Origin of the sequence: Fuscibacter oryzae (assembly GCF_016765795.1) — a bacterium.
Lineage (GTDB): Bacteria > Pseudomonadota > Alphaproteobacteria > Rhodobacterales > Rhodobacteraceae > Fuscibacter > Fuscibacter oryzae.
Map to the genome: position 1 here is coordinate 57672 of NZ_JAESVP010000009.1, position 56178 is coordinate 113849.

The window sequence follows — 56178 nt, forward strand, 5'->3', positions numbered from 1 at the left end:
TTCACGGCGGAAGAGGCGACGCGCGCCTCGCACACCACCTTGGTTTCACCCGATAGGGCCATGAACAAGTCGGCCGAAGGTTCAAGGCTGGTCGGCACCACATGCTTGGCCAGATAGTAAGAGGTCAGCGCCGTGCGCGATCCCTTGCCCCAATTGCCATCCACCGCCATGCGGTAGCAGCCCACCCGCAACAATTCGCCCTGAACCGACTTGGCCAGATCCAAAGGCATGGGGGCCACCTGACCCAGCAGGCGCGGATCGATTGCCGTCAGCAGGTCGCGGCCTTCGGGCGTGTCGGCAGTCACCTCGCGGCCTTGCAGACGCGTCGGCCCGCCAAGTTCGATCTTGCGGCTGTCCCAGTCCAGCGCGGCCAGCCGGATTGCCGCCTTGCCATCAACCTCATCAGGCTTCAACGCCGGGTCAATCGCAGCAAGCACCGTCTCATCGGGCACAGGCGCATCGCCGATTGCCACGCTTTCATCGGTGACCTGCAAATCCTCCAGCGAGACCAGCGCATCGGGGACCGCCGGGGCCTTCGCCTCGGTCGGCGACTCCACGGCGGGCGCCTCGGGGGTCGGGCTGTCCAGAATGGTGGTCTCTTCGGCGACCTGTTCCAGATTGGCCTCGGCCAGCGCGATTTCCTCCTCGGCCAGCTTCAACGACCCTTGATCAAAGCCAGACTTGGCCAACAGCGCCAGAAACTGCTCACGCTCATCCGGGGCGAGCTGGGCCAAGAGTTCATAGTCCGCCTCGCTCAGTTCCTGCTTGGCGGCGGCCTCTGGCGGCACAAAATAGAACTGCTCGCGCAGGCTCGACTGGTCCCAAGGCACCTGCCTGCGCAGGGTGGCATTCTCGACATCATTCCTGACCTCGATCATCATGTCAGAGACCGACTTGCCCTTTTCGGGCAGGTGTTTCAGCAGCGCGGTGGCAAAAGGGCTATGGTCGGCCCCCGCCACCCCATCGGCCGAAACCGCGCCGGGTGCGGTGGCAAAGGCCACAAAGGTACCAACGCCCGCCTGCACCCGCGCCAGACCGTCGGTCGCAGCGCCCGACCCGCGCACGCCTTGCGGCAGCGGGTCATTGCGGCAGGCATCCAGAAAGATCAGCGTCTGGCGATTACGGCTTTGCAGCCGGGCGATCACTGCATCCAGGCTCCAGGTTTCGCTGGTCAACCTCTCGCGGCTGTCAAGCGCGGCATCGACCGGCACCAGATAGTTTACCCCGCTAAGCTGGAACGCATGGCCCGCATAGTAGAACACCACGCTTTCCGCCCCTTCGGCCCCGACGACAAAGCTGTCCATCTGCTCCTGAAAGGCCGCCGTGCCGGTATCGGTCAGCAGCGTGACCGTAAAGCCCAGCTTTTTCAGGCCCGCCGCCACGGCCGTTGCATCGCCGACCGGGTTCTTCAGATCGGGGGCAACCGTATAGTCGCCATTGCCAACCACCAGAGCCACCCGCTCGGCCAGCGCCGGGCCAACGCCCAGACACAGCGCCATAGTGGCGGCGCACAGGCGCAACCCCTTGGCAATCCGGCCTGATACGGCTGCGGGCATCCGAAATCCATATGTCAATACATGACAACTCTACCCACGGCAGAGCCGTCTGAAAAGCCTGCATATCGGAACCAATCACCCCCCTCCTGGGGGTGCGCCAAGAAACAATGTCCAGCGCTGGGTTTTCTGGGTATCGACCTCGATGAACCCCGCCTCGATATGTCCCAGCTTCCAGCAATCGGCGATGCCGGGAATCACAAACTTGCGCGGCGCGATGCACATCCGTGTTGTCCCGTTCAGGATGGGCTGGCCGAACACATCCTGCGCATAAAGATAGACATAGCGGCTGGTCAGCTCGTCATGGATGACGTTGGCGCATTGGTTGGGGCCAATGGTCCACCAACCCTCGGTCTGCATCTGGCCCTGCACATCCTGCCCGACAGCCACGTTCACCACATCATAGGACTGGTTGCACACGGCAAACTGGGCCGCTGCCGCATCAGGCAGGCACAGCCATGCCAGCAGCGGAAAGAGGGCAAGTTGGATCAGACGACACAGCGACATGCCCAGATCATAGAGTCCGCAAGGCCACAGGCAATGAAAAGCATGGGCGGCAATCTGCTGGCAGGTCGGTTCAGCCTGTCTTTCGCCACATTTCCCTGTAAGATTTACCTGATCGGCAAAACAAGTGCCGCACGGGAAGGTGTTGAAATGACATCACGCGCAAGAACGGTAATCGGCCTTCTTATGGCAGGTATGGCATCGCTGCCCCTTGTCGCCACCGCCGAAACCCGTGGCAGGCCGCAGGCCGAAGAGGTGGCGCTGGTTGTTACCTGTGGCGATCTGCGCAGCGAGGTTGCGGCGGCACATCCCGAATGCCATCCCCGCCCCGCCGCACGCATGCAGCGGATGCAGGCGGTTTCCGACCGCGACGCCAACCCCCAGCCCCGCCGCATCAAGGCGCTGCCTTGGTTGATCGGCGTGTATAACTGATCCACCCGCAAGCGGCTGTTGACAGGTCGCCCGGCGCTGCGCAACCTGCGCAAAAGCGCCGCTTTGCCAAAGGATCAGCCCCGTGCCCGTCGGTCGTTTGTTTTCCGCCCTTTGCCTGACAGCCGCGCTGGCCGCTGGGTCTGCCCTTGCCCAATCCGGCAATTTCGAGATCGAGCTGAACAGCGCTGCCGATGTCGAGGGGGCCTGTCGTCTGACCTTCGTTGCCACCAACAACACCAACACCGCGCTGACCGAAGCCGCCTATGAGGTTGCGGCGTTTGATGCCGCAGGCGTCGTGTCGCAGCTTTTGGTGCTGGAGTTCGGCGCGCTGCCCACCGCCAAGACCCGCGTGGTGCAGTTCGATCTGCCCGGCACAAAATGCGCAGCAATCTCGCGCCTGTTGGTCAATGGGCAGAATACCTGTCAGGCGGCGGACGGGCCGAAGGACATTTGCCTGAAATCTCTTTCGGCCTCGTCTCGTATCTCCACCATGCCCTTCGGGCTTTAGGCGGTGCCGCCGATAGGCGCGCCTTACCCCAGCGCAAACCCGTTCAACACCCGGAAGAACCCATAGCCGTTCGGCCCCAGCGTCACGCTGGCACGGTCAAACGCCGCTTCCTGACGCGGGCCGACCTGCTCCTCTATCCCCATCTGCTTCAGCGTTACCGGCTTTGGCGACAGGTTGAACAGGCACAGCACCGCGCCCACCCCCTCATCCCGCACAAAGCCCAGAACCGGATCGGGCAGGGTCAGAAACCTTGTGCCCGCAGCCCCGTGCAGCGCGGGCGTGGCCCGCCGAAAGCCCAGCATCGCACGATAGGTCTCCAGCACCGACCCATCCACCCGGGCTTGGCCCGCCACATGCCGCGCCAGTTGCGGGGCCTTGACCGGTAACCACGGCGTGCCGGTGGTAAAGCCTCCTGTGGTCGAGCCATCCCATACCATCGGCGTCCTTGTGCCGTCGCGGCCCACGGGTTCCGGCCAAAAGGCGATGCCCTGCGGGTCGGTCAGCTCCTCGAACGCCAGCTCGGTATCGGTCTGGCCCAACTCCTCGCCCTGCCACAAACAGATCGAGCCTTGGAAGGACAGCAGCAAACACCCCGCCTGGCGCGCCAGAGCCTCGGGGCTGATCCCGAACTTGGCCCAGCGGCTGACCTGCCGCATCACATCATGGTTCGACAGCGCCCACATCGGCCAACCATCGGGGGCGCCCTCAAAAAACGCCTCGATCCGCTTGCGGAAGAAATCGGGCGAGTAATCGGTCCCGAACATCTCGAAACTATAGCATTGGTGCAGGCGCCCCGGCGCGGTGTATTGGCCCATCATCTGAATGGCATGATGGCTTTCGCCGACCTCACCGACCGAGGTGGTGCCGGGGTATTCATCCAGCACCCGCCGCACCCGTTCCAGCCAGCCGATATTTTCGGGCTGGTTCTTGGAAAACAGGTGATACTGCATCTCATAGGGGTTGGCGTCGGGCTTGTCCTTGTTCCGCCAATCGGCCGCATCGCTGCGCAGGCGCAGATCGTGGAAGAAATAGTTCACCGTATCAAACCGGAACCCGTCCACCCCGCGGTCCAGCCAGAAGCGCAGGGTTTCCTCGTGCCAGTCCAGCACAGCCGGATTGTGAAAGTTCAGGTCGGGCTGGCTGGCCAGAAAGTTGTGGAAGTAATACTGGTGCCGCCGGGCATCCCATGTCCAGGCGGACCCGCCAAAGACCGACAGCCAGTTGTTCGGTGGCGTGCCATCGGGGTTGGGGTCGGCCCAGACATACCAATCAGCCTTGGGGTTCACCCTGTCCTTGCGGCTTTCGGCAAAGGCGGGGTGCTGGTCTGACGAATGGTTCAACACCTGATCGATGATCACCTTCAGGCCAAGGTCATGCGCCGTGGCAATCAGGTCGTCAAAATCGGCCAGCGTGCCGAACACCGGGTCGACATTGCGGTAATCCGAAACGTCATAGCCCATGTCCCGCATGGGCGAGGTGAAAAACGGTGACAGCCAGACCGCATCACAGCCCAATTGGGCGATATGCGGCAACCGGCGAGTGATGCCCTTCAGGTCGCCCACCCCGTCGCCATTGTCATCCTGAAACGACCGGGGATAGACCTGATAGACCACCGCACCACGCCACCAATCACCCATGCCTGCACCTTTTCCATTTTCTTTCAGGCAGTCTAGCGGGGTTTTCTGCGTTGCAGAACCCGCAATTTTTCAGATTGTTCCCATCACAATATTGCGATTGACCGCCCCGCAGGACGGGCGCAATTTGCGCCACTTGCAGGAGAGATGCCATGACCGCCGCAGCCCGCGCCCCGCTTGTTACCCCCGTTCTGATCGCCGGATGCCTGATCCTGATGCTGGGCTTTTCGATCCGGGCCAGCTTCGGGATGTTCCAGCTGCCCATCGCGACCGAGTTTCACTGGGCGCGCGCCGATTTCAGTCTGGCCATCGCCATCCAGAACCTGGCCTGGGGTATCGGGCAGCCGATCTTTGGCGCGCTGGCCGAAAAGTTCGGGGATCGCAAGGCGGTGATCCTGGGGGCGATCATGTATGCGGCGGGGCTGGTCGCGTCATCCTTCGCAGTAACGCCGGGGCAGCATTGGCTGCTGGAAATCATCGTTGGCTTTGGCATCGCGGGCACCGGCTTTGGCGTGGTGCTGGCTGTTGTCGGCCGCGCCTCTTCGCCCGAAAACCGCAGCCTTGCCTTGGGCATCGCCACCGCCGCCGGATCTGCCGGGCAGGTATTCGGCGCGCCGCTGGCCGAGATTTTGCTGGGCTATTTCCCGTGGCAGACCGTGTTCCTGATCTTTGCCGGGCTGATCCTGTGCGCCCTGTTCGCCGTGCCTTTCCTGCGCAGCCCCCATGTCGCCACGCGGGCGGAACTGGAGGAATCGATCGGCACCGTCGTGAAGCGGGCGTTCAAGGATCCATCCTTCAGCATGATCTTCCTTGGCTTTTTCTCTTGCGGATATCAGCTGGCCTTCATCACCGCCCACTTTCCCGCCTTTGTGACCGAGCGTTGCGGCCCCATCGCGGCGGGCGGCATTCTGGCCGATCTGGGCATCACCAGCACCTCGGCGCTGGGGGCTATCGCCATTTCGGTCATCGGCATCTTCAACATCGCCGGGTCAATCTTTGCCGGGGCCTTGGGCAAGCGCTATACCAAGAAATACCTGTTGTCGGGCATCTATGTCGCCCGCACCGTGGCGGCGGCCATCTTCATCAGCCTGCCGATGACGCCCGCCACCGTTCTGGTGTTTTCGGCCGTCATGGGCGCACTGTGGCTGGCGACCGTGCCGCTGACCTCGGGCCTTGTCGCGCATATCTACGGGCTGCGCTACATGGGCACGCTTTATGGCATCGTGTTTTTGTCGCACCAGATCGGCGGGTTTCTGGGGGTCTGGCTGGGCGGCAAGATGTATGACCTGACCGGCGACTATACCCTTGTCTGGTGGATCGGCGTGGGGGTTGGTGCCTTTTCGGCCATCGTCCACCTGCCTGTGCGGGAAAAGCCGCTGATGGCGCAACCGGCCTGACCCATGAGAACCGGCATCGCCGCCCTTGTTCTGGGCTATGTCCTGTCACAGTTCTACCGCGCCTTTCTGGCGGTGCTGACGCCAGTTCTGGCGCAGGATCTGGGCGCTACGCCCGAGATGCTGGCCGAAGCCTCGGGCTGGTGGTTTCTGGCCTTTGCCGCGATGCAGCTGCCGGTGGGGGCGGCGCTTGACCGGATCGGGCCGCGGCTGACCGCGGGCCTGCTACTGGCGGTGGGCGCGCTGGGGGCGGCGATCTTTGCCATGGCCACGGGGGTGGGCATGATAAAGCTGGCCATGGTGCTGATCGGGGCGGGCTGCGCGCCGGTGCTGATGGCCAGCTATTACATCTTTGCCCGCGTCTTTTCGCCCGCCGTATTTGGCACGTTGGCGGGGGTGGTGATCGGCATCGGCAGCCTTGGCAATATCGCCGCCTCGATCCCGCTGTCGGCTGCGGTCGAGGCGATGGGCTGGCGCGCAACTGTTGGCACATTGGCCGCGATCACCGCAGCCGTGGCGCTGGCGATTCTGTTTTTGGTGCGCGACCCGGAGCGGCTGCGCCATGAACAGCGCGGATCGGTGCTTGATCTGTTGCGCATTCCCGCGCTGTGGCCGATCTTCCTGCTGATGTTCGTTTGCTATGCGCCGTCTGCGGGTATCCGGGGCCTGTGGATCGGGCCATGGTATCGCGATGTGTTCGGTGCGGATGCCAAGGCGATCGCCTGGGTCTCATTGGCAATGGGGCTGGCGATGGTGGCGGGCAACTTTGCCTATGGCCCGATGGAGCGTGTTTTACGCAGCCGCAAATGGCTGAACTTTGGAGGGAATGCCCTGCTGATGGCCTGCCTGCTGGCCTTGGGCACCATGGCCAATAGGCAGGGGTGGCCCACGGTCGCCCTGCTGATGGGCGTGGGCTTTTTCGGGGCGACCTTTCCCATGGTCATGGCCCATGGCCGCGCCTTTCTGCCGACGCATCTGGTGGGGCGCGGGGTTGCGCTGATCAACCTGTTCGGCATCGGCTCTGCCGGGTTGATGCAGATGGTGACGGGGCGGATCAACAAGGCGCTGACGCCCCCGGCGGACCTGCTGAATTCAGCCCCAACGTCGCTGCCCTATACTGCGATCTTCTGGTTTTACGCGGCCCTGGTGGGCGCGGGTTTGCTGATCTACCTGTTCGCGCAGGACCGCACCGACTGACCGGCTTTCGCGCGGACGGCGATTGCGCTAGGCAAGGACAGCCAATCGCGGAACCCCCATGCCGAACGCCGATCAGATCGAGGTGATTGCCCCCAACCTCAAGCGCCGCCTGTCGGGCGTCACCGCCACCGTGGTGCGGTTGATCCCGATTCAAGCGCTCCAGATCGGCATTGTCACCACCGGGCCGGGCCTGCCGCCCGACCTGCCCCACATTCCGCTGACCGCCTGCCTGACCCTGCCGCGCCGCCGCTGGCGGGTCTGGCACGCGCGGCGCAATACCGAAATGGCGCTTGGCCTGATCCTGCGCCACATCTTTCGCCGCCGCTTGCGGATGATGTTCACCTCTGCCGCGCAGCGCCACCACAAAGGGTTCACCCGCTGGCTGATCCGTCAGATGGAGCTGGTGGTGGCCACCTCAGACAAGGCAAAGGGCTATCTGCAGGTGCCCGCGACCGTGGTGATGCACGGCGTCGATTGCGAGACCTTTCAGCCTGCGGCCGACAAGTCTGCCCTGCGCCGCACGCTTAACTTGCCCGAAGATGCCCTGCTGATCGGCTGCTTTGGCCGGGTGCGGGCGCAAAAGGGGGTGGATCTGTTGGTCGATACCGCCTGCGCCCTGCTGCCTGCGCGCCCGAAGGCGATTGTGATCTTCACCGGCCTGATCACCGACGACAACCGCGGCTTTCACGCCGACCAACTGGCGAAACTGCGCGCGGCGGGGATTGAAGACCGGGTTCGCTTTCTCGGCGAAATTCCGTGGGATCAGGTTGTCCGCCACTATCAGGCGCTGGACCTGTTCACCGCCCCCGCCCGCTGGGAAGGCTTTGGCCTGACCCCCTTGGAGGCGATGGCCGCAGGTGTGCCCGTGGTCGCCACCCGCGTCGGCGCGTTTGAAACCCTGATCACCCCCGAAACTGGCACCCTGATTGCGCCCGATGACGGCCCCGCCCTGACCGAAGCAATCCGCGACTGGATCGACAGCCCCACCCGCCTTGCGGCAGGGGCCACCGCCGCCCGCGCCCATGTGCTGGCCCATCACCGGATAGAGGATGAGGCGGCCACCCTCGTCGCCCTTTACCGCGACCTGCTGGCCCGGCCATGAACCGCCTGCGTTTCCTGCTGGCCCGCACCCTGCGGGATGAGGGCACGCTGCAACGCCTGTCGGTGCCGGAATCCGAGGTGATGGCGCAACTGGCGGGGAAATCGGTTGCCCTGATCGGCAATGCCCGCAGTCTTGCCGAAGGCCAGCGCGGCGCAGAGATTGACGCCGCCGATCTGGTCATTCGCATCAACCGCGCGCCGATGCCCAGCGCTGTCAGCCACGGCACCCGCACCGATATTCTGGCACTGGCCACCTCAATCCCGCAGGCCGACCTTGACCGCCTTGGCCCGGCCCGCGTGCTGTGGATGAGCCACAAAAGGAAACGCCTGCCTTTTGCCATTGCTGCCAGCCCCGGCTTTCATCTGCCCGAACTAAGCCATTTCAACCGCTTGAAGGCCGAACTGGGTGCCCCGCCCACCACCGGCCTGATGCTGATCGACCTTTTGTCACGCAGCCACGCGCGCGAGATCAGGCTCTACGGGTTCGACTTCTTCACCACCCTTTCCCTGTCTGGCCGCCGCACCGCCGAACAGGTGCCGCATGACTTTGCGGCCGAGCGCGCCTTTGTTCAGGCGCTCATGGCGCGCGACCATCGCTTTGCCCAGATTGCCGCGACCTAGAATCCGCTTTCCCCCCAGCCCCCTATGCGCTAACAGGCCCCGTTCCTGACGGTCAGGAACGGTTAAGGAGAGACCCCGATGGGCTATAAGGTCGTCGTCGCGGGTGCCACGGGCAACGTGGGCCGCGAAATGCTGAACATCCTCGCCGAGCGCGAGTTCCCGGTGGACGAGATTGCTGCGCTGGCATCGCGCAAATCCTTGGGCACTGAAGTCAGCTTTGGCGACAAGACTCTCAAGACCAAAGACCTCGACACTTTCGATTTCACCGGCTGGGACATTGCGCTGTTCGCCGTGGGGTCGGATGCGACCAAGGTTTACGCGCCCAAGGCCGCTGCAGCGGGCTGCGTGGTGATCGATAACTCGTCGCTCTACCGCTATGACCCGCAGGTTCCGCTGGTCGTGCCAGAGGTGAATGCCGAGGCCGTCGATGGCTACAAGGCCAAGAACATCATCGCCAACCCCAACTGCTCGACCGCGCAGATGGTCGTGGCGCTGAAGCCGCTGCATGACCGCGCCCGCATCAAGCGCGTGGTGGTGGCGACCTATCAGTCGGTGTCCGGCGCCGGCAAGGAAGGCATTGACGAGCTGTGGGACCAGACCAAGGGTCTTTATGTCCCCGGTCAGGAAGTGGCCCCGAAAAAGTTCTCCAAGCAGATCGCCTTCAACGTGATTCCGCATATCGACGTTTTCCTGGACGATGGTTCGACCAAGGAAGAATGGAAGATGGTGGCCGAAACGAAAAAGATCCTTGATCCCAAGATCAAGGTCACGGCCACTTGCGTGCGCGTGCCGGTTTTCGTCGGCCATTCCGAAGCGATCAACATCGAGTTCGAAGAGCCGCTGGACTGGCAAGAGGCGCAAGACATTCTGCGCGAGGCCCCGGGTGTCATGCTGGTCGACAAGCGTGAGGCCGGTGGCTATGTCACCCCGGTCGAATGCGTGGGCGACTATGCCACCTTCGTCAGCCGCGTCCGTCAGGACAGCACCATCGACAACGGAATCTCGCTGTGGTGCGTGTCGGATAACCTGCGCAAAGGCGCAGCCCTGAACGCGGTGCAGATCGCCGAAGTGCTGGGCAACCGCTGCCTGAAAAAGGGCTGATCCACCGCTGATAGTTTCAAAGCGCCCCCGGCCTTCGGGGGCGTTTTCTTTTGTGCCAGTGTAGTGAGATCAAGAACCCACCCGGATGCGCCTCGCGCCTCGCACTATCCGGCTTAAACCCGCGCCCGCGCCTCTTCTGCTTCGCCGCGCTGGCCCAACGCCTCATGCGCTTCTGCCAGCATGGCCCAGGCCAACGCATCCTCTGGGTTATGCGCGGTCAGACGGCACATCAGCGTCACCGCCACAGCCGGATTGCCGCGTTGCAGGCTGTCGCGCGCCTCGGTCAGCAGGGCATCTTCGCCCTCATCCTCGCTGTCGTCATAGCTTTGCACCGGCTCGGCAGCCATAGCCATCGGGCCTGAAAACAACCCTGCGATAATCAACGCCAGAGAGGCAAAAAGGTGGTGCATCGGTCCCGCTCCGTTCAACACAGTTACCCTACGCCGGTTAGACCGGGCCGGGGCCGCACCATTGCGTGATCGCGCAACGCCCGGCTATTGCCCGCCATTTGACAGCCCCGCAGGGCAGAACAAGGGCGGCCACATGACCGACTGGCGGCAGATGACCCCGGTTCCAGCACCCTACTTGCCTGCCGCCGCGCGCACCGTCGCTCTGCCCCCTAACAGTGAAAGGACCAGTCATGCGCTTTCTTGCCTTGCTCACCCTCCTCGCATCGCCCGCCGTTGGCGATACTTTGGCCGCCAACGGCCATATCACGCAGGTCACGGTGTATGATGAGGGCGCGCAGGTCACCCGCGATGTGGTCTTTACCGCTGCCCCGGGCCGTCATCGGGTGGTCATCGCCGACCTTCCGGCCCAGATCGATGCCAGGCCGATCCGGCTGTCCGCCTCTCACGGTGTCAGCATCGGGGCCTGGTCGCTGCACACCGACCGCCTGTCCCTTCCCGCAGACATCATGACCCCGGCCCAGACCGTCGCAGCGGCGTTCTGGCCGCTAAACAGGCCGCATTGGCCGCCCGCGCCGAGGCTGCGCAGGCCGCCCCTTCGCCCCTCTACCCAGAGCTTCGCCGCCTGTTCGACCCCGAAGAAAGCGCGAAAGAGCGTATGGCCGCAGGTGCGATTGACGAAGCCACCCCGGTGTCTGAACCCATAATCGTGCAGCCCACAATGCAGGGCGATCTGGTCATCTATACCTACCCCGATCCGGTCGATGTTGCCTCTGGTGCTGAAAACCTCCGCCTTGCCTTTGGCCAGATCACAACCGAACCGCAGGTGCAGGCCAATGCCGTGCCGCGCCAGGATGCGACGGCCTTCGTCGTCGCCCGTTTTGTCAATCCTTCGCCGGAAATCCTGCTGCCCGGTCAGGCCTTGTTGCTGCGCGACGGCAATCTGGTGGGGTCGGTCTGGCTGGGCAAACTTGCCCCGGCGCCGAAACCTCCATCGGTTTTGGCGCAATCGAGGGGCTGCTGCTGACCCGCGACATGCCCACCCGCAACGAAGGCGACCGTGGCCTCCTGTCTTCCGATACCGAGCGGACCGAGACGGCGGTGCTGAAGATCAGGAATCTGACGCAGGAAAGCTGGCCGATCCACCTTCTGGATCAGGTGCCCTATTCCGAACAAGCGGATTTGCAGATCACCCTTCACCGCCGATCCTGCCCCCAGCACGACCAATGTTGACGGGCAGCACGGCATCCTTGCGTGGGATTTCACCCTGCCACCCGGCGAAGAAACCGCCGTCACCCTGCAAACCTGCCTGCGCTGGCCCGCTGAACAATCGGTGTAATAAGCGAAAGGCAGACCTTCTGTCTCTGCCAGCCGTGATCGCAAAGTCACTAAGCGATGCGGGCCTTGGTCAAAGGCGGCCACATGCCCCGACCACCTTGCCCCAGACAACAAGGCGCACGGCCCAGCGCACCATTGACCCTTGCACCATTGCCCCCTGCACCCTTCGGCGAAGCCGTTACACTTGCCGGGCGGTTGGCATGATGTTTGATGCCCTTGCTTTCAGCGTGATGTTTTCGGGCCAAGTGCTTCAGATCAACGCTTTCAGAGGCCAGGGGATTTTTGGGTGGCACATCATGGGCGGCGCTTGTCTGCTATGGGTCTGGCGCCAGACCTCTGCTGCCAGGTGCTTTTGCCGCAGTCAATTTCGCCGACTCCCCGGTCACAAAGTCCCGCAGGGCCGCAGCCATATCCGACCCGCAACCCTGCATTGCCATCTTCAGTGCGGCTTGCCGACGAGCGCCCCGCCCTCAACACCCTCGCAACGATCCGCAACCCTGCGCCGCCCCTAGGCTGCCTGCATCGTCTTGCGGCCCTGGGCCGCGAACATCCAACGCGCGCCCCGCATCCAGAACCCCGGCGAGATGTCTTCGCGGTGGATGGCATCCGGGGGCGGGGCGCTGGCGGTGACGGCAAATCCGGGCTGCATCGGCGCCAGACGTGCCGCCAGCCGGGCGTTGCGCGGAGCGGCATAGGCCAGCAGGCGCAGCATCTCGGCCCGGCTCCACAGACAACCGGCGCTGGCGAGGCGACCGGTCTCTGCCTCGAACCCGCCCAGCATGGCCTGCACCAGCCAATCGGGCGCAGCATAGGGTTCGGCGATCAGATTGGCACCCCAGACCGGCAACGGCGGGGCCGAGCGGTTCGCCTGTCCCTCGACCGCCATTTGCAGCGGACCGGGCGCGCAACCCAGATGCGCCAGCAGGTGGCCCACAATCCCGCCCTCGGCCCGCACCGCCTGATCAAAGTCGAGAAAGCTGATTTCCTCAGGCGCAAAGGCCGTCAGCAGGTGATCGTAAAGCAGGTTATAATCCAGCCAAAGCCCCTCGGTCATGTCGCCCGCCAATGCCTCGGCCAAAAGGTCGGGCGGGCGGCGCGGCGGGCGGGTCTTCGACACCTCGACATAGACCGACTGCAAAAACCGCCACTGCTCGCGCAGGACACAAACCACCTCTATCCGGTCAAACCCGGCCAGCGCTGCACGCACCGCTGCAAAATCAACGCAGGTGCCCTTAGCCCCGCGCGAAAACTCTTCGCTGCTCAACAGAACCGTCGCCTCACCCGCGGCATGTGCCGCCGCAATTCCCCGCAGCGCCGCCACAGACCCGCCGGGCAGATGATAGACAGCCGGCAGCGGATTCCAATCGGTCACCAGCCCATGGTGACCGCTGTGGCGCGCATCAATCTGCGGATAGATCAGCCCATGCCGCGCCAGATGCCCGGCGTTCAGCCGAAACGTCTCTTGCAATGTGGTGGTCGCCGTCTTGTGTGTACCGATATGCAGGACAACCCGCGCCATGCCCGCCCCCTATGCCGTCGCCCATCGGGGCATTGACTGCCCACCGTCGCCTGCCGCCGTTGCCCTGTGCATGTTTTCAGCCATCGTCGCCTCTGCCAGCACCTGTAGACAAAGGTCGCCAAAAGTCTGGCTCGGCTCCATCACCGCCTTTTCGCCCCATTCATTCCACGCGTTGATGAACAGTTCCTGCCGGTAGGAGCCGGCCAGGCCCTCGCGCATCAGCGCCCGCAACCAGACCCGGAAGCTGCCGGGATGGGCACCGTAGGCGATATGGGCGGCCATGCCGCGCCGGGCGGTATTGTCCCAGCCCGGCATGATGCCTGCAATGGTATTGGCGGGCAGGCCCGCGCGATATTCGGGCGAAACCGCCCGGGCGGCAACCCGCGCATAATCATAGACCAGCCCACGAAACCCGGCGCTGACCGGCACCGGCATCCGGTTGCCCTGCGGGCCGCCGAACAGGTAATCCTCGGCAGTCACCAACCCATGCGGCGGCATTTCCACCCAGAAATCAAACACATCCGCCACCACCACCTGCGGCCCCGCGATATGGAAGCTGACTGCGCCCAGTTCCACCTCGCCCACACCCAACCCGCGCAGCGCGTCGCGCAGCCGCGCCACATTGGCAGCAGGGTCGGGCAGGTCCTCTGGGCGATAGATCATCAGCCGGGGACGCCTGCCATCGGGGCGCAAATAACGCGGATCGCGCATGTAGCGCGCGAGGTTTTCGGCCAGAGCCGCCTCGAACCCCGGGGCATAGCTTTGGTTCAACAAAACCTCGCCCGACAGCCCGTCCCAGTTGCGCCGCCAGCTTTCATTGGCCCAACACAGGTAGAACGGAAATTCCACTTCGGGACGGCGCAACAGCCCGCGCAAGGGTGCATCCAGCACTTGCCGCCCGTCGAACCAGTAGTGATAGACGCAGAACGCATCCACTCCGGCCTGCCGCGCCAGCGCCGCCTGCGCGCCCATCACCTCTGTGGCGCGCAGGTCGTAGAACCCCAGATCGGCGGGCAGCATCGGTTGCAGATGCCCCGCATAGCACGAGGGCGCCGCAATCGCCGCGCGCCACTCGGTATAGCCACGCCCCCACCAGGCGTCATTTTCCGGCACAGGATGAAACTGTGGCAAGTAGAACGCCGAGACCAGCCGCGGTCGCACCCGTTGCGCTGCGGGCCGCGCCACCACTTCTGACGCCTGCCGCACCTGCAATCCGGCCGAGGCCGCCAGATAGCCCAGCGCCCGTTCGACCGCATGGGCCAGCGTGCCATCCAACTGGCCCGCCTCTTCCTCGAACATCTGAGGCGTCAGGCGCAGCGATTTCAGCAGCCCCACGACCAATGGTTTCAGCCAGTAGATAGAGCCTGCTGGAAAGGCCAACGCCTCTGCCTCGACCCCCACCTCGATCCGCGCGAGAAGCTGACGCGCACAGGCAAGGTTTGATCCCCACCATGCAGCCCCCTTGAAATGCTGCCCGTCGGCCACCCAGATCCCGGCCTGATCATCGGCCAGAAACGCCGCCAACCGTGTGGCCAGCCCGTTTTCCGGCAAAATCCCCCGGATCAGATGCCGCCGCCACTGATCGCCATCTACCCGATGCGGCGATTTCTTGCTGTGCAGCTTGGCCACCGCACGATAGCCGTCCAGCACACCAGCATTGACCAGATGGAGGAATGGCAGGATGTCGCGCCCCCGGTTCGGCACCGCCACCACGGTCGCGCGCGGAAAATCCTTCTGGATCAGCGCTTTCAGTCGATCAGACTCCTCCCCGCGCCAAGTCAGCGTCACAAACAGGTCATAGCCCACCTCGATCCCGCGCAGGATGCTACGAAACTCTGGCCACAGGTCGGGGTAGAACACATGCACCACAATGGCCTGCTCTGCCTTGGCGCGTGCCGGATCCAGCCGCAGCACCGGCATCTCGATGGCAGGCAACACCTCTTTGGGAGAGACATCACGCATCGGGCGCCCCTCGGCATGGCCGATGGTCACGAAATGCAGGAACGGTCGCAGGCCCGCAGCCGCCACATCGGGGTTCAGCCGCAAATAGTCATGGGGCACGAAATCGGGGTTGGGGCGATAGCCCATCCCCTCACCATGAACGATGAAGTGGTTTTCGGGAAACCGGCGATAGATCGGGTTCAGCCCCGGATAGGCCCCGCGATAAAACGCCCTGTCAAAAAGCCCGCTGCGCAGAACCGCCCGGCGATACCGCCGCTCTGCCCCGCCCAAAGCCATCGCCCGCACAAACGCCCGCAAGCGCCCCAGCCCTTCTGCCATCTTCATTCCAAAGCCCCTTCTGGAACCGACGACTCAGACCCTATCAGGGTAAATGTTTATGCTTCGTTTCCATCATGCCCCTTCGATCGCCAGGAAACGGTGATGCCGGTTCAGCAGCAAAAGCCCGAAGAACAACGCCACCAGCCCGACCGCATAGGGATAGACCGGCTGCACGAAGGGCGCATCATAGGTGGCATAAATCCCTGCACGCACCTCGGCCAGTGCATGGGTCAGCGGGTTCAGCATCAGCAAGCCCCGCATCGGCTGCGGCATCTGATCGACCAGGAAGAACACCCCAGACACCATGAACAGCGGGCGGTTAAGGATGTTCCACACCCGCTCCCACACCGGGAAAAGGCCGAACAGAAAACAGTTCAGCGCCCCAAACCCCAGCGCCATCACCGCCAGCATCCCGAACCCGTCCAGCAACCTAGCCGTGCGCAAGTGAACAACTTCGCCCGACAACCCGAGGATGCCAAGGATCAGCAGCAGGAACACCATCAGACTGGTCAGCGTGTTCAAGAAGAACCTTGCCAGAATCGCGTCCAGATAGGTCACCGACGGATAGGCCAGCAGCGGCCTGACCGCGCGGATCGACTGCCCGATCTTGGCCGACACCTCGGTATAATAGGTAAAGGGCAGCAATCCGGTCGCATAAAACAGCGCAAAATCGCGGCCCAGCGGCGGTGTGTACAGGAACAGTGAAAACACCAGCGTCAGCAGTGCCACCCCAGCCACCGGATCAATCACCATCCAAAGATACCCGCCGGGAGAGCGGCCATAGGTTGACCCCATCTCGCGCAGCATCAGCGCGGTGACGGATCTTATGGTGGCAAATCGGCGTGCGGACATGGTTGGCCCCTTCTGGAACAGGGCCAGAACATCATGCCTGTCCTAATTTATGGTTTATCCACCTTTTGCCCGCAGCCTGTGCCGCAGGTTTCTGGCAGAAGGCAGACCCCGTTGAACGCGATCACCCCACTTTCCCCCGCCACGGCCCTGCCCGGCCTTGCCCACCCAGCCCGTCTGCGCCGCAGGCATTGGGGCATGGCGGGCGGGTTTCTGGCCTGCGTCGCCCTGCCCACGCTGATGACGGGCGGCTATCTGTACGGCGTGGCGCAGGATCAGTTCGCCTCCTCCGCCGGGTTCGCCGTGCGGTCCGAGGAAACCTCGACTGCGCTGGGAATGCTGTCGGGGCTTTCGGGCTTGACCAGCGTATCGGCAACGGTCGCATCCGACAGCAACATCCTTTACGAATACATCCAAAGTCAGGAAATGGCGCAGCGCATCGATGCCCGGCTGAACCTGCGCCAGCTTTTTACAGCGCCCGGAGATCCGGTATTCGGCCTTGATCCCGCCGCATCGGTTGAGGGGCTGACCCGCTTCTGGCAGCGTGTCGTGACGGTCGATTATGATCATTCCACCGGCCTGATCGAGGTGTCGGCCCATGCCTTCACCGCCGCCGAGGCGCAGGCCGTGGTGCAAGCGGTGATCGAGGAATCATCGGCCAAGATCAATGCCTTGACCGAGGTAGCCCGCACTGACGCCACCCGCTATGCCAAGGCCGATCTGGATCAGGCGACAACCCGTCTGTCCGCCGCCCGCGTGGCGCTGACGCAGTTCCGCTCCACCAGCCAGATCGTCGATCCCTCCGATGACATCCGCGGCCAGATGGGCATCGTTCACACACTGGAGGCGCAAATGGCCGCCGCGATGGTCGAACTGAACCTTGTCAGCGCGACCGCGCAGCCCAGCGACCCGCGCGTCACCAATGCGCAGCGGCGGATCGAGGTGATCGACCAGTTGATCGCGCAGGAGCGCGCCCGCTTTGGCGGTGAGGGCGACACCTATTCCACCAAACTGGGAGAGTTCGAACGTCTTGGCGTTGAACGTGAATTTGCCGAGCGCGCCTATGTCGCGGCCCTGACCGCCTATGACAATGCCCGCGCCGAAGCCCAGCGCAAAAGCCGCTATCTGGCCACCTATGTTACCCCCACGCTGGCCGAAACCGCCGAATATCCCCGCCGCATCACCCTGACCGGCATGGTTCTTGGCTTTTCCCTGCTGCTGTGGGGCATTGCCCTGCTGATCTATTACAGCCTGCGCGACCGGCGATGATCAGGCTGGAGGGCGTGCAGAAAACCTTCCGCCTTGACGGCACGCAGAAAACCGTGGCGCGGAACCTGAATTTCACCTTTCCCACCGGGCTATCGGTGGGCCTGTTGGGGCGAAATGGTGCGGGCAAATCCAGCCTGCTGTCGATGCTGGCAGGCACCTTGCAGCCCGATGCGGGGCGCATCACCTTGGATGGCACGATTTCCTCGCCTGTTGGCTTTGCCGGCAGCTTTCACGCCGACATGACCGGGGCGCAAAACACCCGGTTCGTCGCCCGTATCTACGGCGTCGATACCGATCAGGCGCTTGATTTCGTGCAGGATTTCGCGGGCCTCGGCCCACATTTTCACCTGCCGATCCGCAGCTATTCGTCAGGAATGCGCGCCCGTCTGGCCTTTGGCATTTCCATGGCGGTGCCGTTCGATACCTACCTGATTGATGAGGTCACGGCGGTGGGCGACGGCGCCTTTGCCCGCAAAAGCAGCGCGATCCTGCGGCAACGGCTGCAAACCGCAGGCGCGGTGATCGTGTCCCACTCGATGCCGCTTTTACGCGATCTTTGCACGGCGGGCGCGGTGCTGGAGGATGGGCGGTTGTTTTACTATGCGCGAATCGCCAAGGCGATTGAACACCACGATCATCTGATGCTGGGTCGCCAACCGCCTTGGCTGCGCTAGGCAGCACAGAGCACCTCCCTCTGCCAAAGGGGAGGGGGCCGTTTACCGCTCGTCCAGAATCGAGCGCAGGTGCCGACCGTAATCGTTCTTCGACAGCTTGTCCGCCACCGCCCGCAACTCTGCCGCCGAAATCCAGCCCTTGCCGTAGGCCACTTCTTCCGGGCAGCCGGTCTGCATCCCCTGCCGCTTTTGCAGGGTGCGCACGAAGATTCCCGCGTCCAGCAGGCTGTCATGGGTGCCGGTGTCCAGCCAAGCAAACCCCCGACCCATCTTTTCCACCCGCAAGGCACCTTCGGCCAGATACAGCTCCAACAGGCTGGTGATCTCCAGCTCTCCGCGGTCCGACGGCTTGACCTTCCGCGCCAGTTCCGGCGCGCGCCCGTCAAGGAAATACAGCCCCGTCACAGCATAGTTCGAGGGCGGCGCTTTCGGCTTTTCGATGATCGACCGCACCCGGCCATCCGCGTCGAAATCGACCACGCCATAGCGTTCCGGGTCGGCGACGTGATAGCCGAATACCGTGCCACCCACCTCTTGCGCACTTGCCGCCATCAGCATGTCGGGCAGGCCGTGGCCGAAAAAGATGTTGTCGCCCAACACCATGCAAGACGGCGCACCGGCAAGAAAATCCTCGGCCAAGGTATAGGCCTGCGCCAGACCATCGGGGCTGGCTTGGGTGATATAGGTCAGGCTGATGCCCCACTGGCTGCCATCGCCCAGCGCGCGGCGGAAGGCGTCCTGATCCTGCGGCGTGGTGATCATGGCAATCTGCCGGATGCCCGCCAGCATCAAGACCGTCAGCGGATAATAGATCATCGGCTTGTCATAGATCGGCATCAGCTGTTTCGACACCGCATGGGTGATCGGATAAAGCCGCGTGCCCGACCCGCCTGCCAGAATAATGCCTTTGCGTTCCATGCTCATGCGTCCTTCTTCAAATCTTTAATCACGCGGGCCAAGGCCGCGCGCCAATCGGGGCGTGCAATACCAAAGGCGGTTTTCAGCGCCGAACAGTCCATCCGGCTGTTCGGAGGCCGCGTTGCGGGCGTGGGATAGGCCGAGGTTGGAATATCGGTGATCCGCGCCGCCAGCCCGGCCTCTGCCATGATGGCACGGGCGAAATCAGCCCAACTGCAATCGGGCGCACCCGAGAAATGATGCGTGCCCCCCGTGGCCCCGCCCACCATCGCCCGTGCCGCAACCAGCAGCGCATCGGCAATCGCATCGGCAGGGGTCGGCCCGCCGATCTGGTCGGCCACCACGCGCAATTCCTCGCGCTCTGCCCCCAGACGCAGCATGGTTTTCACGAAATTCGCGCCATGGGCCGAAAACACCCACGACGTGCGCAGGATCAGGCTGTTGCCCCCCGCCGCGCGAACCCCTTGTTCGCCCAGCAGTTTTGACCGGCCATAGGCGCCCAAAGGTGCCACGGGATCATCGGGCCGAAACGCCGCCTTGCCCTGCCCGTCAAACACATAATCGGTAGAAATATGCAGGAACGGCAGGCCCCGCGCCGCCGCCGCCCGCGCCATTGCCGCGGGCGCATCGCCGTTCACCACGGTTGCCGCGGCCTCCTCAGCCTCGGCTTTGTCCACGGCGGTCCAGGCGGCGGCGTTGATCACCGCATCCACCTCGGCCCCGGCAACCGCCGCCGCACAAGCGGCAGGGTCGGCCAGATCAGCCTCAGCGCGCGACAGGAACCGCGCGGCCACGCCCGCAGGCAGCCGCCGCTGCAATTCCTGGGCCACCTGACCCGTTTGCCCGAACACCAAAAGCCGCATCACTTCCCCGCCCACCGATAGGCCACAAGGCCCAGATATTCCTTTAGCGCCACATCCAGATCGGACAGATGTTCATCCAACCGCCAACCCCACGAATCGCCCGACCGGTAATCGACCGGCCAGGCCACCAGTCCGGTCCAGCCGGCGCGGGTGAATGTCTCCATCGATCGTGGCATATGAAAGGCTGAGGTGACCAGAACCCAGGTCTGCCCCGGTGCAGGTTGCACCAAATCCCAGGTAAACCGCGCGTTTTCCGACGTGTTGCGCGACAGCCCTTCCACCATGATCCTGTCCTCGGGAACGCCAAGACCCAGCCAGACCTGCCGGACGATGGCCGAAGGATCACCCGGCGCATCGTCTCCGGTCAGGGCGGCGGTACCACCGGTGTAGATCACCTTGGCCCCCGGAAAGTTCCGCGCCAGTTCGGCGCCCGCGATCGCACGTTCGCCCGCGTCATTCAGCGCGGGCAGGCCCCAGCGGCGATAGGGGGCGATGTCTTCGGCCCCGCCCAGCACGATGATGCCATCGACCTTGGTCAGCGGCGGGTTGGCGGGATACTGCGCCTCCAGCCCCCGCAAAAGCGGATCGCCCAAGGGAAATACCGTCAGTCCCGCCACCAGCACGAACGCCGCCGTGCCCCAGACCCGCGCCACCCGCAAGCGCCCCCGCCACAGGGCAATGGTGGCAAAGGTCAGGCAGAACACCATCCAGGTCTCGGCACGGGCCACCATGCCAAGCGTCTTGCTGGCGATGAAGAACAGGTCGCTCACGCCTTGCCCAGCCGCTGGCCCACACCGGCGCGGGCCAGCAGGGGCTGCCACCACGCCTCATTGTCGAGATACCACTGCACCGTGCGCTCCAACCCCTGTTCCACGGTGACAGAGGGGCGCCAGCCCAGTTCGTCACGGATCCGGGTCGGGTCAATCGCATAGCGCGCATCATGGCCGGGGCGGTCGGTGACAAAGGTGATCTGGTCGGCATAGCTGGCCGCTTTGGGGCGCTTTCGGTCCAGAATCGCGCAGATCGTCCGCACCAGGTCGATGTTGCGCCGCTCATTCTCGCCGCCGATGTTATAGCTGCGGCCGACCACGCCCTTTTCCACCACCAGCAGCAGGGCGTCGGCGTGGTCTTCGACATAAAGCCAATCGCGCACATTCTCGCCCTTGCCGTAAACCGGAATCGGGCGGCCATGCAGCGCGTTCAGGATAACCACCGGAATCAGCTTTTCCGGAAAGTGGAACGGCCCGTAATTGTTGGAGCAATTGGTCAGCACCACCGGCAGGCCATAGGTCTCGGCCCAAGCGCGCACCAGATGGTCGCTGGCCGCTTTCGATGCCGAATAGGGGCTGCGCGGGTCATAGGGGGTTTCTTCGGTAAACTGTCCCTCGGCGCCCAGGCTGCCGAACACCTCATCGGTGGAAATATGATGGAACCGGAACGAGGCCGGTTTGCCCTGAGCCACCCAATAGGTCCGCGCCGCCTCCAGCATGTTGAAGGTGCCGGTGATATTGGTTTCGATGAAATCGGACGGCCCGTCGATGGAGCGGTCCACATGGCTTTCCGCCGCCAGATGCATCACCGCATCGGGGCGGTGGGTGGCGAAAATCCGGTCCAGCGCCGCACGGTCGCGAATATCGGCCTGCTCGAACGAATAGAGGTTCGATTTCGCCGCCTCGGCCACATTGTCCAGACAGGCCGCATAGGTCAGCGCATCAAGGTTCACCACCTCATGCCCGCGCGAAACCGCCAGCCGCACCACTGCCGAGCCGATGAACCCCGCGCCCCCGGTAACCAGAAGTTTCATCGCCTCAGCCTTCGTATGTGAACGGAGATTTGAAATCGCGGAACGATTGCGCCGCGCGGTCCTTGTCGGACAAAACCGCCTTTGCCGGATCAAGACCCCACTCAATCGCCAGATCGGGGTCGGCAAAATGCACCGCGCCATCGCAGGCCGGGGCATATACGTCGGAGCATTTATATAGCAGCTCACTATCCGGCAGCAGCGTGGCAAAGCCGTGCAGGAACCCCTTGGGGATCAAAAGTTGCGTGCCATTGGCCGCAGACAGCTCCACCGCAACCCATTTGCCATAGGTGGGTGATCCTGCCCGCGCATCCACCGCCACATCCAGCACCGCGCCCGCGCCACAGCGCACCAGTTTATCCTGCGCATGGGGGGGCGACTGGTAATGCAGGCCGCGGACCGTGCCGACCTGACGCGACAGCGAATGGTTGTCCTGCACGAAATCAATGTCGATGCCGCGCGCCTTCAGCACCTCGCGGTTCCACACTTCGCTGAAAAAGCCACGGTCGTCGCCAAAACGGCGCGGGGTCAGAATGACCACTCCGGGCAGGGCGGTTTCTTCAATCTGCAAGCCAACTCTCCAAGGCACGAAATTTGGCGCGACTTTAACAATGCAACTGCGGCAAGTCCACGACAGCCCGCCCTACAGGCGCCCCAGCGCCACCGCCAACCACAGCGAGACCGTGCCCGCAGGCCCCTGCCGATACAGGCCCAACCGGCGAAACTGTGCAATCCTTCGCCAAAGCGGCAGGTCGCGCAATTGCGCGAACCCCTGCAAAATCGCCCGATTTTCAGGCGTCAGCCGATGGGCCGATGCCCGCAGCGCCCGCAGATTGATGCCGTTCCAGCGCCGGAAATCGCCGCGCAGCAGCACCCGCAGGCGGTGCAGCTTGGCGATTGGTCCGCGATTGGCACCAATCTGGTTCGCGCCGTGCTGGCGATAGTAAAGCTGCGGGCGGGCATCGAACACCACCCGCCCCCCGGCCCCCGCGATGATCTGGTACAGCCACCAATCATGCATCACCACCTGCCCCGCTTCGGTCGCAGCCTCTGCCGCAAGGGCAATCGCCCCCCGATTCAGCATCATAGTGTTTCCGCCTGCGAAACTTTGCACCAGCGCATGGCCAAAGCCAAAGGGCCTGCGCCACAACGGTGACGGGTGTGCAGCTTGCAAATTCTCGTCACAGACGAGCGTTCTGGCCCCCAGCAGCGTGGGCAGATTCGTCGCCGCCAGCAATGCCACCCCATCGGCCAGCTTGGCCGGTAGCCAGACATCATCCTGATCCGACAGCGCCGCAAAATCGGCACCCGCAGGCACATGGGCCAGCAGATGCAGAAAATTCGCAGCCGCCCCCTGCCCCGGCCCGCGCAGCACCGTCACCGTAATGCCCCGGCGCTGCGAAGCAAAGCCTGCGACAATGGCCAGCGTCGCATCACTGGAGCCATCATCGCTGACCACCAGCCAGCGCGGCGGCAGGGTCTGCCCTGCAATGCTGTCCAATTGCTCCGCCAGATGGGCGGCTCCGTTATATGTCGCCATCAGAACCGCGATGGCAGGCCCATCAGGCACCATAGCCATTGCCGCGATGCCAGCGCGCGGCATCCTCGATCATCTGCGCCATGGTGGAGCGTTTCGGTTGCCACCCCAGCTCGGCCTTGGCCCGCGCGCTGCCAGAAACCAGCGCCACGGCATCGCCCGCCCGGCGCGGGCCATCGGTGATCGGCACCACCTTGCCCGTTACTGCCTCGGCCGCCGCAATCACCTCTCGCACGGTAAAACCGGTGCCGGTGCCAAGGCAGAACACCCGGCTGCCCTTGCCGTCCTGCAACCAGCGCAGACCCGCGACATGCGCCTCGACCAGATCCATCACATGCACATAATCGCGCAAGGCAGTACCGTCGCGCGTGGGGTAATCGGTGCCATGTACCGTCAACGCCGCGCGGCGCCCCGCCACCGCATCCAGCACCAGCGGAATCAGATGGGTTTCAGGCTGATGAAACTCTCCCACCTCCGCCTCGGGGTCGGCTCCCGCCACGTTGAAATAGCGGAAAATCACATGGTTAAGCCCGTCAGAGGCCGCGAAATCGCGCAACATATCCTCAATCGCGCGCTTTGACGCGCCATAGGCGTTCAGGGGGGCTTGCGGCGTATCTTCATCCAGCAGCACCCCGTCCTGATCGCCATAGGTCGCACAGGTCGAGGAAAAGACGAAATCCTTGCACCCCGCCGCGACCGCCGCCTCGATCAGTGTCAGCGAGCCTTGCACATTGTTGCGCCAATACCGCCCCGGCTGCGCCATCGCCTCGCCGACCTGAGACAGCGCGGCAAAGTGCATCACCGCCGCAGGCTTCCAGCGCGCAAACACTTCATCCAGCCGCGCCCGGTCGGTCAGGTCACCCTGTTCCAGCGGCCCGAATTTGACCGCCTGTGACCAGCCCGTGACAAGGCTGTCGAACGTCACCGGCAGATACCCTTCGCGCGCCAGCACCTTGCAGGCATGAGAGCCGATATACCCGGCCCCGCCGGTCACCAGAATGGGGGTCACTTTACGCCTCGTTCAAAATTCCCAACACCTTTGACGTGATTGTGCCCGCCGGGCAAGCCGCCCGCCGGGTGACATTGCGCGCCCTTCCCGCTATGATTGCACGAAGCCCCGGAAACAACGGGTTAATCAGGCAGGATCGAATCACAGATGGGGCGGGCGGGCCTTGGCAATCGGCTGGCGATGTGGCGTGCGCTGCGGGCACAAGGCGCGCGCAGCTTTGTCGCACAGCCAGAACCCCGGTCGATCGGCCTTTATGCCCGTGGCCGGCAGTTGGTGGCCGGCAATTTTCAATTCGCGGGCCAACTGATCGAGGCGCCCGGCACGCCAATCTGGGATCTGGCGCCGCAAGACCCCGAATTCTTGGCCGAGCTGCACGGCTTCGCCTGGCTGGATGATCTGGCCGCCCTTGGCGGGGCGGCCGCCCGCGCCCGCGCGCAAGATTGGCTTTGGGGCTGGATCGCCCGCTATGGTAATGGCAAAGGCCCCGGCTGGTCGCCCGACCTCATCGCCCGCCGCCTGATCCGCTGGACCAACCACGCCCTGTTCCTGCTGCAAGGGCGCGACAAACCCACCAGCGACCTGTTCTTTCACCAGTTGACCGCACAGACCCTGTTCCTGTCGCGCCGCTGGCCCCAATCTGCCCCCGGCCTGCCCCGGATCGAGGCGCTGTCGGGCCTGATTTCTGCCAGCCTTGCCCTGAACGGGATGGACCGCCTTGTTCCTCCCGCCGTCACCGCCCTTGCCCAGCATTGCGCCAAGGAAATCGATGCCGACGGCGGCATTCCCACCCGCAACCCAGAGGAATTGCTGGAGGCCTTTACCCTGCTGGGCTGGGCCGAACGCGCGCTGAGCGAGGCGGGTCGCATCCCCCCCAAACCGCTGATCGACGCGCTGGACCGTATCGCCCCCGCCTTGCGGCTGGTGCGCCATGCCGATGGCGGGCTGGCGCGGTTTCACGGTGGCGGACGCGGGGTGGAAGGACGGCTGGATCAGGCGCTGGCAAGCGCGGGGATCAAACCGGCGGCGCAGGGCGGCTTTGGGATCGCTATGGGCTTTGCCCGGCTGCAAGGTGCACGCACATCTTTGATCGTCGATGCTGCGGCGCCCCCGGCGGGCCGCGCCAGCCACGATGCCCATGCCTCGACCCTTGGCTTTGAGCTGACCTCGGGTCGCCGCCCGTTGGTGGTGTCTTGCGGGTCAGGTCGCAGTTTTGGCGCGGAATGGCGGCAGGCGGGGCGCGCCACCGCCTCGCATTCCACCCTTGCGCTGGACGGGTTTTCCTCGTCCCGCCTTGATGCCCGCGAACAGGCGCTGGCAGATCGCGCCAATGTTACCCTGTTCCGGCAGGGCGATGATGCGACAGGCGTTCACCTGCATCTGGCGCAGGGCGGCTGGGTCGCCACCCACGGCCTGACCCACCGCCGCGACCTGCACCTTTCCGCCAATGGCCGCACCTTGGCAGGGGCCGATACGCTGATTGCCGAAGGCCATGCCAACAACCTGCGCTTTGAACGGCTGCTGACGCGCGGGGGGCTGACCGGCGTTGCCTTTGCCCTGCGCTTTCACCTGCACCCCGATGTCGATGCCACACTGGATATGGGCGGGGCCGCCGTCTCGCTGGTGCTGAAGAGCAGCGAGATCTGGGTGTTTCGCCACGACGGCCACGCCCGCCTGTCGCTGGAACCCTCGGTCTATCTGGAGGCGGGGCGGTTGAAACCCCGGCCTGCGCGACAGATCGTCCTTTCCGGCCGCGCCATCGGGATAGAGACCCGGCTGGGCTGGACCTTGGCCAAGGCACAGGATACTCCGCTGGCCATCCGCGACCTTGACCGGGACGATCTGCCCGTCCCTCTCTAGCCTGAGGAACTGCCCATGACCGATCTGGTAGCCATCCGCCGCGCGCTGATTTCCGTCTCCGACAAGACCGGGATGCTGGATCTTGCCCGCGTACTGCACGCCCATGGCGTGGAACTTTTGTCCACCGGCGGCACATCGGGGATGATCCGCGAGGCGGGCCTGCCGGTGCGCGATGTGTCGGATGTGACGGGGTTCCCCGAGATGATGGACGGACGGGTGAAAACACTGCACCCCAAGGTCCACGGCGGGCTGCTGGCCCTGCGCGACGATGCCGAACACGTCGCGGCGATGAACACCCATGGCATCGAGGCGATCGACCTGCTGGTGGTGAACCTGTATCCGTTCGAAGAAACGGTGGCCAAAGGTGCCGATTATGACACCTGCATCGAGAATATCGACATCGGCGGCCCCGCGATGATTCGCGCGGCGTCCAAGAATCATGCCTTCGTGGCGGTGGTGACCGACCCCGCCGATTACGCCGACCTTCTGGCGCAACTGGATGCCAACAAGGGTGCCACCCCACTTGCCTTCCGGCAGCACCTTGCGCTGACCGCCTATTCGCGGACAGCGGCCTATGACACCGCCGTGTCCACCTGGCTGGCCGGGGCGATTGGCGAAACCACCCCGCGCTACCGCTCTTTCGCGGGCAAGCTGGCGCAGGGCCTGCGCTACGGCGAAAACCCGCACCAATCGGCGGCCTTCTACACCAACGGCTCCAACCGCCCCGGTGTGGCAACGGCAAAGCAATGGCAGGGCAAGGAACTGTCCTACAACAACATCAATGACACCGATGCGGCCTTCGAACTGGTGGCCGAGTTTTCGGCTGGCCCCGCCTGCGCCATCATCAAACACGCCAACCCCTGCGGCGTGGGCCAAGGCAAGACGCTGACCGAGGCCTATCAGCGCGCTTATCAATGCGACCAGACCTCTGCCTTTGGCGGGATCGTAGCGCTGAACCAGCCGCTGGATGCCGCGACGGCGGAAGAGATCGTGAAGATCTTCACCGAAGTCGTCATTGCGCCGGGTGCCAGTGACGAGGCCCGCGCGATCTTTGCCGCCAAGAAAAACCTGCGCCTTCTGACCACCGATGCCCTGCCCGATGCGGGCAAGGGCAATCTGGCGTTCCGTCAGGTCGCGGGCGGCTTTCTGGTGCAGGACAGCGATGTGGACACCATCAAAGCCGCCGACCTGAAGGTGGTGACCAAACGCGCGCCGACCGAGGCCGAACTGGCCGACCTGCTGTTCGCTTGGAAAGTTGCGAAACACGTCAAATCCAACGCCATCGTCTATGTGAAGGACGGCGCCACCGTGGGCGTCGGCGCGGGCCAGATGAGCCGCGTGGACAGCACCCGCATCGCGGCGCGCAAGGCCGAGGATATGGCCGATGTGCTGGGCCTGCCGCAATCTCCCACCATCGGTTCGGTCGTGGCCTCGGATGCCTTCTTTCCCTTCCCCGATGGTCTGCTGACCGCGGCGGCGGCGGGGGCGACCGCCGTTATCCAGCCCGGCGGCAGCATGAACGATCAGGCCGTGATCGACGCCGCCGATGCCGAAGGGCTGGCCATGGTTTTCACCGGCCAGCGCCATTTCCGGCACTGATCATGCGGCAGCTTGCGCTTTCCGCCCTGATCACGCTTGCCCTGGATCAAGCCTCCAAGCTGGGGGTGATTCATCTTGTCGGCCTGCGAGAGCGGGGAGAGGTCAATGTCATCGACCCCCTCCTGAACTTTCGCTGGGCCGAGAATCGGGGCATGAACTTTGGCCTGTTCTACAGCGAAGCCGATCTGGGCCGCTGGCTCTTGATCGGGCTGGCATTGGTGATTTCAGCCTGGGTCATCCACTGGGTGCGCCAGAATCGCTTTGGCAAATGGGCACAGGTTTCGGCGGGCGTTCTGGTGGGCGGGGCCATCGGCAATGTGATCGACCGGCTGGCCTATGGGTATGTCGCAGATTTCCTGAACATGTCCTGCTGCGGCATCGAAAATCCGTTCTCGTTCAACGTGGCCGACGTGGCAATTTTCGCCGGTGCGCTGGGTCTGGTGGCGTTTACCGGCGGATCTGGGGCGAACAAAGCCGCCAAGCCGGGACCGAAGCGCCGAAAGACCCCGTGACGCGGGTTTCCTGATAGGCTAAGACGGCGGAAAGCTAAGGCGGAGGCAGGCATGACAGCGGCACGGGTGGTTCTCGCGATTGCGGGCGTGGCGCTTTTGTCCGTGGCGGGCTGCGGCTCGTCTGGCAAGATGCCCCAGTTGATGAACATCCGCAGTGAAACGGCTGGCCCCGACGAATTCTCGATCGTGCCGCCAAAGCCGCTGGCGATGCCCGAAGATCTGGCTGACCTGCCCGCGCCCACCCCCGGCGCAGGCAACCGCACAGATGCAACCCCCGATGCCGATGCCATCGTTGCCCTTGGCGGCAATCCGGCGGGCGCGGGCGGCGTTCCGGCAGCCGATGGCGCCTTGGTCAACCGCGCCGGGCGCTATGGCGTGAATGGCAACATCCGGCCGACGCTGGCCTCGGAAGACCTTGATTACCGCCGCAAGAACAATGGCCGCGTGCTGCAGCGCCTGTTCAGCGTGAATGTCTATTACAACGCCTATGGCAAGATGTCGCTGAACCAGCAGGCCGAATTGCTGCGCTGGCGCAAGGCGGGGGCCAAGACCCCCTCTGCCCCGCCGGCCAAAGACGGCGAACAGTAATCACATTCGCGTCGGCCCCGCCCGGCGGGGCTTGCGCCCATCCCCTTGCCGGGTAGCTTGGCCGCCGATGCCAGTAACCCGCCGAGGATGCCCATGTTGCGACGCCTAACCCTTGGTTGCCTTGCCCTTGCAGCCCTTGGCACCCCGGCGCTTGCCGATGCCGTCACCACCTACAAGCTGAAAAACGGCCTCGACATCGTGGTGATCGAAGATCACCGCGCGCCCGTCGTCACGCAAATGGTCTGGTATCGGATTGGCGCCGCCGATGAACCGCCGGGCCATTCCGGCATCGCACATTTCCTTGAACATCTGATGTTTCAGGGCACCGCCACCATGAAGGCGGGCGAATTTTCTGCCACCGTTGAACAGAACGGCGGCAATGACAACGCCTTCACCACATCCGACTATACCGCCTATTTTCAGCGCGTTGCCGCCGACCGGCTGGAGTTGATGATGACGATGGAGGCCGACCGGATGCGCAACCTCCAACTGACCGAGGACGATGTGACAACCGAACGTCAGGTCATTCTGGAAGAGCGCGGGCAGCGCACCGACAGCGACCCCGGCTCGCTGTTCACCGAGCAGCGCTCTGCCGCCCAATACCTCAACCATCCCTACGGCATCCCGGTCATCGGCTGGCGGCACGAGATGGAAAAGCTGTCGCGGCAGGATGCGCTGGATTTCTACAAGGCCAATTACGCGCCCAACAATGCCATTCTGGTGGTCGCCGGCGATGTGCAGCCGAAAGACGTGCTGAAACTGGCCGAGAAAACCTATGGCCCGCTGGCCCCGTCGCAAGACATCAAGCCCCGCGCCCGCCCGCAGGAACCGCCGCAACTTGCCGAACGCCGCCTGACCATGGCGGATGAACGGGTGTCTGAACCCTATCTGGTCCGTACCTATCTGGCCCCCGAACGGAACGCTGGCGATCAGAAAACCGCTGCCGCGCTAACCATTCTGGCCGAACTTCTGGGTGGCAACCCGACCAGCTCTGTTCTGGCCAAATCCTTGCAGTTCCAGCAGAAAAAGGCGGTCTGGTCCGCCGCTTTCTACGATGGCGCCTCGGTCGATCCTACCACCTTCGGCCTTTATGTCACCCCCGTTCCCGGCGTTGACCTTGCCGATGCCGAAAAGGCGATGGACGAGGTTCTGGCCAAATTCCTGAAAGATGGCCCCGACCCGGCTGATTTTGACCGTATCAAAACCCAGATTCGCGCCTCGGAAATCTATGCCAAGGACAGCGCCGAAGGTCAGGCCAATGAATACGGTCAGGCCCTTGCCATCGGCTTGGGCGTCAAGGACGTGCAAGACTGGCCCAAGGTGCTGCAAGAGGTGACGGTGGACGACGTGATGGCCGCCGCGCGTGATGTGTTGAACCGCGACCATGCCGTGACCGGCTGGCTGGTGCCCAAAGCGAAAGAGGCCGCGCAATGATCTCCCTTCTGCGGACCACTCTGGCCCTTTTGGCTCTTGCCCTGCCACTCAACGCCGAAATCGCCATCAAGGAAGTCACCTCGCCGGGCGGCATCAAGGCATGGCTGGTTGAAGACCACTCGATCCCGTTCACCGCGCTTGAGCTGCGCTTCAAGGGCGGCACCTCGCTGGATGATCCGGCCAAGCGCGGGGCCGTCAACCTGATGACCGCCACGCTTGAGGAGGGCGCGGGCGCGATGGATGCGCAAGGTTTTGCCGCCGCCCGCGACGGGCTGGCCACCAAGATCAGCTTTGGCTCTGACGCCGATGGCGTTTCCGTCTCGGCCCAGTTCCTGACCGAAAAGCGCGATGCCTCGGTCACCCTGCTGCGCGAGGCGCTGGTGAACCCCCGCTTCGATCAGGATGCGGTGGACAGGGTGAAAGGCCAGGTTCTGGCCAATCTGCGCGCCTCTGCCGAGGATTCCGGCAAGATCGCAGGTGAGCTTTTGTCAGCCCGCAGCTTTGGCAGCCACCCCTATGGCAGCACCGGCGACGGCACGATTGACAGCGTGACCGCCCTGACCCGCGATGATGTTGTGGCCGCATGGAAGGCCGCGATTGCCCGCGACCGCATTTATGTGTCTGCGGCTGGCGACATTTCGCCCGAAGATCTGGGCAAGCTTCTGGACCGGCTTTTGGCCGATCTGCCGGCAACCGGCGCGCCCCAGCCGGGCGATGCCACATTCAACGATGCGGGCGGCGTCAAGTTGCAACCCTTCCCCGGCCCGACCTCGGTTGTGCTGTTCCAGCAGGGCGGCATCAAGTTTACCGACCCCGATTACTTTGCTGCCGTTCTGCTGAACGAAATCCTTGGTGGCGGCCGGTTTTCGGCCCGCTTGATGACAGAGGTGCGCGAAAAGCGCGGGCTGACCTATGGCATCGGCACCTCGCTGGCCAGCTATGACCATGCCGAAACCCTTGTGGGCCAGTTTCAGGCCTCGAATGAAAAGGTGGCCGAGGCGATCAAGGTCATTCAGGATCAATGGGCCAAGGTCGCCAAAGAGGGTGTGACCGAGGACGAGCTGGATCGCGCCAAAACCTATATGACCGGTGCCTATCCGCTGCGGTTTGACGGCAATTCCAACATCGCCTCGATTCTGGTCGGCATGCAGATGATGGGCCTTACGCCCGACTATCCACGCACCCGGAATGACCGGGTGAATGCGGTCACGCTGGCCGATGTGAAACGCGTGGCAGCGCGGCTGATCAAGCCGGAAAACCTGTTCTTCATGGTCGTGGGCACCCCCACCAACCTGAAAACCACCGAATAGGCACGAAGCGGGAACACTCCCTTCCCCGAATCTGTGGCACCTGCTAAGGATGGTGGCATGACCCTTCATGCCACCCATATCTCGGGAACTGACCGTCCCGTGATCCGTCCGTTGGACGAAGCCGCGATCAACCGCATCGCGGCGGGCGAGGTGGTGGAACGCCCCGCCTCTGCCGTCAAGGAACTGGTGGAAAACGCGCTGGATGCCGGGGCGCGGCGTGTGTCGGTCGATTATTCCGCCGGGGGCAAGGTGCTGATCCGCGTCACCGATGACGGTTGCGGCATGACGGCGGCGGACCTGCCGCTTGCCGTCGCCCGCCATGCCACGTCAAAGATCGACGGCAGCGACCTGTTGAACATCCACAGCTTTGGCTTCCGGGGCGAGGCGCTGGCCTCGCTCGGCTCCGTCGGTCGCCTGACGCTGACCAGCCGCGCCGAAGGGCATGACGCCGCACAGATCACCGTGACGGGCGGGCGTGAAGGCCCGGTGAAACCCGCCGCGTTGAATCGTGGCACCGTGATCGAACTGCGCGACCTGTTCTTTGCCACCCCCGCGCGCCTGAAATTCCTGCGCACCGACCGGGCCGAGGCGGGCGCGATTGCCGAAGTGGTGCGCCGCCTGGCGATGGCCGAACCGATGGTGGGCTTCACCCTGTCTGAAATCGCCGAGGGCGAGGCCCCGCGCCAGATTTTCCGCGCCGACCCGCAATCAGGCGATTTCTTCGACGCCCTGCATGGTCGGCTGACCCAGATGCTGGGCGCCGATTTTACCACCAACGCGCTGAAGATCGATGTTGGGCGCGAGGGCCTGCACCTGTCCGGCTATGCCGCCCTGCCCACCTATTCGCGCGGCTCTTCCGTGCAGCAATTCGTCTTTGTGAATGGCCGCCCGGTGCTGGACCGCATGCTGCTGGGTGCGCTGCGGGTCGCCTATTTCGACTTTCTGTCGCGCGACCGCCACCCCGCCGCCGTGCTGAACCTGACCTGCGACCCCGAACGCGTTGACGTGAACGTCCACCCCGCCAAGGCCGAGGTGCGGTTTCGTGAACCCGAGGCCGTGCGCTCCCTCATCATCACCGGCCTGCGCACCGCGCTTTCCGGTGCCGGTCACCGCGCCAGCACCACGGTGGCCGATGCCACCCTTGCCGCCCTGCGCCCCGAACAACCGCGCATCTATCAAATGGACCGCCCGGCGCAGCAAACCTTCGCCCGCGTCACCCAATGGCAGGCCCCCGAAACCCCGATGCCCGGCTTTGCCGAGGCCCCCGCCGCCCGCTCCGAACCGGCCCCCGTTGCCGACACCAGCAGCCCCTTGGGGGCCGCCCGCGCGCAGGTGCATGAGAATTACATCATCGCCCAGACCGCCACCGGCATGGTCATCGTCGATCAGCACGCCGCCCATGAACGCCTGGTCTATGAGCGTCTGAAACGCCAGATGGCGGAAACCGGCATCACCGCGCAGGCCCTTCTGATCCCTGAAATCGTTGAGCTTTCCTCACCCGATGCTGCCCTGCTGCTGACCCATGCCGATGCGCTGCACCGCCTTGGCCTGACCATCGAACCCTTTGGCGGCAGTGCCGTGGCCGTGCGTGAAACCCCTGCCATCCTTGGCACAATCCCCGCCGCCGCCCTGCTGCGCGATGTGCTGGATGAACTGGCCGACCTTGGCCGCAGCGACCTGCTGCAAGCGAAGATCGAGGCGATCCTGTCGCGCATGGCCTGCCACGGCTCCATCCGCTCGGGCCGCCAGATGCGCCCCGAAGAGATGAACGCCCTTCTGCGAGAGATGGAAGCCACCCCCCATTCCGGCCAGTGCAACCATGGCCGCCCCACCTATGTGGAACTGAAACTCCACGATATTGAACGGCTTTTCGGACGCAGATGATCACCCTTTTCGGCCAAAGCTATGCCTGGAACTCACCCGAGGTGCTGATCCTTGGGGGGGCGGCGCTTGTCCTCCTTATCTTCCTGTTCCTGATCCTGCGCACCGCCACCCGCGGCGCGCAATCGACCGCGCCACTGCTCCGAGAAATGGGCTGGCTGTCGCAGCGCGTGCAGGGTCTGTCTGACGGGCAGGAACGCCTTGCGGGTGGCCTGCACCACGTTGGCGAAAATCAGGCGGTCAGCCAGACCGCCATGCTGCAACTGATGGAAACCCGGCTGACCGAAGTCCAGCGCCAGATGAATGAGGCGCTGCACGGCACCGCCACCCGCACCGCCCGCAGTCTGGGCGATCTGCATCAGCGGCTGGAAACCATCGACAAGGCGCAGGCCAATATTGAAAAGCTTTCGGGCAATGTGTTGTCTTTGCAGGATATTCTGTCGAACAAGCAGACGCGCGGCGCGTTCGGCGAAATCCAGTTGAATGACATCGTGCAAAAGGCCCTGCCCGCCGATGCCTATACGATGCAGGCCACCCTATCGAACGGGCGGCGGGCCGATTGCCTGATCCACCTGCCCAACCCGCCCGGGCCCATCGTGATCGACGCCAAATTCCCGCTGGAGGCCTATGAGGCGATCCGCCGCGCCGATACCCCCCGCATGGCGCAAGAGGCCGCCACCCTGATGCGCGGTGCCGTCCGCGCCCATATCCGCGCGATTTCGGAAAAATACATCCTCGAAGGCGAAACCGCCGATGGCGCGCTGATGTTCCTGCCGTCCGAGGCGGTCTATGCCGAACTGCACGCCAACTTCCCCGAACTGGTGCGCGAAGGCTTTACGGCGCGGGTCTGGATCGTCTCGCCCACCACCTGCATGGCCACGCTGAACACCATGCGCGCCGTGCTGAAAGACGCGCGGATGCGCGAACAGGCAGGCGCAATCCGCAAGGAACTGGCCGCGCTTTACACCGATGTAACCCGCTTGACCGAGCGTGTCGGTAACCTGGATCGCCACTTTGGTCAGGCCGCCAAAGACTTGGAAGAAATCAAGATTTCCTCTGACAAGGCCAGCCGCCGCGCCCGCCGTCTGGATAATTTCGACTTCGAGGAACTGGCTCCGGAAACCGCGCCCCAGATCGGCCCTACCCCCAGCCCTCAGGCCGCAGAATGATCCGCCACCTCACCGCCGCCGATTTCCGCCCGATGCCCTGGGCCAATGGCAAGGGCGTCACCATTGAGCTTGCCCGCGCCGAGGGGCCAACCGGCCTGCTCTGGCGTCTGTCCCGCGCCAGCGTCATCGAAAACGGCCCCTTCTCGATCTTTCCAGGGATCGAGCGCAATCTGACCATCCTCACCGGCCCCGGCTTTGACCTGACGGGCGAGGGCATCGCCCTGCAAGCCCGCCCCTTTGCCCCCGTCGCCTTTCCCGGCGACGTGCCAGTCACCGCCACGGGCGTCACCGCCCCGTCGGATGATTTCAACGTGATGACAGCGCGTAACCTGCCGCGCCCGCAGGTTCAGGTTATCACCACCGCCCAAACCCTGACGCCGCCCGCAAACACCCTGCTGGCGGTTTACGCGGCCCGTGCCAACAGTCTTACACTGACCGACGAACCCCTGCCCGTTGCCCCGCAGGAACCCCTGTTGGCCGTGCTGTTGCACCTGCCCAACGGCTGAAACCAACCGATCCCGGCCCACGGACGCCCACGCCATTTGCGCGAATCCCGCCTTGGGACCAAGATCACTCCATCGCAGCACCAGCCCCTTTTGGGGGAAGGCAGGGGAACCACCGCTCCCCCCCAAACACGAAAGGCAAACCCCGATGACCGCCGCAAAAAACACAATCTGCATCTGGTATGACAAAGACGCCGAGGCTGCGGCCCGCTTTTATGCCGACACCTTCCCCGACAGCGCCGTCACCGGTGTCTTCCGCGCTCCGACCGATTACCCTTCGGGCAAGGCGGGCGATGTGTTGACGGTAGAGTTCATGGTCTGCGGCGTGCCCTGCATCGGTCTGAACGGTGGACCCGTCTTCAAACAGTCCGAGGCGTTCTCGTTTCAGATTGCCACCGACGATCAGGAAGAAACCGACCGTTACTGGAATGCCATCATCGGCAATGGCGGCCAAGCCAGCGCCTGCGGCTGGTGTAAGGACAGATGGGGCCTGAACTGACAGATCACCCCCCGCACCCTGACCGAGGCGATGGCCGCCGGCGGAGAAGAGGCCAAGCGCGCCTTTGCCGCGATGATGACGATGACCAAGATCGACGTTGTGGCCATCAACGCCGCCAGACGTGGTTAATTTCACCCCACAGGGCGCGTGCATCGCACGCAAGCTGAAAAATCAGATTTCATCAGACATCAAAGAATCGCCAAGGCTTTCACGCGCGAAATTACGCGCCCGCCACCTCAAGGCAGACCATGAAGAATCCATCCATCCCGCCGCGGTCGGCCCAATAATCCGGCCGCAGCCGCAGCCCGCCCTCTGCCGTCACCCAGCCCGGCTCGATCCCGGCCAGATCAGGCTGCCGCAACCGCAGACCCGGATGCCGTGCAAGGGCAGAGACCAACTGCCCCTCGCCCTCCTCTGGCAGCAGAGAGCAGGTGACATAAACCAGCCGCCCCCCCGGCTTCAGCCAACCCAAGGCGCGGTCCAGCAGCCGGGCCTGCAAATCAACCAGCCCGGCAACCTCTGACCCATCCTTCACAAAGGGCAGATCAGGGTGCCGCCGGATCGTCCCGGTTGCCGAACAGGGCGCATCCAGCAGAATCGCGTCAAACGGGGCGTCGGGCGCCCATTCCAGCCCATCCGCCACCACTACCTGTGCCACCAGCCCGGTGCGGGCCAGATTTTCCCGCAACCGCGCCAGCCGCGCCTCGGAAATATCCAGCGCCACCACCTTTGCCCCGGCAGCGGCCAGTTGCAGCGTCTTGCCACCCGGTGCCGCGCACAGATCCAACACGCGCAAGCCCGCCACATCGCCCAGCAAGGGCACCGCCAGCGCGGCGGCGGCATCCTGCACCCACCAACCGCCCTCGGCATAGCCGGGCAGCGCCGAAACCTGCCCCGCCTCGGCCAGCCGCAGGCTGCCGGTCGGCAGGGCCAGCCCCTCGGGCGCGGCAAATCCTGCGCGCAAGGTCAGATCGACCGGCGGCGGCGCGGCCTGCACCGCCTCGATCGCTGCCACCGCCTCGCGGCCCCAGGCATGAACCAGCGGTTGGCGCAGCCAGCGCGGCATCTTCTGCACCGGGCCAGGCAATGGCCCCGCCGCGACCTGACGCAACACCGCGTTGATCAGCCCGGCCTGATGCTGGGTCTTTTTTCCTGCCCGGGCCAACCCGACGCAGGCATTCACAACCCCATGCGGGGCGGCTCCGCCAGCCAGTTCCACCGCCGCCAGCCGCAGGATATTCAGCGTGGTCAGGGGTGGTGCCTTGCGCATGAACTGGCCCAGCATCCGATCTATCGGTTCGACCGACCGCAGAACGGCCAGCGCCAGCCGCTGCGCCCGCGCCCGCTCTGGCCCCGACAGGGCGGCCAAGGGCCCCTCCTCGCCGGTCATTTGCGCCAGCATCGCGCCATCGCCAAGCACACCGTCCAGCACGGCAACCGTTGCCGCGCGGGTCGAATCTTTTCGGGGGTCAGACTTGCCGTGTTCCATGATCCGCGCCTATATCCGCTTGTCCGCCAAAGGAACAGTCCATGACCGACCAACGCCCCGATCTGCCCCCCGCAGCCCAGCGCGCGCTGGCCGAGGCGGAAGAGCGCCGCAAGGCCGCCAAGGCCGACCCTCTGCCCAAGGAATGGGGTGGCCGCGATGGCCCAGAACCTGTTCGCTATGGCGATTGGGAGAAAAAAGGCCTCGCCATCGACTTTTGATACCGCCGCGGGGGTTTTACACCCCCGCACCCCCGCAGAGTATTTCGAAAGGTGCAATGGCAGGGCGCAGCCTTCTATTTGCACCTTTTCAAATACTCCGGGGTGCGGGGCAGCGCCCCGCCGGCTTACAGCCCCAGAACATCCATCATGTCATAGCGACCGGGCTTTTGTCCCTGCCCCCACAGCGCCGCCCGCAGCGCGCCACGGGCAAAGATGCCCCGGTCGGTCGCGACATGGCGCAGGATGATCCGCTCTCCATCCCCGGCGAACAGCACGTCATGTTCGCCCACGATGTCCCCCCCCCGGATCGCGCTGAAGCCAATCGTCCCGCGTTCCCGCGCCCCGGTGATGCCGTCGCGGCCCGAAACGCGCGCCTCTTGCAGCGATACACCCCGTCCTTCGGCGGCGGCCTGACCCAGCATCAGGGCGGTGCCCGAGGGCGCATCAACCTTCATGCGGTGATGCGCCTCGATCACCTCGACATCCCAGTCGGCATCCAGCGCCTGCGCCACCTTGCGGGTCAGACCAACCAGCAGGTTGATGCCAAGGCCCATGTTCCCGGCCTGCACCACCACGGCATGGCGGGCGGCGGCGTCGATTCTGGCGTGGTGTTCTGCCTCCAGCCCGGTGGTGCCGATCACATGCACCGCACGCGCCTGGGCTGCCAGCGCGGCAAACTCTGCCGTGGCGGCGGGGGCGGTAAAGTCGATCACCGCCTGCGCCTTGGCAAAAGCCTCCAGCGGGTCATCGGTGACGGTCACGCCCAGTGCCGCGCCGCCCATCGCCTGCCCCACATCCAGCCCCACCCAAGGGTTGCCCGCGCGCTCCACACAGCCAACCAGTCGCGCCTTTCCCGAGGCCAGCACTGTCTTGACCAGCATCTGGCCCATCCGGCCAGAGGCCCCCGTGATCACGATTCCCGGCAGTTCAGACATGGCGCACTCCTACATCTTGCCACGGGTTTAGCGGCATTCGCACAGGCCCGGAAGCCCGCCGTTGCGGGCCGAGCCAAAACAGCTTATCTGCGCTCTTATGGGTAAAAAGACTTTCCACACGGGCGAAGGCCCGTCGCAGCGACAGCTTCGGGTCGGCGAATTGATTCGCCGCACCCTGTCGGACATCCTGAACCGGGGTGACATTCACGACCCCGAGCTGAACCGCATGTCGATCACTGTCGGCGAAGTGCGCTGTTCGCCCGACCTCAAGGTGGCGACGGCCTATGTCATGCCGCTGATGGGGTCGGTGCCGGTCACCGATGCCATTGCCGCCCTTGCCCGCAACAAGGCAGAGCTGCGCCACCGCATCGGCGCGGGCATGACGCTGAAATACACCCCCGACCTGCGGTTTCGCCCCGACGAAACCTTTGACCGGCTGGATGAGACGCGGCGGCTGTTTGCCGACCCTTCGGTGCAGCGTGACCTTGCCGGGGACGAGCCTGCGGAAGATGACAGCGAATAGGCTGGTCGCCCTTTTTCTGGCTATCTTGCCCGTACCGGCGGTGGCCCTGACTTGCACGACCGACAGCTTTGACGGCGCGGCCTTTACCGCCTGCACAGTCACACCCGCCGATGACCTGCGGCTGTATCTGGATGGCCCTTCGGGCATTTACGGCAATTTCGCCTCGCTTGCGACCGATCTGGATGATCAGGGGCTGCTGCTGGAATTCGCCATGAATGCCGGCATGTATGACAAGGCGCAGGCACCGATTGGCCTGTTCGTGGCAGAGGGCAAGCAGCGCTTTCCCATCGTCACCGAGGACGGGCCGGGCAATTTCGGAATGCTGCCCAACGGAGTTTTTTGCGCAGGCGGCACGCGCCCCTTTGCCGTGCCGTTTGCCGTGATCGAAACGCGCCGCTTTGCCGCCCGCCCGCCTGCCTGCAATCTGGCCACGCAATCAGGGCCGATGCTGGTGCTCGATGGCAAATTGCACCCAAGGTTCATTCCAGAGTCGGATTCGCTGAACTATCGCAACGGCGTGGGGGTCAGCGCCGACGGGCAGCGGGCAATCTTTGTCATATCGGACGATCAGGTGAACTTTGACACCTTTGGCCGCTATTTCCGGGACCGGCTGGGGGTGGATCAAGCGCTTTACCTTGACGGCTCGATCTCTCGGCTATACGCGCCCGCGATCGGACGGAACGACTTTGGCTGGCCCCTGGGGCCGATCATCGCGGTTGTCCGACCCAAGGAGTAAGTGATGGCACGCGTGAAAAAGGGCCGCCCGGTCTCGGGCTGGCTGGTGGTGGATAAGCCTGCGGGCGTGACCTCGACCGCGGTGGTAAACAAGGTCAAATGGGCGCTGTCGGCGCAAAAGGCGGGCCATGCCGGCACGCTGGACCCTGCGGCAACCGGCGTTCTGGCCGTGGCTTTGGGCGAAGCCACCAAGACCGTGCCCTACATCACCGATGCGCTGAAATGCTATCGCTTCGTGGTGACCTTTGGTGCGGCAACCACCACCGATGATGCCGAGGGCGCGGTGGTGGAAACCAGCGCCCTGCGCCCGACGGATGAGGAAATTGCCGCCGCGCTGCCCGCCTTTCGCGGTGACATCCTGCAAGTGCCGCCGCAGTTTTCCGCCGTGAAGGTCGAAGGCGAGCGCGCCTATGATCTTGCCCGCGAAGGGGTGGAAATGGATCTGGTCGCCCGCCCGCTGTGGGTCGAGCGGCTGAAGGTTCTGGCCCGCCACGACGCCGATCATGTCGAGCTGGAAATGGTCTGCGGCAAGGGCGGCTATGTCCGGTCCATCGCGCGCGATCTGGGCCGGGCGCTGGGGTGTCTGGGCCATGTGCAATGGCTGCGCCGCGAATGGTCTGGCCCGTTTCAGGCCAAGGACGGCCTGAGCATGGAAGAGATTGAGCGGATGGCCAAAACCGACGAGCTGGACAGCCATGTCCGGCCGCTGGAACTTGGGCTGGCCGATCTGCCGCAGGTGCCCGCCACGCCCGAAGGCGCGGTGCGGCTGAAGAACGGCAACCCCGGCATGGTGATTTCGTCCACCGCTCAATATGGTGATGAGGCTTGGGCCAGCTATCAGGGCAAGCCCGTAGCCGTAGGCATCTACAAGGCCGGCGAATTGCACCCCAGCCGGGTGTTCAACCTGAATTAGCCCTCGATCCGGCTGGCCAGCACGGCGGTGGCATTGAAGACGCCAAGGATACCCGCCGTGGCAGGCAGCGGCGATTCGGTGACCAGCACCACATCGTCAGCGTGAACATGGAACGAGCGCGCGGCAAACAGCCCCTCTCCTGTGGACAGATCGAAGGCAAAGATCACCTCGCGCCGGTTCGGGCCGCTGCCATCGTGACGCAGCGCCTTGTCACCATACTTACGCAAGATCAGAACGCCCGCCGGGTCGGCCCGCGCCTCTGACAGACCGGCGGCAAGGGACAGCGTCTCCAGCAGGGTATGGCTTTGCTTTTCAAAGAAAACCGTCCGCTCCACCCCGGCCGCGCCCAGAACGACGATGCTGCGTGGATCTTCCTCGACCACCACCCGGTCGCCGCCACGCATCAGAATGTCGCGGGACGGGTCGCGGTACAGATCCTTGGCCAGCGCGGCATAGGCCACTCCGCCGCGTTGCAGCCGCACGACCGGATTGCGCAGGCCGGGCGGAATGCCGCCCCCTTCGGCCAGGAGACTGAGGATGGTGACCCCCCTGGCGGCAACCGGATAGCGACCGGGCCGCTGCACACCGGCAACCAGATCAAGCATGTTCTGCTCCCCACCCGCGACGGCAAGCTGAACCTGCGCCGACGGGGCAATGACGCTGAGTTTCTGCTGAATCTGCGCGCGGGCGTCTTCGGGGTTCAGCCCCGCCACCTTGATGGTTTCGACATAGGGCACGAAAACGCTGCCGTCAGGGGCAACGGTCAGCTCTGTCAGTTGTGCGGCGCGCTGTTCCACCGTGGTCAGCAGCGAATTTTCCTGCGGGTCCCAGATGGTGACATGCAGCACATCGCCGGGCCGGATGGCGCGCGCGACCTGCGCCTGCGCCTTGCCGGGCCAGCCAAAGCCGACCCCGGTGCCCGTAGCAGGCCAGCTTTCGACGGCGGCCAGATTGGCTTGCCCGACGCGGATCACCTGATAGATGGCTTCGGCCTTATGCGCGGCAGCGTCACCGATCACCTGACGTTTCAGCGCCGCACCCCGAGGCGCCGCACAACCGCCGATCACCGACAGGGCCAGAAGGACCCCCAGAATGCGACCTGCCCGTTTCACTGCCCGCCCTCGTTTTTGTTAACATATTGGCGACGTTGCGCTGTTGTCAGTGCTTTTCCCGTTAGCGGAAGGGGCGTCGCGATTCAACCATCACGCGATTGAGCCTGCAAGATTGCCACCCGCCTGCGGTGGGCAAGCCACAGCCCCACAGCGAAGACCAGAACCGCAAGCAGAGTGGCAGAGCCATATGACAGCCACGCGGCCACCTGTTCATGTGCGCGCCCGAACAGATACCCCACCACGAACAGCACCAGCGTTTTCGGGATCGAGGCGAGCGTGTTGAGCAGAATGAACCGCCCCAGCCCGACCCGCGCCACCCCGGCCGCAATCAGCACGGCAAAGCCCGCCGCATGGGTCAGCTTGCCCAAAACCAGCAGGCGCACATCATTCTGGCGTATCGCGCGGACCAGAGGCACCATCCGCTCTCGGGGCACGCGCAGGCGCGGCCCGATCAGGGGCAGACGGTCCAGCCGAAACCCGCGCCCCGCCGCATAAAGCAGGCAATCGCCCACCACATCGGCCACCACCAGACAGATCACGGCAGGCAGCGCCGACAACAGGCCCAGCGTTGCCAGCCAGCCCGCGATGATGGTAACCACCGGCCCTTCGATCACGCCAAGGGGGGCCAGAACCCACAGGCCATGGGTGGCGATCTGATGAATAACCTCGGCCCCGGTCGTCATGCTGTCCTGCATCGCTGTCTTCTGCGTTGCGACCTAGGATGCCACGGCAGCGGGGGCAACCACCCCTACGGCACAAGATCGTAAAGCTGGCTGCCCAGTTGCAGCCAGATCGCATCCTGCCCCCCGCCATCGACCAGCGCCCAGATGATCTGGCCGGTGGGTTTATAGATCACAAAGGCCTCGGCCACATCTGATGCCCCAGCCGAAACGCCGTTCGCATCCGTGGTATAGGCATAGTTGACCTGAAACTGATCGGACCGCGCGCCCGGTTGGCCAAACAGCAGCCGGTCGCCATCGGCGCCCGAATAATCCTGTATCCAGTCCGACCCATGATCAGGGATGCCAAGGTGATAAAAGCGGTCCGCCCCCGCACCGCCATTCAGCCGGTCATTGCCGAACCCGCCATTGATCCAGTCATTGCCGTCATTGCCAAAGATCACATCTGCACCGGGGCCGCCCGACAGCACATCATTGCCTTCATTGCCGATCAGCGTGTCAGCCCCCGGCCCGCCATCCACCGTGTCATTGCCCAGACCGCCCGACTGCGAGTCATTGCCGCCGCCGCCGTAAAGCTGGTCATTGCCCGCGCCGCCATAGATCACGTCGCGCAGATCGCCCTCATCCGGGCCACCATAAAGGGCATCATCCCCTTCACCGCCATCCAGCGTATCGCCGCCAAGGCCACCATAAAGCGTGTCATTCCCGGCCTCGCCGCGCAGTACATCATTGCCGTCATCGCCCCAAAGCATGTCATGGCCCGTACCGCCCAAAAGGCTGTCATTGCCAATGGCGCCGTGCAACTGGTCATCACCGTCCTCGCCCAGAACCGTATCGTTGCCCGCATCGGCGTGAACCGTGTCATTGCCAGCCAACGCGTTGATCTGGTCGGCAAAGGGGTTACCTTGCAACAGGTCGTGGCCCTCGGTTCCCACGCTGCCAAGACCGGGCTGCAAAACCCCGCCGCGCATCCGCCAGACCCAAAAGCCTGTAAGGCCGGTGTTGCCCGCCACCTCATCCAGCAACGCCAAATCGCCGCCCGGCATCAGCGTGACCGGCGCACCCCCAATGGTGAACAGCATCGCCCTTGCCCCCGCATCATCCGGGGCGGTGCCGATTGTCCAACTGACCAGTTCATAACGGAACACGATGTCAAAATCGCCGCCGCCCCGGTCATAAAGCTGCATCTGCACCCGGTTGGGCGCGGTAGTATCGCGGCGATAAACACCCACCATATCCCAGGTGACGGTCAGGCAATCATTCGCCTGATCCAGATCGACATGAATCTGGCCGCTTTCCACCCCCTCACCCCGCAGGCGGGTATCAACATCGCCCCAATAGGGCGCAAACAGGTTGGCATTGGGCTGGGCATTCGCCGTGGTGGGATAGGCTGTAAAGGCCGCCCCCAGCGACACGGTGCCATTGGTGTTCACCCAGATGTCGGTGGCAGCGATCGGTTGGCCGAAATAGTTCAGGCCCGCCTCGAATATCGCCGAGGCGTCAAGGTGCAGCGCGGTATCGTCGCCCCGGTCAACCGCGACCTCGCCATAGCCGGCGATGCCACCAAGGCTGGTCACGGCGGTTCCGGTGCCAGTGATCGTGCCCATGGCCGGCCTTTCCCAATCTGGCCGATCTTGCGCCAATCGGGTTGAGCAATGCTGAATCGCCGCCAAAATATTAGCGGGCCTCTGGTGTGGGGCGGGTTGGCTTCCCAAATCGGGCGCAACAGGGGGCGCGAGATGCGGCGACGGCAGGTTCTGGCGGGAATGGGTGTGGCGGTGGCGGGTGGGCTGACGGGGATGGCCGCATTGCGGCCCGCCCCTGTGCCTGCGCTGCCCCGGTTGCCGCCACCCCGCGGCACGCTTGCCACCTATCATCTGGGCCACAGTCTGGTTGGCCGCGATATGCCCGCCATGCTGGCCCAACTGGCCGGGCACGACCATGCCAGCCAGTTGGGCTGGGGTGCCTCTCTGGCGCAGCACCGAACAGGTGACGTTCCGGGTTTTGCCGCCGAAAACACCCATCCGGCGCACCGCCCGGTGGCAGAGGCAATGGCCTCTGGCCGCTATGACGCGCTGGTCGTGACCGAGATGGTCGAGCTGCGCGACGCCCTGCGCTGGCACGACAGTGCCGTGCATCTGGCGCATTGGGCGGCGCGGGCGCGGGCTGGCAACCCGTCGATACGGGTGTTCCTGTATGAAACCTGGCACAGGCTGGACGATCCGGTCGGTTGGCTGAACCGGATCGACGGCGACATGCAGACTTTGTGGCTGGATCGGCTGCTTTATCCGGCATCGCAAGAGGCTGGGCCGATCTATCTCATTCCGGGCGGACAGGTTATGGCTGCCGCCGCCCGCGCGGCGGAGGCAGGCCTTTTGCCCGGCCTGACCGATCGGCGGCAGTTTTTCGCAACCGGGCCGGATGGCCGCCCCGATACGATCCATTTCAACGATCTTGGCGCCTGGCTGATGGCCCTGACCCATTATGCCGTGATGTACCAGCGCCCGCCCGTTGGCCTGCCGCATCGGCTGGCCCGTGCCGATGACAGTCCGGCACATTCGGTGCCCGAGGCAGCCGCCAAGGTGCTGCAACAGGTGGTCTGGCAGGTCGTGACCCGCTATCCTGCGACCGGCATGGTGGCAGCGGTCGGATGATATGAGTGTGCTAGGTCTTCTGTTTCAGGTTCTTTTCATCGGCCACAGCCTTGTCGGCCCCAACCTGCCCGATCTGGTCGAGGCTGCGCTGGACCAGCTCTCCGGCCCCACTGTAGTCGAGGCGCAGGTGATCAACGGCGCCTCGCTGGCCTATAACTGGGATCATGCACAAGGGGCCGAGGGCGTAGACAGCCGGGCGCGGCTGGCACGCGGCGGGGTGGATGTGCTGGTCCTGACCGAAGCCCAGCCGGTTGCCGTGCAGACTGGCAGCGCCGAACAAGTAGAACGCTTTGCCACGCTGGCGCAGCAATCAAACCCCGATGTCCGGGTGTTCCTGTATGAAACCTGGCCCAGCCTTGCCAGCGGCCCCGGCATGGTGATTCCGGGCGATCCGGGAGCCGCAACACCATGGGCCACCCGCGTTGCCGACGAACTGCCCCTGTGGGAGGCGATTGCCGCCAAGGCCAGCGCCAAAGGCGTGTCCGTGACGCTTATCCCCGCCGGGCAGGCAATGCTGGCCCTGTCGCAGGCGATGGCAGCGGGCAAGGTGCCGGGCCTGACCAATCTGCGGCAGGTGTTCACCGATGATACCCACCCCGATGGCAAGGGGCTTTATTTTCTTGCCATGGTGCAAGCGGCTGCAATCTCTGGAAAATCTCCAGAGGGTCTGCCCGCACGGCTGACACGCAACTGGCTGTCGCGCGACGCGGTGATCACCGACGCACAGGCCCGCGCCTTTCAGGCCGTCGCGTGGGAAGCGGTCTCTTCCTATCAGCCGAAGGTGACCACCGCTGCGGCCCCGCCAGCCAAGCTGACCGGCATCACCAACCCCAATCTGGCCTTGGGGCTGGCCGGAGTGAATGACTGGACGGTGCAACAGCCCTTTCTCGACATCATGAAGACCGCCCGCCCTTGGGTGGGCCATCTGCCCGGCCAATGGGGCGGGTGGAGCCATGACGACCTTGCCGCCAAGGGCTATCTGGATGCCAATGGCTGGCCCAAGGCTTTGCCGTCAGAGGTGACCGGGATCACAACCCTGATCCTGACCGACCTGCCCGATACGGCGGGCGGTGTGGCAGGGCGCTATGTGCTGACATGGCAGGGCGACGGCACGCTGAAGGTAGATGGCCGCGCCCGGATTGCCAGCGCCACGCCCGGGCGCATTCTGTTCGACTATTCCCCCGGCGAAGGCGCGGTTCTGCTGACCATTACGGCCACCGAACCTGCAAACCCCATTCGCAACATCCGCGTGGTGCGCGAAGACCGCGAGGGGCTGCTGGCGGCAGGCCAGATTTTCAACCCCGATTGGCTGGCCCGCATTCGCGGCGCGAAAATGGTACGGTTCATGGACTGGGGGCTGACCAATGACAGCGTGGTCACCACCCCGGCCACCCGCGCGCATGTGGGTGATTACACTTGGGCGCGCGTCGGCGTGCCGCCCGAAATCATGGTGGCGCTGGCCAATGAGATTGGAGCGGATGCCTGGTTCAACATTCCGCATATGGCCGATGATGCCTTGGTCTCCGAATGGGCCAACATAGCGCAAAAGGGGCTAAAGCCCGGACTGCGGGCCTGGGTGGAATATTCGAACGAGGTCTGGAACTGGCAATTCGCCCAAGCCAAATGGGCCGAGGAACAGGGCAAGGCGCGCTGGGGGCAAGATCAGGCCTGGGTGCAGTTCTATGTCCTGCGCGCCGGGCAGGTGGCCGATATCTGGGCCGGCGTTTTCAAAGCCGATCCGGCGCGGCTGGTGCGGGTGGTGTCGGTACAGACCGGCTGGCTGGGGTTGGAAGACCAGATCCTGAACGCGCCGCTGGTGATAGCCGAAGGCGGCAAGCCGCCCGCCAGCCATTTTGATGCCTATGCGGTGACGGGCTATTTCTCGGCCATGCTGGGCGCGGATGGCAAGGTTGCAACGGTGCGCGACTGGCTGGCCCAATCGCGTGCGGCAGACCCGGCGCACCCCTATGCCATGGCCAATACCCTTGCCGCGCAAGAATTGCGCGACGGCTCGGTGACGGGCGATCCGACCGATACCTTGCAGACCCTGCTGCACGAAACCCTGCCCTATCATGCCGGGGTGGCAAAAAAGGCAGGCCTGCGGTTGGTGATGTATGAGGGCGGCACCCATGTGGTGGGGTTTGGCGGGCAGGTTGATGACGCCGAACTGACCGCCTTTTTCACCCAATTGAACTATTCCCCCGAAATGGCGATCCTTTATGGCGACCTGCTGTCCGGCTGGGCCAAGCTGACCGACGCGCCGTTCAACGCCTTTGTCGATGTGCTGAAAGCCGACAAATGGGGCAGTTGGGGGGCCCTGCGGCATCTCACCGATGACAATCCGCGCTGGCAGGCGATTGCGGGGGGGTGCGGCAAATGCTGAGCGTGATCATCCCCGCCTCGAACGAGGAAGGCTATATCGCCGATTGCCTGACCGCCCTGTTCGCCAGCACCCCGGTGCCCGGCGGGGCTGAGGCGGTGGTGGTGGCCAATGGCTGCCGCGATGCCACGGCCGACCGTGCCCGCGCGATGGCAGCGGCGGCAAAGGCGGCGGGCTGGGGGCTGGTGGTGCTGGATTTGCCGCAAGGCGGCAAGCCCAACGCGCTGAACCACGGCGACCGCGCGGCGCAAGGGCCGATGCGCGCCTATCTGGACGCCGATGTGCTGGTTTCCCCCGCACTAATGGCGCAGATCGTGCAGGCGCTTGGCGCGGATGCGCCGCGCTATGTCACGGGCACAGCGCGCATTCCCCGGGCGAAAAGTGCGATAACCCGCGCCTATGCCCGGCTGTGGCAGCGCCTGCCCTTTGCCCGGTCACCCGCGCCGGGCTATGGCCTGTTCGCGGTGAATCCGGCGGGGCGCGCGCGCTGGGGCGATTTCCCGGCGATCATCTCGGACGATACATTCGTGCGGCTGCAATTCCTGCCGGGCGAGCGGGTGCAAGTGCCCGCCCCCTATGATTGGCCGATGATTGAGGGCTTTGCCGCCCTGACCCGCGTGCGCCGCCGTCAGGATGCGGGCGTGGCCGAAATTGACCGGCTGTATCCCGGCCTGCTGGCGTGCGAGGCCAAGGCCACCTTGGGCCTTGGTGGCGTGGCATGGCTCGCGATCAGCGACCCCGTGGGCTTTGCCACCTATGCCGCCGTATCGCTGGCAGTGAAATTGCGGCGGGGCAGCGGCTGGACGCGCGGGCGCTGATTACAGATCAAAGGTTGCGAACACCGGGGCATGGTCGCTCGGCTGGTCCCAGCCGCGCACGTCGCGCAGGATACGGCTGCCATGGGCAGCGCTGGAGATATCGGGCGTGGCCCAGATGTGATCCAGCCGACGGCCTTTGTCGGCGCTGTCCCAATCGGGGCTGCGATAGGACCACCAACTATAAAGCAGCCCCTGCGGGATGTCTTGCCGCGTCACATCAACCCAGTCGCCCGCCTGCTGCGCATCGGCCAGATGCTGCACCTCGATGGGCGTATGGCTGACGATCTTCAGCAAGGCCTTGTGGTTCCACACGTCATCCTCTCGCGGCGCGATGTTCAGATCGCCCACCAGAATCGACCGTTCCGGCCGGTCGGCGCGGAAGGCATCCCGCATGTCTGTCAGAAAATCCAGCTTCTGGCCGAACTTCACATTCTCGGCGCGGTCGGGAATATCGCCCCCGGCGGGCACATAGCAATTGTGGATCACCACCCCGTTTTCCAGCCGCGCCGCCACATGCCGGGCGTGGCCCAGCTTGGCATAATCGCGGTCACCCGCATCGGTGATGGGCAGTTTGGACAGGATCGCCACGCCGTTATAACCCTTTTGGCCCCGCGCAACCATGTGGCTGTAGCCAAGAGCGCGGAACTGATCGAGGGGAATATTCTCGACCGGGCTTTTGCATTCCTGAAGGCAAAGAATGTCGGGCGCATGTTCCGTCATCAGCTTTACCACCAGCGCCTCGCGCAGGCGGACCGAGTTGATGTTCCAGGTTGCAAGGGTGAAAGGCATGGCACGCTCCGCTGCTGACAGCGGCCAAGCTAGTGCGCGTAAGCTGAACCCTCAAGCCAAAGAAAGGCCCGGTCCAAAGAGTGGCCGGGCCAAGTCCAACAGGGAGGTAATAACTGTATACCCCAGAATGCCGATTCTTCGAAGAAGCCCGCAAGGAAGCGGCAAATTCCTCAAGAAACCATGGCAAATTCATCACAACCAAGGATTGCACCGGCTTGACGCCCTCCAAGGCGCGCCGCAGGATCGCGGCTATGACCCGCCCACGGCTGTTTGCCAACCGCAATTTTCGCCTGTTGTTCGCGGCCTCGGCCTTTACCAATCTGGGCGATGGATGTCTGGCGGTGGCCCTGCCGTGGTTTGCCACACAGCTGACCAGTGACCCCTTGCTGATCGGGGCGGTGGCTGCGGCACGGCAACTGCCTTGGCTGATCCTGTCCCTGCCGGCGGGCGTGATCACCGACAGGTTTGACCGCAAAAACCTGATCCTGACCTGCGATGCGCTGCGGCTGGGTCTTGCGGGGGCGCTGGTCTTGCTGGCCACGGCCCCGGTGGGCGGGGCCGCAGCGGTCTGGGCACTGACAGCGCTGACCTTTGCCTTGGGTGCGGCCGAGGTGTTGCGCGACAATACCGCGCAAAGTTTCCTGCCTGCCGTGGTGCCGCAAGACCGGCTGGAGGATGCCAATGGCCTGTTGTGGAGCGTGGAGCAGGTTGCGGGCCAGTTTGCCGGGCCACCACTCGCCGGCCTGCTGATCGGCGTTGCGCTGGCCCTGCCCTTTGGGGTGGAGGCGGCGATGCTGGCCGCCGCCATCGGGCTGGTGCTGCGGATGGACCTGCCACCCACGCCCCGCGCCGCGCCGCAACCCTTTGGCCCGGCGCTGAAAGAGGGGCTGCTGTTCTTGTGGCGGCACCAGACGCTGCGGCGCACGGCGCTGGCGTTGGGGGCCTTCAACTTTATCGGGTCGATGTTCTGGGCGCTGGTGGTGCTTTATGCCCAGACGGTGCTGGGGTTAAGCGCGGCAGGATACGGTGCGATGCTGGCCGTGGTGGCAGGCGGCGGGCTGATTGGTAGCCTGTTCGGCCCCGCGATCCTGCGGCGCACCGGGCCGACCGCAGGGTTGCTGGCGGGGCTTGGCGGCTTTGGGCTGGCGGCGGCGCTGCTGGCAACCACACAGAATGTTGTGACCGCCGGGGCCGCCCTCACGCTGGAGGCATTTACCGCAATGCTGTGGAACATTGCCACCGTCAGCTATCGCCAGCGCCATATTCCGGCACCGCTGCTGGGCCGGGTCAATGCGGCCTACCGCTTTTGCGGCACCGGGCCGTCGGCCTTTGGCTCGGTTGCGGGGGGATTGGTCGTGACTTTGGGCGCGCCATTCGGGCCGGTTGCGGCGCTGCAACTGCCCTATGCGATCTGCCTGGGCGGCGCGGCGCTGATCCTGATTTTCGTGACGCTGTTCCTGCGGCTTGACTGAAAAAAGAGGCCGGGCAATGCCCGGCCAGGTCCAACAGGGAGGAACCGCATCATAACCCCGACGCGGACAGGGGAAATCATACACGTTGGATAGCCGTGAATTCTGGCAACAAGATGACCTGGATCGCCGCCTTTGTTGCCGAAAACGTCACGCTACCAACTTGTATCCGCCATTCTCGGTGACCAGCAGCCGCGCATTCGAGGGATCGGATTCAATCTTTTGCCGCAGGCGGTAGATATGGGTTTCCAGCGTGTGGGTCGTCACCCCGGCGTTATACCCCCAGACTTCGTGCAGCAGCACGTCGCGGGCCACCACGCCCGCTTGGGCGCGGTACAGAAACTTGAGGATATTGGTTTCCTTTTCGGTCAACCGTACCTTCTTGTCCTTGGCGCCGATCAGCATTTTCTGCGCCGGCTTGAAGGTATAGGGCCCAAGCTGAAACACTGCATCTTCAGATTGTTCGTGCTGCCGCAGTTGCGCACGGATGCGCGCCAAAAGGACCGGAAACTTGAACGGCTTGGTCACATAATCATTGGCGCCGCTGTCCAGACCCAGGATCGCATCGGCGTCGGTGTCATGGCCGGTCAGCATCAGGATCGGGCATTTCACCCCGGCCTTGCGCATCCGGCGGCACAGTTCGCGCCCGTCGGTATCGGGCAACCCGACATCCAGGATCACCAGATCGTAAAGGCCCGCCTTGGTTTTCTCCATGCCCTCGGCACCGGTACGGGCCTCGAACACGTCGAAATCTTCGGTCATGACAAGCTGTTCGGACAGCGCCTCGCGCAGATCATCATCGTCATCGACCAGCAAGATTTTCCGCAAAGTAGCCATTGGGGCCTCCTTCCTCACGGGCGGTCACGCCGCCTTGTGGACGATCTGAGCGCAGACTGCGGCTGCGGCAAGATATGCTACAATACTCTCACGCGGACGTGTCGGCTGGCGGGGAAATGTTTCAATTCCCTTGCGACCTGCCTATGTAGAGGCAGGAGATTGCGATGACCCTTGCGCCCAACCAGACCGAAAAACTTGGCCGCGCCCGTGGCGACCTGCGCCTTGGCCTGCCCATCGTGCTGGCGGGCGAAGGGCGAACCCTACTGGCAGCGGCAGTGGAAACGCTGGGGGCAGACCGGCTGGCGGCGATGCGCGCGCTGGGGCAACCGGAACTGGCGCTGACCGCGCGTCGGGCAGAGACGTTGAAAACCCCGGCCTATGATGACGATCTGGCGCGGCTGATCGTGCCGCAGGGCGCAGGGCTGGACTGGCTGAACGCGGTGGCAGACCCGGCCGATGATTTGCGCGTACCGATGAAGGGGCCGTTTGCAGCACTTCGTCAGGGCAGCGCCGCCCTGCACCGCGCAGCGCTTCAACTGGCGAAATCGGCGCAACTGTTGCCCGCCGCCGTGCTGGTCGAGGTGGCCGACGGCATGGCCTTTGCCGTCGCGCAGGGCCTGACCTTTCTGGCGCTGACCGATTGCAGCGATCTGTTCCGCCTTGCGCCCTTGGAAGAGGTGGTTTCTGCCCGATTGCCCATGGTGGCCAGCCAGGCCGGGCGCGTGCATATCTTTCGCCCCGATGATGGCGGGGCGGAACACTATGCCATCGAGATCGGTCGCCCCGACCGCGACCACCCGGTGCTGGCGCGATTGCATTCGGCCTGTTTCACCGGCGACGTGCTGGGCAGCCTGAAATGCGATTGCGGCCCCCAATTGCACGCGGCACTTGCCCAAATGGGCAGCGAAGGCGCGGGCGTGCTGTTGTATCTGAACCAGGAAGGGCGCGGGATTGGCCTTGCCAACAAGATGCGCGCCTATTCCTTGCAGGATCAGGGGTTTGACACGGTAGAGGCCAACCACCGGCTGGGGTTTGAGGATGACGAGCGCGATTTTCGCATCGGGGCCGAGATCCTGCGCGGCATGGGTTTTGGCACGGTGCGGCTGCTGACCAACAACCCGCGCAAGATGGCGATGATGGAAAGCTGCGGCATCCGGGTGGCAGAGCGGGTCGCGCTGAAAGTGGGGAAAACGCCGCAGAACGCCGCCTATCTGGCGACCAAGGCGGCCAAATCGGGCCATCTGCTGTGACGCCCGCCGATCTGATTCTGACGCCGATGGGGGTGCGGTTCATGGGGCGCATGCTGCCCTGTTCGGTCGGGCGCGGCGGCATTGTTCCGGCGGGGGCCAAGCGCGAGGGCGATGGCGGCACGCCGACCGGCAGCCATGGAATCGTCGGGATGCTGTATCGCCCCGACCGGATGGCGCGGCCTGCACCCTGGGCGGTGCAGATCGGGCCGGGCGATCTGTGGTCGGATGATCCGGCCGATCCGGACTATAACCATATGGTCAGCGCGCCCTATGCCCCCTCGCATGAACGGTTGCGGCGGGCCGATCCGCTGTATGATCTGGTACTGATCACCGACTGGAACTGGCCAGATGCCGTGCCGGGGCGCGGATCGGCGATTTTCCTGCACCGCTGGCGCAGGCCCGGCTATCCGACAGCGGGCTGCGTAGCCTTTGCGCCCGAAGATTTGCTGTGGATTGCAAAGCGGCTGACGCCGGGGGCGCGGCTGATCGTCTAGGCGTAGGTTCTGGCTCCGAAGATGGCGCTGCCGACCCGGATATGGGTGGCACCATGGGCAATCGCAGCCTCAAAATCGCTGCTCATCCCCATCGACAGGCCCGAAAGGCCGTTGCGCGCCGCGATCTGGGCCAGCATGGCAAAATGGGGTGCCGGGTCTTCGGCTTCGGGGGGAATGCACATCAGGCCCTGCAACGGCAGGTCCATGGTGCGGACCGTGGCGATGAAATCATCGACCGTTTCGGGCAAAATGCCCGCCTTTTGCGGCTCTGCCCCGGTATTGACCTGAACAAAAACGGCGGGGGATTTCCCACGCTCTTGCGCCAGACGAGCCAACTTTTCGGCCAGCGACGGGCGGTCCACGGTGTGGATCGCATCAAACAGTTCTACCGCCGCCTTGGCCTTGTTGGTTTGCAGGGGGCCGATCATATGCACGGCCACCGGGCCAAACTCTGCCCGGAAGGCGGGCCATTTGGCTTGTGCCTCTTGCACATAATTCTCGCCGAACAGGCGGTGACCGGCGGCCAGAACGGCGTGAACCCGGTCTTGCGGCTGCACCTTGGAGACCGCGATCAGATGAACCGACCCTTCGGCGCGGCCAAGCTGCTGACAGGTTTCGTGGATGCGGGCAGTGATTTCGGCATAGGACATGGGGCACCTCTTGGCCGGCAGATGGCCACAGCCCGCCATAAAAGAAAAGAGCGGGCCGAAGCCCGCTCTGTCCTTAAACTTGATCCGGGTAGGATCAGAAGTTGAAGCGCACACCAACGTCAGCAACGGTGTCGTTGCCGTTGTCCTGGATCGAGCCGGTCAGCTTGGCGCCGCCCAGATCGTAGTCAGCACCGATACCGATGACGGTCGAGTCATAGGCGTCGGACTGGCCAACATAGCCCTTCAGGGTCACAGCATCCATCTTGTACGAACCGTACAGAACGATGGTCTGGCCCAGAGCGTCGGTGCCTTCGTCGATGTAGTTCAGACCGACGGTTGCAACGTCGCTGATGTTGTAGGCGCCGCCGATGAACCAAGCGTCATTGTCGGCAATGCCGGCACCGTTCTGAACCGCAGCAGCCGACACGGTGAACTGGTCGGTCGAGTACGACAGAGCGATCGAGGTTTCAGCGTCCGAAGCAACACCGGTGTGGTAGTGTTCGTCATCGATGTACGACGCCTGGGCGGTGAAGCCCGACATGCTGTACGAAGCGTACACGCCGGCGCGGCCCGAGTGGTAGGAGCCGGTCGAGAACGAGTAGAACGACGTTTGCGAGTCGCCGAACGACGAGTCGGTCAGGCCGATTTCCGAATCATAGATCAGAGCAGCCGAGTCGAACGCGGTGTTGACGTTGCCAACTTCGACGCGCAGGCCTTCGTACTCAACGTACAGCAGAGCCGGGCTGATCGAGGTGTTGCCGTCGGTGTAGGAGTCGTAGCCACCACCGGTGTTCTGCAGGCGGATACGACCACCGAAGGTCACGCCAGCGTCGGTTTCGGTGGTTGCGTCGATGTTGAAGCGCAGACGGGTGTGCAGGAAGGAGTTGTCGCCATCATACACCAGACCGAAGCGGCCATAGCCCGAGATCTTCACACCGGTTTCAGCGTCCGCGACGGTCGCAAAAGCGGCCAGCATCGTGGAGGCGAGCAGAATCTTTTTCATTTCGTTTTCCCTCGTTGTATCAAAGGTGCCCAATTCAGGGGAATCCGAATTGGGGATGCACCTTGTTTCCCGCTTACGACCCGGCATTGCAATGGAAAGCGGCAGGCATGGCGGGAAGATCGGAGCCGATGGTGCAGCTTTGCCACAGTGCCCCCAGACGGGGAACCCGTGGCGGGGAGCATAAGGGCAGGCAGCGCGGGCAGGCCCTTCCTTATATACGGGAAAAACCTTGTCGCATCCCGGTGGGTCAGTTACAGAGCAGGAAAACCGGATAGGGGCAGGCCTTCATGTCTATCGGACGCTTCACGCGCGGTCTTATCAGTGGCGCCTTGATTCTGGCGCTGGCAGCCTGTTCAGGCGGCGGCAAGGGCTGGTTCGGGGACAAGGCCGCCAAAACCCGCGAAGACCGCGAAATGGCAGGCACAGGTATGGGGACGTCGTTGCGCGGCCTGCTGAACGGCGGAGCGAACCCGAACACCACGGTCGAGGTGAACAAGTATATCTGGAACGCCTCGCTGGATGTGCTGAGCTTCTTGCCCATCGAATCGGTTGATCCGTTCACCGGCGTGATCGTGACAGGATATGGTGCCCCTCCCGGCGGCGGCCGGGCCTATCGCGCCACGATTTATGTGCAAGACCCCGCACTGGACGCCCGCAGCCTGCGCATCGCGATGCAGACCAAGGGCGGCGGCGCGGTTGCCCCCGAGACGGTGCGCGCGGTCGAGGATGCGATTCTGACCCGCGCCCGCCAATTGCGCGTGCAGGACGGTAAGCTCTGATCTGGCGCAGGCCGGGGGCCAGCCCCCGGGCCCCCGGGATATTTATGCCAGTATGAAAGCGGAATGGGCCGCTCTGGACCTTCGGGGGCAGGGCGGTGTATGCCACGGGCGATCAGGAAATGAGGCCCGCCATGTCGCGATATGACCCCGCAAGCATTGAACCGAAGTGGCAAAAGGCCTGGGACGAGGCCAACACCTTTGCGGCCCGGCACGACCCGGCCAAGCCCAAGTATTATGTGCTGGAGATGTTCCCCTATCCGTCGGGGCGCATCCACATGGGGCATGTGCGCAACTATACCATGGGCGATGTGGTGGCGCGGACCAAGCTGGCGCAGGGGTTTTCGGTGCTGCATCCGATGGGCTGGGATGCCTTTGGCATGCCCGCCGAGAATGCCGCGATGGAGCGGGGCGGCCATCCGAAAGACTGGACCTATGGCAACATCGCCGACATGCGCGGGCAGATGAAGCCTTTGGGGCTGTCGATTGACTGGTCACGGGAACTGGCAACCTGCGACCCGGAATATTACGGCCAGCAGCAGGCGATGTTTCTGGATATGATGGAAAAGGGTCTGGTTTACCGCAAGGCGGC

General features: G+C 64.2%; 56 protein-coding genes and 1 pseudogene (2 of these 57 running past the window's edge). 34 read left to right on the top strand and 23 right to left on the bottom strand.

Annotation, left to right across the window (positions count from 1 at the left end; translation table 11 throughout):
- Positions 1 to 1556 carry the 5' portion of a caspase family protein gene (locus JI744_RS15910; RefSeq protein ID WP_202662135.1) on the bottom strand. 139 nt of this gene lie to the left of the window's left edge, so the window shows 1556 of its 1695 coding nt (coding positions 1-1556); the start codon lies at positions 1554 to 1556; the stop codon falls past the left edge of the window.
- A gap of 75 nt (positions 1557 to 1631) precedes the next feature.
- Entirely contained in the window at positions 1632 to 2060 is a 429-nt protein-coding gene (locus tag JI744_RS15915) for a DUF1036 domain-containing protein (RefSeq protein ID WP_202662136.1), read from the bottom strand.
- A gap of 192 nt (positions 2061 to 2252) precedes the next feature.
- Here JI744_RS15915 and JI744_RS15920 point away from each other — a divergent pair, with 192 nt between their 5' ends.
- Both JI744_RS15920 and JI744_RS15925 read left to right on the top strand, forming a co-directional pair.
- On the top strand, positions 2253 to 2489 hold the full coding sequence (locus JI744_RS15920; protein ID WP_202662137.1) for a hypothetical protein: 237 nt from the start codon (positions 2253 to 2255) through the stop codon (positions 2487 to 2489).
- 97 nt (positions 2490 to 2586) lie between these two features.
- Entirely contained in the window at positions 2587 to 2997 is a 411-nt protein-coding gene (locus JI744_RS15925) for a hypothetical protein (protein WP_236019494.1), read from the top strand.
- Between the two features lie 23 nt (positions 2998 to 3020).
- Here JI744_RS15925 and JI744_RS15930 read toward each other — a convergent pair whose 3' ends face one another.
- Entirely contained in the window at positions 3021 to 4634 is a 1614-nt protein-coding gene (locus tag JI744_RS15930) for an alpha-amylase family glycosyl hydrolase (RefSeq protein ID WP_202662138.1), read from the bottom strand.
- 149 nt (positions 4635 to 4783) lie between these two features.
- Here JI744_RS15930 and JI744_RS15935 point away from each other — a divergent pair, with 149 nt between their 5' ends.
- From JI744_RS15935 to JI744_RS15955, 5 genes are all read left to right on the top strand, one after another.
- Positions 4784 to 6028: an MFS transporter gene (locus JI744_RS15935; protein ID WP_202662139.1), complete on the top strand. Its 1245-nt coding sequence runs from the start codon at positions 4784 to 4786 to the stop codon at positions 6026 to 6028.
- A 3-nt stretch (positions 6029 to 6031) separates the two neighbouring features.
- Positions 6032 to 7222, top strand: a complete 1191-nt coding sequence (locus JI744_RS15940) for an MFS transporter (protein WP_202662140.1) — start codon at positions 6032 to 6034, stop codon at positions 7220 to 7222.
- A gap of 58 nt (positions 7223 to 7280) precedes the next feature.
- Positions 7281 to 8324 carry a glycosyltransferase family 4 protein gene (locus JI744_RS15945; RefSeq protein ID WP_202662141.1) on the top strand — a complete coding sequence of 348 codons (1044 nt, stop codon included), beginning with the start codon at positions 7281 to 7283 and terminating at the stop codon, positions 8322 to 8324.
- A complete protein-coding gene (locus JI744_RS15950) occupies positions 8321 to 8944 on the top strand; it encodes a glycosyltransferase family 29 protein (protein ID WP_202662142.1) in 624 nt (207 codons plus the stop codon). The genes JI744_RS15945 and JI744_RS15950 overlap by 4 nt, the downstream gene beginning before the upstream one ends.
- 78 nt (positions 8945 to 9022) lie before the next feature.
- Positions 9023 to 10045 (top strand): aspartate-semialdehyde dehydrogenase, encoded by a 1023-nt coding sequence (locus JI744_RS15955; RefSeq protein WP_202662143.1) that lies wholly within the window; start codon positions 9023 to 9025, stop codon positions 10043 to 10045.
- 113 nt (positions 10046 to 10158) lie between these two features.
- On the opposite strand, the gene JI744_RS15960 is transcribed toward JI744_RS15955, so the two are convergent.
- Positions 10159 to 10455: a hypothetical protein gene (locus tag JI744_RS15960; protein ID WP_202662144.1), complete on the bottom strand. Its 297-nt coding sequence runs from the start codon at positions 10453 to 10455 to the stop codon at positions 10159 to 10161.
- A gap of 230 nt (positions 10456 to 10685) precedes the next feature.
- Here JI744_RS15960 and JI744_RS15965 point away from each other — a divergent pair, with 230 nt between their 5' ends.
- From JI744_RS15965 to JI744_RS15975, 3 genes are read left to right on the top strand one after another with little or no spacing between them, the layout of a single operon-like run.
- Complete coding sequence (locus JI744_RS15965; RefSeq protein ID WP_202662145.1) at positions 10686 to 11159, top strand: DUF4140 domain-containing protein; 474 nt, start codon at positions 10686 to 10688, stop codon at positions 11157 to 11159.
- The gene (locus JI744_RS15970) at positions 11144 to 11479 is read left to right on the top strand and encodes a hypothetical protein (protein ID WP_202662146.1); all 336 of its coding nucleotides are present in this window, start codon (positions 11144 to 11146) and stop codon (positions 11477 to 11479) included. Before JI744_RS15965 ends, JI744_RS15970 begins: the two co-directional genes overlap by 16 nt.
- A complete protein-coding gene (locus JI744_RS15975) occupies positions 11446 to 11685 on the top strand; it encodes a DUF4139 domain-containing protein (protein ID WP_328757455.1) in 240 nt (79 codons plus the stop codon). The genes JI744_RS15970 and JI744_RS15975 overlap by 34 nt, the downstream gene beginning before the upstream one ends.
- A gap of 613 nt (positions 11686 to 12298) precedes the next feature.
- Here the strand turns inward: JI744_RS15975 and JI744_RS15980 are convergent.
- The 3 genes from JI744_RS15980 to JI744_RS15990 form a co-directional block, all read right to left on the bottom strand.
- On the bottom strand, positions 12299 to 13309 hold the full coding sequence (locus tag JI744_RS15980) for a hypothetical protein (RefSeq protein ID WP_202662147.1): 1011 nt from the start codon (positions 13307 to 13309) through the stop codon (positions 12299 to 12301).
- A gap of 9 nt (positions 13310 to 13318) precedes the next feature.
- Positions 13319 to 15589: a glycoside hydrolase family 99-like domain-containing protein gene (locus JI744_RS15985; RefSeq protein WP_202662228.1), complete on the bottom strand. Its 2271-nt coding sequence runs from the start codon at positions 15587 to 15589 to the stop codon at positions 13319 to 13321.
- A gap of 72 nt (positions 15590 to 15661) precedes the next feature.
- Entirely contained in the window at positions 15662 to 16441 is a 780-nt protein-coding gene (locus JI744_RS15990; protein WP_202662148.1) for an ABC transporter permease, read from the bottom strand.
- 111 nt (positions 16442 to 16552) lie between these two features.
- Here JI744_RS15990 and JI744_RS15995 point away from each other — a divergent pair, with 111 nt between their 5' ends.
- Both JI744_RS15995 and JI744_RS16000 read left to right on the top strand, forming a co-directional pair.
- Positions 16553 to 17707, top strand: coding sequence for a sugar transporter (locus tag JI744_RS15995; protein WP_236019496.1), 1155 nt, complete (start codon positions 16553 to 16555; stop codon positions 17705 to 17707).
- Positions 17704 to 18381 carry an ABC transporter ATP-binding protein gene (locus JI744_RS16000; protein WP_202662149.1) on the top strand — a complete coding sequence of 226 codons (678 nt, stop codon included), beginning with the start codon at positions 17704 to 17706 and terminating at the stop codon, positions 18379 to 18381. Before JI744_RS15995 ends, JI744_RS16000 begins: the two co-directional genes overlap by 4 nt.
- A 42-nt stretch (positions 18382 to 18423) precedes the next feature.
- On the opposite strand, the gene rfbA is transcribed toward JI744_RS16000, so the two are convergent.
- The 7 genes from rfbA to galE all read right to left on the bottom strand — a co-directional run bounded on the left by rfbA (position 18424) and on the right by galE (position 24509).
- Entirely contained in the window at positions 18424 to 19305 is an 882-nt protein-coding gene (rfbA, locus tag JI744_RS16005; RefSeq protein ID WP_202662150.1) for a glucose-1-phosphate thymidylyltransferase RfbA, read from the bottom strand.
- Positions 19302 to 20162, bottom strand: coding sequence for a dTDP-4-dehydrorhamnose reductase (gene rfbD / locus JI744_RS16010; RefSeq protein WP_202662151.1), 861 nt, complete (start codon positions 20160 to 20162; stop codon positions 19302 to 19304). Before rfbD ends, rfbA begins: the two co-directional genes overlap by 4 nt.
- A complete protein-coding gene (locus JI744_RS16015; RefSeq protein ID WP_202662152.1) occupies positions 20162 to 20932 on the bottom strand; it encodes a YdcF family protein in 771 nt (256 codons plus the stop codon). The genes rfbD and JI744_RS16015 overlap by 1 nt, the downstream gene beginning before the upstream one ends.
- Positions 20929 to 21966, bottom strand: a complete 1038-nt coding sequence (gene rfbB / locus JI744_RS16020; RefSeq protein ID WP_202662153.1) for a dTDP-glucose 4,6-dehydratase — start codon at positions 21964 to 21966, stop codon at positions 20929 to 20931. The genes JI744_RS16015 and rfbB overlap by 4 nt, the downstream gene beginning before the upstream one ends.
- A 4-nt stretch (positions 21967 to 21970) precedes the next feature.
- Positions 21971 to 22534 (bottom strand): dTDP-4-dehydrorhamnose 3,5-epimerase, encoded by a 564-nt coding sequence (rfbC, locus tag JI744_RS16025; protein WP_202662154.1) that lies wholly within the window; start codon positions 22532 to 22534, stop codon positions 21971 to 21973.
- A 72-nt stretch (positions 22535 to 22606) separates the two neighbouring features.
- Entirely contained in the window at positions 22607 to 23566 is a 960-nt protein-coding gene (locus JI744_RS16030; RefSeq protein WP_236019497.1) for a glycosyltransferase family 2 protein, read from the bottom strand.
- Entirely contained in the window at positions 23526 to 24509 is a 984-nt protein-coding gene (galE, locus tag JI744_RS16035; RefSeq protein WP_202662155.1) for a UDP-glucose 4-epimerase GalE, read from the bottom strand. The genes JI744_RS16030 and galE overlap by 41 nt, the downstream gene beginning before the upstream one ends.
- Before the next feature lie 147 nt (positions 24510 to 24656).
- On the opposite strand from galE, the gene JI744_RS16040 reads away from it, so the two are divergent.
- The 10 genes and pseudogenes from JI744_RS16040 (at position 24657) to JI744_RS16085 (ending at position 35990) form a co-directional block, all read left to right on the top strand.
- The gene (locus tag JI744_RS16040; RefSeq protein ID WP_202662156.1) at positions 24657 to 26366 is read left to right on the top strand and encodes a heparinase II/III family protein; all 1710 of its coding nucleotides are present in this window, start codon (positions 24657 to 24659) and stop codon (positions 26364 to 26366) included.
- Between the two features lie 15 nt (positions 26367 to 26381).
- Positions 26382 to 27965, top strand: a complete 1584-nt coding sequence (gene purH, locus JI744_RS16045) for a bifunctional phosphoribosylaminoimidazolecarboxamide formyltransferase/IMP cyclohydrolase (RefSeq protein WP_202662157.1) — start codon at positions 26382 to 26384, stop codon at positions 27963 to 27965.
- A gap of 2 nt (positions 27966 to 27967) precedes the next feature.
- Entirely contained in the window at positions 27968 to 28477 is a 510-nt protein-coding gene (gene lspA, locus JI744_RS16050) for a signal peptidase II (protein ID WP_202662158.1), read from the top strand.
- A 51-nt stretch (positions 28478 to 28528) separates the two neighbouring features.
- A complete protein-coding gene (locus JI744_RS16055; protein ID WP_202662159.1) occupies positions 28529 to 29065 on the top strand; it encodes a DUF3035 domain-containing protein in 537 nt (178 codons plus the stop codon).
- 93 nt (positions 29066 to 29158) lie between these two features.
- Positions 29159 to 30499, top strand: a complete 1341-nt coding sequence (locus JI744_RS16060) for a M16 family metallopeptidase (RefSeq protein WP_202662160.1) — start codon at positions 29159 to 29161, stop codon at positions 30497 to 30499.
- A complete protein-coding gene (locus tag JI744_RS16065; protein WP_202662161.1) occupies positions 30496 to 31809 on the top strand; it encodes a M16 family metallopeptidase in 1314 nt (437 codons plus the stop codon). Before JI744_RS16060 ends, JI744_RS16065 begins: the two co-directional genes overlap by 4 nt.
- Positions 31810 to 31866: 57 nt before the next feature.
- Positions 31867 to 33693: a DNA mismatch repair endonuclease MutL gene (gene mutL, locus JI744_RS16070; RefSeq protein ID WP_202662162.1), complete on the top strand. Its 1827-nt coding sequence runs from the start codon at positions 31867 to 31869 to the stop codon at positions 33691 to 33693.
- Positions 33690 to 34859 (top strand): DNA recombination protein RmuC, encoded by a 1170-nt coding sequence (locus tag JI744_RS16075; RefSeq protein ID WP_202662163.1) that lies wholly within the window; start codon positions 33690 to 33692, stop codon positions 34857 to 34859. Before mutL ends, JI744_RS16075 begins: the two co-directional genes overlap by 4 nt.
- A complete protein-coding gene (locus JI744_RS16080) occupies positions 34856 to 35365 on the top strand; it encodes a HutD/Ves family protein (RefSeq protein WP_202662164.1) in 510 nt (169 codons plus the stop codon). Before JI744_RS16075 ends, JI744_RS16080 begins: the two co-directional genes overlap by 4 nt.
- A 145-nt stretch (positions 35366 to 35510) precedes the next feature.
- Positions 35511 to 35990: pseudogene (locus JI744_RS16085) on the top strand (VOC family protein).
- A 91-nt stretch (positions 35991 to 36081) separates the two neighbouring features.
- Here JI744_RS16085 and JI744_RS16090 read toward each other — a convergent pair.
- Positions 36082 to 37350, bottom strand: a complete 1269-nt coding sequence (locus JI744_RS16090) for an RsmB/NOP family class I SAM-dependent RNA methyltransferase (protein ID WP_202662165.1) — start codon at positions 37348 to 37350, stop codon at positions 36082 to 36084.
- A gap of 41 nt (positions 37351 to 37391) precedes the next feature.
- Between JI744_RS16090 and JI744_RS16095 the strand changes: the two genes are divergently transcribed.
- Positions 37392 to 37568, top strand: a complete 177-nt coding sequence (locus JI744_RS16095) for a DUF1674 domain-containing protein (protein WP_202662166.1) — start codon at positions 37392 to 37394, stop codon at positions 37566 to 37568.
- Positions 37569 to 37693: 125 nt separating this feature from the next.
- Here the strand turns inward: JI744_RS16095 and dapB are convergent, their stop codons facing one another.
- Positions 37694 to 38503 (bottom strand): 4-hydroxy-tetrahydrodipicolinate reductase, encoded by an 810-nt coding sequence (gene dapB, locus JI744_RS16100; protein WP_202662167.1) that lies wholly within the window; start codon positions 38501 to 38503, stop codon positions 37694 to 37696.
- 97 nt (positions 38504 to 38600) lie between these two features.
- On the opposite strand from dapB, the gene rbfA reads away from it, so the two are divergent.
- Genes rbfA through truB form a run of 3 tightly spaced genes read left to right on the top strand, consistent with a single transcriptional unit; the run spans position 38601 to position 40674 of the window.
- Entirely contained in the window at positions 38601 to 39026 is a 426-nt protein-coding gene (gene rbfA, locus JI744_RS16105) for a 30S ribosome-binding factor RbfA (protein WP_202662168.1), read from the top strand.
- Complete coding sequence (locus JI744_RS16110) at positions 39013 to 39762, top strand: phosphodiester glycosidase family protein (RefSeq protein WP_202662169.1); 750 nt, start codon at positions 39013 to 39015, stop codon at positions 39760 to 39762. Before rbfA ends, JI744_RS16110 begins: the two co-directional genes overlap by 14 nt.
- Before the next feature lie 3 nt (positions 39763 to 39765).
- Complete coding sequence (gene truB, locus JI744_RS16115; RefSeq protein WP_202662170.1) at positions 39766 to 40674, top strand: tRNA pseudouridine(55) synthase TruB; 909 nt, start codon at positions 39766 to 39768, stop codon at positions 40672 to 40674.
- Here truB and JI744_RS16120 read toward each other — a convergent pair.
- The 3 genes from JI744_RS16120 to JI744_RS16130 all read right to left on the bottom strand — a co-directional run bounded on the left by JI744_RS16120 (position 40671) and on the right by JI744_RS16130 (position 44073).
- Positions 40671 to 41786 (bottom strand): polysaccharide biosynthesis/export family protein, encoded by a 1116-nt coding sequence (locus tag JI744_RS16120; protein WP_202662171.1) that lies wholly within the window; start codon positions 41784 to 41786, stop codon positions 40671 to 40673. The two genes, truB and JI744_RS16120, sit on opposite strands and share 4 nt — an antisense overlap.
- 83 nt (positions 41787 to 41869) lie before the next feature.
- Complete coding sequence (locus JI744_RS16125; RefSeq protein ID WP_202662172.1) at positions 41870 to 42481, bottom strand: DedA family protein; 612 nt, start codon at positions 42479 to 42481, stop codon at positions 41870 to 41872.
- A gap of 53 nt (positions 42482 to 42534) precedes the next feature.
- Positions 42535 to 44073 carry a calcium-binding protein gene (locus tag JI744_RS16130; protein WP_202662173.1) on the bottom strand — a complete coding sequence of 513 codons (1539 nt, stop codon included), beginning with the start codon at positions 44071 to 44073 and terminating at the stop codon, positions 42535 to 42537.
- 132 nt (positions 44074 to 44205) lie between these two features.
- Between JI744_RS16130 and JI744_RS16135 the strand changes: the two genes are divergently transcribed.
- From JI744_RS16135 to JI744_RS16145, 3 genes are read left to right on the top strand one after another with little or no spacing between them, the layout of a single operon-like run.
- Positions 44206 to 45120 carry a hypothetical protein gene (locus JI744_RS16135; RefSeq protein ID WP_236019498.1) on the top strand — a complete coding sequence of 305 codons (915 nt, stop codon included), beginning with the start codon at positions 44206 to 44208 and terminating at the stop codon, positions 45118 to 45120.
- 1 nt (position 45121) lies between these two features.
- Complete coding sequence (locus JI744_RS16140) at positions 45122 to 47503, top strand: hypothetical protein (RefSeq protein ID WP_202662174.1); 2382 nt, start codon at positions 45122 to 45124, stop codon at positions 47501 to 47503.
- Positions 47497 to 48318 (top strand): glycosyltransferase family 2 protein, encoded by an 822-nt coding sequence (locus JI744_RS16145; RefSeq protein ID WP_202662175.1) that lies wholly within the window; start codon positions 47497 to 47499, stop codon positions 48316 to 48318. The genes JI744_RS16140 and JI744_RS16145 overlap by 7 nt, the downstream gene beginning before the upstream one ends.
- Here JI744_RS16145 and JI744_RS16150 read toward each other — a convergent pair whose 3' ends face one another.
- The gene (locus JI744_RS16150; protein ID WP_202662176.1) at positions 48319 to 49107 is read right to left on the bottom strand and encodes an exodeoxyribonuclease III; all 789 of its coding nucleotides are present in this window, start codon (positions 49105 to 49107) and stop codon (positions 48319 to 48321) included.
- A 251-nt stretch (positions 49108 to 49358) separates the two neighbouring features.
- On the opposite strand from JI744_RS16150, the gene JI744_RS16155 reads away from it, so the two are divergent.
- On the top strand, positions 49359 to 50579 hold the full coding sequence (locus JI744_RS16155) for an MFS transporter (RefSeq protein ID WP_202662177.1): 1221 nt from the start codon (positions 49359 to 49361) through the stop codon (positions 50577 to 50579).
- 147 nt (positions 50580 to 50726) lie between these two features.
- On the opposite strand, the gene JI744_RS16160 is transcribed toward JI744_RS16155, so the two are convergent.
- Positions 50727 to 51413: a response regulator transcription factor gene (locus JI744_RS16160; protein ID WP_202662178.1), complete on the bottom strand. Its 687-nt coding sequence runs from the start codon at positions 51411 to 51413 to the stop codon at positions 50727 to 50729.
- Positions 51414 to 51577: 164 nt separating this feature from the next.
- Here JI744_RS16160 and ribA point away from each other — a divergent pair, with 164 nt between their 5' ends.
- Positions 51578 to 52663, top strand: a complete 1086-nt coding sequence (gene ribA, locus JI744_RS16165) for a GTP cyclohydrolase II (protein WP_202662179.1) — start codon at positions 51578 to 51580, stop codon at positions 52661 to 52663.
- Positions 52660 to 53157 carry a L,D-transpeptidase family protein gene (locus JI744_RS16170; protein ID WP_202662180.1) on the top strand — a complete coding sequence of 166 codons (498 nt, stop codon included), beginning with the start codon at positions 52660 to 52662 and terminating at the stop codon, positions 53155 to 53157. Before ribA ends, JI744_RS16170 begins: the two co-directional genes overlap by 4 nt.
- Here JI744_RS16170 and JI744_RS16175 read toward each other — a convergent pair.
- The gene (locus JI744_RS16175; RefSeq protein WP_202662181.1) at positions 53154 to 53807 is read right to left on the bottom strand and encodes a YggS family pyridoxal phosphate-dependent enzyme; all 654 of its coding nucleotides are present in this window, start codon (positions 53805 to 53807) and stop codon (positions 53154 to 53156) included. The genes JI744_RS16170 and JI744_RS16175 overlap by 4 nt on opposite strands.
- Before the next feature lie 94 nt (positions 53808 to 53901).
- On the bottom strand, positions 53902 to 54810 hold the full coding sequence (locus JI744_RS16180) for a porin (protein ID WP_202662182.1): 909 nt from the start codon (positions 54808 to 54810) through the stop codon (positions 53902 to 53904).
- A gap of 287 nt (positions 54811 to 55097) precedes the next feature.
- Between JI744_RS16180 and JI744_RS16185 the strand changes: the two genes are divergently transcribed.
- Both JI744_RS16185 and leuS read left to right on the top strand, forming a co-directional pair.
- Complete coding sequence (locus JI744_RS16185; RefSeq protein WP_202662183.1) at positions 55098 to 55589, top strand: DUF3576 domain-containing protein; 492 nt, start codon at positions 55098 to 55100, stop codon at positions 55587 to 55589.
- A gap of 131 nt (positions 55590 to 55720) precedes the next feature.
- Positions 55721 to 56178 carry the 5' end (the start) of a leucine--tRNA ligase gene (leuS, locus tag JI744_RS16190; RefSeq protein WP_202662184.1) on the top strand. Its footprint extends 2173 nt past the window's final position, so only the first 458 of its 2631 coding nucleotides appear in the window; it begins with the start codon at positions 55721 to 55723; its stop codon lies beyond the right edge, outside the window.

Bases quoted from the DNA above. Each gene is read 5' to 3' on its own strand.
- truB (WP_202662170.1), top strand. From the start codon at position 39,766: ATGGCACGCGTGAAAAAGGGCCGCCCGGTCTCGGGCTGGCTGGTGGTG.
- rfbB (WP_202662153.1), bottom strand. From the start codon at position 21,966: ATGAAACTTCTGGTTACCGGGGGCGCGGGGTTCATCGGCTCGGCAGTG.
- JI744_RS16075 (WP_202662163.1), top strand. From the start codon at position 33,690: ATGATCACCCTTTTCGGCCAAAGCTATGCCTGGAACTCACCCGAGGTG.
- rfbA (WP_202662150.1), bottom strand. From the start codon at position 19,305: ATGAGCATGGAACGCAAAGGCATTATTCTGGCAGGCGGGTCGGGCACG.
- JI744_RS15960 (WP_202662144.1), bottom strand. From the start codon at position 10,455: ATGCACCACCTTTTTGCCTCTCTGGCGTTGATTATCGCAGGGTTGTTT.
- JI744_RS15935 (WP_202662139.1), top strand. From the start codon at position 4,784: ATGACCGCCGCAGCCCGCGCCCCGCTTGTTACCCCCGTTCTGATCGCC.
- JI744_RS15950 (WP_202662142.1), top strand. From the start codon at position 8,321: ATGAACCGCCTGCGTTTCCTGCTGGCCCGCACCCTGCGGGATGAGGGC.
- JI744_RS16040 (WP_202662156.1), top strand. From the start codon at position 24,657: ATGGGGCGGGCGGGCCTTGGCAATCGGCTGGCGATGTGGCGTGCGCTG.
- JI744_RS16080 (WP_202662164.1), top strand. From the start codon at position 34,856: ATGATCCGCCACCTCACCGCCGCCGATTTCCGCCCGATGCCCTGGGCC.
- JI744_RS16130 (WP_202662173.1), bottom strand. From the start codon at position 44,073: ATGGGCACGATCACTGGCACCGGAACCGCCGTGACCAGCCTTGGTGGC.
- JI744_RS16090 (WP_202662165.1), bottom strand. From the start codon at position 37,350: ATGGAACACGGCAAGTCTGACCCCCGAAAAGATTCGACCCGCGCGGCA.
- JI744_RS16140 (WP_202662174.1), top strand. From the start codon at position 45,122: ATGAGTGTGCTAGGTCTTCTGTTTCAGGTTCTTTTCATCGGCCACAGC.
- JI744_RS15940 (WP_202662140.1), top strand. From the start codon at position 6,032: ATGAGAACCGGCATCGCCGCCCTTGTTCTGGGCTATGTCCTGTCACAG.
- lspA (WP_202662158.1), top strand. From the start codon at position 27,968: ATGCGGCAGCTTGCGCTTTCCGCCCTGATCACGCTTGCCCTGGATCAA.
- purH (WP_202662157.1), top strand. From the start codon at position 26,382: ATGACCGATCTGGTAGCCATCCGCCGCGCGCTGATTTCCGTCTCCGAC.
- JI744_RS16135 (WP_236019498.1), top strand. From the start codon at position 44,206: ATGCGGCGACGGCAGGTTCTGGCGGGAATGGGTGTGGCGGTGGCGGGT.
- JI744_RS15990 (WP_202662148.1), bottom strand. From the start codon at position 16,441: ATGTCCGCACGCCGATTTGCCACCATAAGATCCGTCACCGCGCTGATG.
- JI744_RS16065 (WP_202662161.1), top strand. From the start codon at position 30,496: ATGATCTCCCTTCTGCGGACCACTCTGGCCCTTTTGGCTCTTGCCCTG.
- JI744_RS16185 (WP_202662183.1), top strand. From the start codon at position 55,098: ATGTCTATCGGACGCTTCACGCGCGGTCTTATCAGTGGCGCCTTGATT.
- rfbD (WP_202662151.1), bottom strand. From the start codon at position 20,162: ATGCGGCTTTTGGTGTTCGGGCAAACGGGTCAGGTGGCCCAGGAATTG.
- JI744_RS16000 (WP_202662149.1), top strand. From the start codon at position 17,704: ATGATCAGGCTGGAGGGCGTGCAGAAAACCTTCCGCCTTGACGGCACG.
- JI744_RS15920 (WP_202662137.1), top strand. From the start codon at position 2,253: ATGGCATCGCTGCCCCTTGTCGCCACCGCCGAAACCCGTGGCAGGCCG.
- mutL (WP_202662162.1), top strand. From the start codon at position 31,867: ATGACCCTTCATGCCACCCATATCTCGGGAACTGACCGTCCCGTGATC.
- JI744_RS15985 (WP_202662228.1), bottom strand. From the start codon at position 15,589: ATGGCAGAAGGGCTGGGGCGCTTGCGGGCGTTTGTGCGGGCGATGGCT.
- JI744_RS16095 (WP_202662166.1), top strand. From the start codon at position 37,392: ATGACCGACCAACGCCCCGATCTGCCCCCCGCAGCCCAGCGCGCGCTG.
- JI744_RS15980 (WP_202662147.1), bottom strand. From the start codon at position 13,309: ATGGCGCGGGTTGTCCTGCATATCGGTACACACAAGACGGCGACCACC.
- dapB (WP_202662167.1), bottom strand. From the start codon at position 38,503: ATGTCTGAACTGCCGGGAATCGTGATCACGGGGGCCTCTGGCCGGATG.
- JI744_RS16155 (WP_202662177.1), top strand. From the start codon at position 49,359: ATGACCCGCCCACGGCTGTTTGCCAACCGCAATTTTCGCCTGTTGTTC.
- JI744_RS15965 (WP_202662145.1), top strand. From the start codon at position 10,686: ATGCGCTTTCTTGCCTTGCTCACCCTCCTCGCATCGCCCGCCGTTGGC.
- JI744_RS16180 (WP_202662182.1), bottom strand. From the start codon at position 54,810: ATGAAAAAGATTCTGCTCGCCTCCACGATGCTGGCCGCTTTTGCGACC.
- JI744_RS15915 (WP_202662136.1), bottom strand. From the start codon at position 2,060: ATGTCGCTGTGTCGTCTGATCCAACTTGCCCTCTTTCCGCTGCTGGCA.
- JI744_RS15930 (WP_202662138.1), bottom strand. From the start codon at position 4,634: ATGGGTGATTGGTGGCGTGGTGCGGTGGTCTATCAGGTCTATCCCCGG.
- JI744_RS16055 (WP_202662159.1), top strand. From the start codon at position 28,529: ATGACAGCGGCACGGGTGGTTCTCGCGATTGCGGGCGTGGCGCTTTTG.
- JI744_RS16175 (WP_202662181.1), bottom strand. From the start codon at position 53,807: ATGTCCTATGCCGAAATCACTGCCCGCATCCACGAAACCTGTCAGCAG.
- JI744_RS15955 (WP_202662143.1), top strand. From the start codon at position 9,023: ATGGGCTATAAGGTCGTCGTCGCGGGTGCCACGGGCAACGTGGGCCGC.
- JI744_RS15945 (WP_202662141.1), top strand. From the start codon at position 7,281: ATGCCGAACGCCGATCAGATCGAGGTGATTGCCCCCAACCTCAAGCGC.
- JI744_RS16145 (WP_202662175.1), top strand. From the start codon at position 47,497: ATGCTGAGCGTGATCATCCCCGCCTCGAACGAGGAAGGCTATATCGCC.
- JI744_RS16030 (WP_236019497.1), bottom strand. From the start codon at position 23,566: ATGCCGCGCGCTGGCATCGCGGCAATGGCTATGGTGCCTGATGGGCCT.
- JI744_RS16160 (WP_202662178.1), bottom strand. From the start codon at position 51,413: ATGGCTACTTTGCGGAAAATCTTGCTGGTCGATGACGATGATGATCTG.
- JI744_RS16110 (WP_202662169.1), top strand. From the start codon at position 39,013: ATGACAGCGAATAGGCTGGTCGCCCTTTTTCTGGCTATCTTGCCCGTA.
- ribA (WP_202662179.1), top strand. From the start codon at position 51,578: ATGACCCTTGCGCCCAACCAGACCGAAAAACTTGGCCGCGCCCGTGGC.
- JI744_RS16060 (WP_202662160.1), top strand. From the start codon at position 29,159: ATGTTGCGACGCCTAACCCTTGGTTGCCTTGCCCTTGCAGCCCTTGGC.
- JI744_RS16125 (WP_202662172.1), bottom strand. From the start codon at position 42,481: ATGCAGGACAGCATGACGACCGGGGCCGAGGTTATTCATCAGATCGCC.
- rbfA (WP_202662168.1), top strand. From the start codon at position 38,601: ATGGGTAAAAAGACTTTCCACACGGGCGAAGGCCCGTCGCAGCGACAG.
- JI744_RS16150 (WP_202662176.1), bottom strand. From the start codon at position 49,107: ATGCCTTTCACCCTTGCAACCTGGAACATCAACTCGGTCCGCCTGCGC.